The sequence below is a fragment of the Marasmitruncus massiliensis genome, from assembly GCF_900186535.1.
Lineage (GTDB): Bacteria > Bacillota > Clostridia > Oscillospirales > Ruminococcaceae > Anaerotruncus > Anaerotruncus massiliensis_A.
Window position 1 is genome coordinate 1548446 of the sequence record NZ_FYDE01000005.1, and the last position, 55863, is coordinate 1604308.

Consider the following 55863-nt stretch of genomic DNA (forward strand, 5'->3'; position numbering starts at 1 on the left):
GCCGGGATCGCGCAGAGCGCCAGCAAGTTCTCCAACGACCTGCGGTTGCTTGCGAACTTCAAGGAAATGGAAGAGCCGTTTGAAAAGCAGCAGATCGGTTCCTCGGCCATGCCGTATAAGCGCAACCCCATGCGGAGCGAGCGGATTACCGCGCTGTCCCGTTACGTCATGGTAAACTCCCTGAATCCGGAATTCACCGCGGCTACCCAGTGGTTTGAACGGACGCTGGATGACAGCGCGAATAAGCGTATTGCGGTTGCGGAGGCGTTCCTCGCCGCCGATGCCATCTTAAAGATCATGCTCAACGTCTGTGACGGCCTTGTGGTTTACCCGAAGATCATCCATCAGCGGGTGATGCGGGAGCTTCCGTTTATGGCGACGGAGGACATCATGATGCAGGCTGTCAAAAAGGGCGGTGACCGGCAGGAACTGCACGAACGCCTGCGCGTCCATTCGATTGCCGCCGCGAAGGTGGTTAAGGAGGAGGGCGGCGAAAATGACCTGATTTCCCGCATCTGCGCAGACCCCGCTTTCGGGTTGGAACGCGGCGAGATCGAAGCCATCCTGGACCCTGTCAGATTTACCGGGCGCAGCAGCCAGCAGGTGGATGAATTTATTCGCGATTTCGTGTCGCCGGTGCTGAACGCAAATCAGGAAATCCTTGGCGAACGGGCCCAGCTTTCCGTTTAAAAAGCCGTATCCGGTAAAAGCAGCCGGAGTCTTGTTCCAGTAAGAAATGGATTGACTTTTTGAGTTGATTCCAATATAATTGTAAAAGTGCCGCATTGGGAAAAACAGTGCGCTTTGGCATAAAGAGAACCATAGTCAACCGCAGGAAACGGTTCGGAAACCTGCGGTTGTTGGCTGTGTTGGCAGATATGGTTGCAAGGAGGACAAACAGATGAAAAAAGTTGGCAAGTCGATGTTTTTTGTCATTCTGGCATTAATCATCGCGCTGACAGCGCTGTCATTCTTCGGACTGTACGCGTCCTACGGAGATGTCACTACGACATACATCAAGGGCGCGGGGGACATCCGCTGGGGAATTGACATCCGGGGAGGCGTTGATGTAACGTTCAGCCCGCCGGAAGGATATGATGCCACCGATGACGAAATGGCCGCGGCTGAATCCATAATCAAGGTGAGGCTGGTTTCCCAGAACATCACGGATTCCGAAGTCTATACCGATTATAACAAGGACAGAATTATTGTCCGTTTCCCGTGGAAAGCGGAGGAAACGAATTTTAACCCTGAAAGCGCCGTGAAGGAGCTGGGCGAAACCGCTCTGCTTACGTTCCGTGAAAATCAGGACGGGCCTACCATTCTGGAAGGCAAACAGGTGGAGTCCGCGACCGCCGTCGTAAACGCTGAGAACGGCGAGTACGCGGTTTCCCTGAAGCTGACCAAGGACGGCGCCGAGGCTTTCTCGGAGGCGACCGGACGCCTGATCGGCCAGCAGATTTCCATCTGGATGGACGAGACAATGATTTCCGCTCCGACTGTTAATTCTCAAATTCCGAACGGCGAAGCGCAGATTACCGGAAGGTTTACCGCAGAAGAGGCGAAATCCCTTGCGGACAAGATTAACGGCGGCGCATTGCCGTTTAAGCTCCAGACAGAGAACTTCAGTTCCCTTTCTCCGACGCTTGGCATCGGTGCGCGCGACGCAATGGTGACGGCAGGAATGATCGCGTTTGTGCTGGTAGCCATTTTCATCATTGTTTTGTACAGAGTCCCCGGAATCGTTGCCTGTATCGCATTGCTTGGACAGATTGCGGGCTCGATTGCCTGTGTTTCCGGATTCTTCCCCAATATTCCTTCGTTTACGCTGACCCTGCCCGGTATCGCGGGTATTATCCTGTCCATCGGTATGGGTGTTGACGCGAACGTAATTACTTCCGAGCGTATCAAGGAAGAACTGCAGGTTGGCAAAACACTTGACGGAGCAATTGATTCCGGTTTCCACAGAACTTTTTCCGCAATCTTTGACGGTAATATCACCATGGTGCTTGTTGCGGCAGTTCTGATGGGCGCGTTCGGACCTCCGGGATCTGTGTTTGCAAGAATGTTCACAGCGATCTTCAGGTGGTTCGGGCCTTCTGCAACGGGCGCAATTTATTCCTTTGGCTTTACGCTGATTGTGGGCGTAATCTTCAACTTCCTGATGGGAGTTACGGCTTCCCGGCTGATGCTGAAATCAATCTCCAAATTTAAGCCGTTCAAGAAAGCGTGGCTGTACGGAGGTGCAAAAAATGATTAATATTGTAGGACGTAAAAAGATCTGGTTTGCTATCTCGTCTACAATTATCATCGTCACCCTGCTGGTTGCGCTGATTTTTGGAGTTGAACTGGATATCGAGTTTCGCGGCGGTTCTCTTGTGACCTATTCCTTTGACGGTGAAATTCAAAAAGCGGATTTCCAGTCTGTGATTGAAAACAACCTCGGACAAAGCATTTCCCTGCAGGAGCAGGAGGATGTGGTAACCGGCAAAGTCAACTATGTTGCTACGCTTTCTTCGAAAGAGGGAATTACACCCGAAAAGCAGGAGGAGATTACAACTGCTCTTCAGCAGAAATATGCGGATCAGAATGTGCAGGTAGTCTCCACGAGCAATGTCGACCCTGCAATCGGGCACGATTTCTTTGTAAAATGTGTGGTGGCAGTTGCTGCTGCGGCTCTGCTGATGATTATCTATATCGCGTTCCGTTTCCGTAAAATCGGCGGCTGGTCCGCGGGTGTGTTTGCGGTTTGCGCTCTGCTGCATGATGTGATGTTTGTATTTGCGGTATTTGTCTTTTTCCGAATCCCGATCAGTCAGAACTTTATTGCGGTAGCTCTGACAATCCTGGGTTATTCGATTAACGCGACGGTTGTCGTCTATGACCGTATCCGTGAAAACAAGCGTCTAATGGGGGCCAAAACTACTCTGAATGAGTTGGTGAATACTTCCATTAACCAATCACTTACCAGATCCATTAATACAACGGTTTCTACTGTGTTGGCACTTGCCGCAGTCTGCGCTGTTGCATTGCTGTCCCATGTAGAGTCCATCATTACTTTTGCGTTCCCAATGCTGGTCGGTATGATTGCAGGTGCGTATTCTTCCATCTGCATTGCGGGCCCGCTGTGGGTGACATGGCAGGATCATAAAGCAGCAAAAAAGGCCAAGTAAAGAAGAGATGCTAATTACTGAGCCGCCGGTAACACCGGCGGCTCAGTTTTAATCAAAAGGGTTCTCGTTGTTTTTTGGGAATCATAAATTATGATCAGTAATCAAAAGGAGTAGAGGCTATGCTGGCAGGGATTTCCACCGCTTGTTTTTATCCGGAACTGACAGAACGGGCGCTTGCCTGCATATCCGAGTTTGGCGCGCAGGCGGCGGAAATTTTTTTTAATGCGCCAAGCGAACTGGAAGACAGCTTTACAAGACAGCTGAAAGCGGTTGCCGACGGCAGCGGAACGCAGATTCTGTCTGTGCACCCGTTTACTTCCGGTCTTGAACCGCTTCTTTTTTTCACAGAGTACCGCCGAAGGACTCTGGACGGGCTGGAACTTTATAAGCGTTATTTTCATGCGGCAAATATGCTCGGCGCCAAAATTTTTGTATTGCATGGCGACCGTCGTGAAGCTACAAAGCCATACCGCCGTTATTTTGAGATGTTTGAGGAGCTGGCGGAGACGGGAAGATCGATGGGTATCACTGTGGCGCAGGAAAATGTCCCGAGGTGCGCCAGCTATTGCCCTGAGTTTTTTACCGCAATGGCAAACGCTCTTCCCGATGCGCGGTTTGTACTTGATACAAAGCAGTGTGTCCGCGCCGGCTATTCGGTTACGCAAATGCTGGATGCAATGGGGGACAGAATTGTTCATCTGCATATCAGTGATCATAATGAGAAGCATGATTGTCTGCCGGTCGGAAAGGGAATTCTGAACCTTGCAGAACTTATTGCAGGTCTGAAGAGGTATAGGTATGACGGCGGCCTTGTTTTGGAAGTCTATCGGGATAATTACGGAGCCTTCAGCGAACTCAAGGACAGTTATCGGTATCTTTTTGAAGCGGTCTACACGGCGGACGCATAGAATTTACCTTGTCATAAGGGAAAAATCATGTTATGATGAAACTCAAGAAAGACTACCGAGATTAAAGGGGAATCATAAATGAAATGCCCGTTTTGTGGTTATGTAGAAAGCAAAGTGATAGACTCCCGTCCGACCGACGAATCTGAACGCATACGCAGACGCCGCGAATGCCTGAAGTGTGAGCGGCGGTTTACGACCTATGAAATTATTGAAACCACGCCTCTTGTCGTAATCAAAAAGGATAAATCAAGGGAGGCGTTCGATTCCGGAAAACTGTTGCGGGGAATGGTACGTGCCTGCGAAAAACGGCCGGTGTCACTTGCCGTGCTGGAAGAAGCGGTTAACGATATCGAGATGAATCTGCAGAATTCACTCGATAAAGAGGTTCCGTCCTATAAAATCGGCGAACTGGCAATGGAAAAGCTGAGGACAATTGACGAGGTGGCTTACGTGCGGTTTGCTTCGGTTTACCGGCAGTTTAAGGATATTGATTCGTTTATGAAAGAGCTGCAGGCGCTTTTGGAGGCGCGCGGTTAGAAAATGTTTTTATATATCGGCATTTGCGATTCGCAGATATGACGGATCAGATGCTGCAGCCGGTCTATTTCCGCGCTTAGTTCGGAATAGTCCTGATAGCGTGCGAGCGCTTTCAGGCGGGCTACGATTCCTGTTGCTGTATCCAGTTCGTCGTGATGGATAAACTGCATCAACGTTTTTTCATTTTCTTCCCAATCTTTTTGAAAGTCACCGACCAGGTCAACGACCTGGTCGGTATTTTGTTGTTCAACAGCCGATGCAATTTGATTCAATGAGGCAGTCAGTTGGTCAGTCACTTTTGTGATTCGGAACAGGCCCCAAATGCAGGCGGTAATAATTGCAGTGCAGATGACGATAGAAAGAAAAAAACGTTTCATTTGCCGCCCTCCTTATTTTTTTGATTCTTTTTTTCCTTCGGGACAATTAAATAATCCGCGCTCCGGTTGCAGGTCATCAGAAAAATCTCCCTGAGCTGATAACCGTTCGCGGCGATTGTCTTGTCAAGCCATTCCCTTTTGAGATTGCAGAAGGACAACCCGCTTTCAATCACCACGCCGTCGCTGATAATTACCACCGGTATGTCATTGTCATTTGGTTTGCCCTGAAGCCCGATCATATCCGCTGTCACATTGCGCGCGTCAAATTTTTGATAGACCGACAGCTGCCCTGTGGTTTCCACAATAGCGAATGCAACCTCCCGAATATCAAAAATATTCTTGCCGCGCAGTTGCTCCATCATGTCGTCAATTGTAAAGCGCAGCTCATGCAGTTCATTCTGATCGATCACTCCGTCTCTGATGATAACACGCGGCGTGCCGGATATAATCCGGCGCGCCGCTTTGTATTTGAGCATAATTGCAGAAACAATTACATCGAAACAAACCAGCGACAGGATCGGGACAATACCGCCAAGCAGGGGCACATTCGTATCCTCAATAGACATGGTTGCTATATTGGAGACGAGTATCGTTACGACCAGTTCTGAAGGCTGGAGCTGCCCAAGCTGATGCTTTCCCATTAATCTTAAGCTGCCAATAATTAACGTATAAACGATTAAAACACGAATAAAAACGATGAGCATATTCGCGAAAACCTCCATTTCGAGCTTCCTTTATTTTAGCCGAAAGCGAAATGGATATTCCCGTCCGTTTTGTGTCAATACTAATCGTTAGGATTGCGGATTGCTGTTGGAACGCGGCCAAAAAAATAACGATACGCAGCCAAAAAGGTTGCGTATCGTTTCAATCAGAGGGAGGATTCAGAGAAATGATCCGGAAAGGTTTGTTTGCCTGAACGCATCGGTTCAACGTATTTGCTGTGCCGCGGGATTTATGATCCCAAAACGCCAAAACAAAGTCGGCATATTCTACGATTTGAGAATTGCGGATTAGTGGGGCAAGACGTCCGTTGACCTGATAGTCGGGATAAAAGATTTTGATGGGCAAACCTAACCGCTTAGCGGCTTCCTCTGCCATCGTGTCAATTCCGGCGGCGCCTCCGCTTACTAATTCGGAGGTTGCCGGAGGAAGATGGGAGATAATTTGTTCAACCGAATATCCGCTTGCCCGGCGTGAACCGACCACTGCAACTTTCAAACGCTTTGCCACCCTTATCAGGTTATTTTTTATAAAAATATGATAACACATTTAAAAAAAATATGCCATAGAAGGCAGTAAAAAAGTACAAGGTCAGATGCTGCGGGCATTTTCGCAGGCTAGTTTTCCATGGCGAAAATGCTTGCAGTTATTCCCCCCGATAATCGCTTTATGCAGTGGAACATTAAAAGCGTGAACTTCATTAAAAATTTTTGTATGTTTAGGGGGACTTATCCGATGAGAAAGCTATGCAGATATATTGTGGGGCCGATTTCCCTTGCAATTGCCGTTATTCAAGGCTTTGCACTTTATACACAGGCAGTTTTGCCAGATCATTATTATGTCGCGGCGGGAGAACTGCTGACGATACATTCTACGGTCCCGATCACACCGCATCCAAGCAATGACAGCCTGCCGCAGGAAGCTTATAATTCGCCCGGGAACAGCTATAACGTCAATCTAAAATTGCCCGGCGGAGTAAATGTCAAGCAGGTGCAGGTGCAGGTTGTTGACAGGGAGATGGTAATTCCCGGCGGCAATCCGTTTGGCATTAAAATGTTTACAGAGGGCGTCATTGTTGTTGGAATGAGCGATATCGCCTCCGGCGGAGTATCGCAAAATCCGGCCAAAGCGGCGGGCATAAAAGTCGGAGATATCATTACTTCCATAAATGGAAAAGCCATGAAGTCCAATGAAGATGTGGGAGAAGTCGTATCATCCTCCGGCGGCCGCGCTGTCAATGTGGAACTTGAACGTGCGGGCATGCAGATGACATGCGCGATTCAGCCTGTCAAAAGTGACGACGGCGTGTATCGTGCCGGCATTTGGGTGCGCGATTCCTCCGCGGGAATTGGCACCATGACTTATTATAACCCGACGACAAACGTATTTGCCGGACTTGGACACGCTATTTGTGACGTCGACACAGGGAATATTATGCCGCTTCATTCCGGAGAAATCGTAGATGTAAAAATTACAGGCGTAAATAAAGGAAAAAGCGGGGCGCCCGGTGAATTAAAAGGAAATTTTCTCGGCCACAAAACAGGAGATCTGCTGATCAATTCGCCGGTTGGCATTTTTGGAATTGGGACAACTCCGCCGCAGCATGCCGAACCGGTTCCGCTCGCACTCAGATATGAGGTTACAGAAGGCCCCGCCACGATCTGGTGTACACTTGATGACGGTGTTACAAGAAACTTTGCGATTCAAATCGAAAATGTCAGTATTGGGGATAAAAATCCGACTAAAAATATGGTGATTCATGTTGTCGATTCAGAACTTTTGGCAAAATGCGGGGGAATTGTTCAGGGTATGAGCGGCAGTCCGATTATTCAAAATGACAAACTAGTAGGTGCTGTAACCCACGTTTTCGTCAACGATCCAACTCGAGGCTATGGAATTTTTGTTGAAAATATGGATAAGATGTCAAAGAATATCGAAAGCTGACAGAAACTCAGTAGAAAATATCTCCAAAGTTAAGTTCAAAAGTTTTCATTATTATCAAAAAAAATTGGTAAAAACAGGTTGTATTTAATTTCAGCAAGTGATAATATAAAATACAGGGAAGCGACAATGGAGGAGAAAGAAGCATGAAAGACCATACAAAAGTGCTGATTGTGGAGGGACCGGGCGATTATTGTGGGAAATGTGCGTCACTGCTGAAAACCTATGGCTTTGAGACCGTTATTGCGCCAAGAGATGGTCTTGCTGTAACCCAGCTGATTGGAGAAACGCTTCCTCAGGTCGTCCTGATGGATGTTTTCATGCCAAGGCTGGATGCAATCGGGGTTATGAATTCAGTAGGGAACATGGGTCTTGCTGTAAAACCCTATTTTATGATTACCTCAACATTCAGTAACGCAATGTTGGAAAATGAACTGATGGCCGCGGGCGCCTGTTACTTTTTCTTAATGCCGTTTGATGTCGAAGTGATGGTAGAGCGTATTGTAAAAATGGCAGGCGCGAGCGGAATGAAGGGGGATGCTGCACGTGAACATATTGTTGGCAGCGAGCCGGATCTTGAATTGATGATTACAGAAATTATTCATCAAATTGGGGTGCCAGCGCACATCAAAGGCTACCATTATGTGCGGGAGTCTATTATGCTGGCAGTTCGGCAGCCGGAAATTATCAATTCTGTTACAAAGCAGCTTTATCCCACTGTTGCAAAAAGATTTGAGACTACTGCGTCTCGGGTAGAGCGTGCGATCCGGCATGCAATAGAAGTGGCATGGGATCGCGGTGATGTTGATACGCTGAACAGTTATTTTGGTTATACGATTCATAATGGGAGAGGCAAGCCTACAAACAGCGAATTTGTGGCAATGATTGCCGATAAATTACGTCTGCGTCTTAAAAATGCAAATTGATTACTGATATAAATTACAATTGGACATGAAACTTTACTCCTTTGCTTTTGCAGTTTTATAAAGCAAAGGAGTTTTTTTCATAAAAGTGCCGCCTAAGACCAAAAAAGTCATTAAGCGGCATCCGTTAGACATTATTGATTTTTGAGACTTCCATCAGCATCTGATTTCATCATTTTTTAACAGTGTCACACATTCTCAGATTTAAAGATACTGTGACCTGCATGATTTATTCTCCAACTTCGGGACATCTCCTTTCAATAGTGTCGATCTTATCATTTCCTTTGCCTGAAAAAATATGACTGTAAATTTATAGGATAATTATATAAAAATAGCCAAATAGCAGTTGTAAAATTCGGCATAATTCATGTTGCAATAAGTATACAAAAATGGTATATTATAAATTAAGGAAACAAGCTTCCTGGTTAATGAAACAGGTTTCTCCTGTTTTAATGAAAATGATAAAGGAAAGAAGGAACAGAAATGACAGAAGTTGCTTTTTATCGATGTGAGTTATGTAAGAACGTAGTTTTCAAGGTTCATAACGGAGGAGGAACGCTTTCCTGTTGCGGGCAGGAGATGACCAAGTTGAATGCAAATTCAACAGATGCCGCGCAGGAAAAACATGTGCCGGAAATCCTCCGGGAAGACGGCAAAATAAAAGTTGCTGTAGGGTCAACTTTACATCCGATGCTGCCCGAACACCATATTGAATGGATTGCGCTGGTTTCCGGTGACAAAGTGGAGTTTCGGTTCCTGAAACCGGGGATTGAACCGAAAGCGGAATTTGATGAGGTGGATTCCGGTACAGTTTACGAATACTGCAACCTCCACGGATTGTGGAAAGCAGATTTTTAAACAGGACGAAGGGAAGAAATCCTATGGGTTTCTTCCCTTTTTAAATAGAGTAAGAATGACATTGAATCATAGGCATAATCATGTTCCAAATGTAGAACACTTGAGGATGTAATCTGGAGGTGTTAACCGTGAAAAATGATAATCGAAAAGTTGCCTTGGTGGGAACCGGGTTTGTTGGTATGAGCTATGCGTATGCCATGCTGAATCAGAATGCCTGCGACGAACTCGTACTGATTGACATTGACCGGAAAAAAGCGGAGGGCGAGGCGATGGACCTCAACCATGGGCTTGCTTTTTCAGGTTCCCATATGAAAATTTATGCCGGCGCTTATGAGGACTGCAAAGACGCCGATATTGTGGCGATTTCGGCTGGTGTCTCCCAGAAGCCGGGGGAATCCCGGTTGGATTTGCTCCAACGCAACACAGAGGTCTTCCGGTCAATCATAGACCCGGTTGTATCTTCGGGATTCCAGGGGGTTTTTTTAATCGCAACCAACCCGGTGGATATTATGGCACATATTACCCAGAAGCTCTCCGGTTTTGACAGAAAACATGTAATTGGGACTGGTACCACTCTGGATACCGCACGCCTGCGGTATATGCTTGGAGAATATTTTCAGGTGGATCCGAGAAATGTGCACGCCTATGTAATGGGTGAGCATGGGGACAGCGAATTTGTGCCCTGGTCGCAGGCACTTATCGCGACAAAACCGGTTTTACAGATTTGCAGAGAAAATGGCGGGAATCAAAATTGTGAGGGCATGGAGCGGATCAGCAAGGATGTGAAAAATGCCGCGCAAAAAATCATTGAAGCGAAAAAGTCCACCTATTACGGCATCGGCATGGCAATGGTTCGCATTACGAAAGCAATCCTTGGGAATGAAAGCAGCGTTCTGACAGTTTCCGCAATGTTGGATGGAGAATACGGGCGTCATGATGTCTATGTGGGGGTTCCCTGCATTGTGAACCGCAACGGCATTGAACGGATTATTTCCCTCTCTCTGACGAAAGAGGAATCGGATCTGTTTAACCATTCGTGTGATCTGTTGCAGCAAACCTATCAGGGCATTCAGTTTGGCTAAACCTTTGCAAATAAAAATAAAGTGGCTGCCCGAGTTTTGCCGGACTCGGCGCAGCCATTTTTATCATAAAAATATGGAATTGTTTTCTGAATTCTATTGACAACAAAACAAAAGGTGCTATAATCTAAGTATACAAAAAAAGTATATTTTAATGACATAGATCAAGAAAGGATGCTGAAAAATGGCTGTTTATGATTTTAAAGTAAAAAATATCAAAGGGAAAGAAGAGGCTCTCTCTGATTACGCCGGGAAACTGCTTCTCATCGTCAACACTGCAAGCAAATGCGGCTTTACGCCGCAATATGACGGCCTGGAAAAGCTTTACCAGGAATATAAAGGCCGGGGGCTGGTAATCCTTGGGTTCCCCTCCAACCAGTTTCTTGCGCAGGACCCAGGCAGTAACGACGAAATCTCCTCCTTCTGCCGGCTGAATTACGGAGTAACCTTCCCGCTTTTCTCAAAAACGGATGTACGCGGTGAAACCGCCGATCCCTTATTTAAATTCCTTTCGGATGCCGCACCCTTCCAGGGCTTCGAACTGGACAAGGAGATGGGCAGGAAAATCCAAAGCGTCGTTAAGGAGCACTATCCTGAAAACCTGGAAGGCAACGGGATCAAGTGGAACTTTACAAAGTTCCTGGTGGGCCGTGACGGTGAGGTAAAGGCAAGATTTGAGCCGACCGTTACGCCGGAAGAGCTCAAACCGATCATTGAAGCTGCTCTTTAATCAATGCAGACAGGAAAGGCACCCACAAATATGCGGGTGCCTTTCCTGTTTTATATTTATTGGAATAACTTTATTACCGCATCGGCCACGGCATTCGCGTATTGCTGCATTGCGAAATCGCTGGCGATTTTCTCGTATTCCGAGGGGTTGCAGAGAAAACCGGATTCTACAAGAACAGACGGGCACGCGGTCATCATGGTAACGCGGTACCATGATTGTTCCGTGAAACGCAGCTTCCGGCCGGTAAGCTCGGAAAGCCCGGCGCCGATCTGGTCCGCGAAATCCTTCGACTGATCATTATAATAAAAGACCTCAATGCCGGCCGCGTTGTTGCCGTCGACGGTTTCGGACAGTGCGTTATGATGGCAGGAGATAAATACATCGGCATCCTGTGCCTGCGTCAGTTCCATGCGGTCGTTAAGCGTCATGGTTTCGTCTTCCTGCGTCAGGGTGACGGTGGCGCCAAGCGCCTCAAGACGGCTTTGCAGCGCGTAAGCGTTGGCAAGGTTGAGCGTTTTTTCCCACGGCCCTTCGTGGTATGGAATACCCGCCGCGCCGGGATCGCTTCCGCCATGCCCGGGGTCAATGACTACGGAAACATTGGACAGCGGCTTCGGGGAATCTGTCTGCAGCTTTGGCTTCTGGCGCAGATAAATCATCATGTCATTGCCCTGAAACTGTACATCCCAGCCGTTCAGTTCTGTGGTTTCCTTGAGGTGGAACGTCAGCGTGACATTGCCGGATTCCTCGTCAATAGAGCTCTCAATGGAATCACACAGCTGACTTTCCAGCCGCGCCGTATTCATGTTTTCGAAACCGGCGATGTGGTAAAGGGTAACCGTCAGCGTGTCGTCTGTCAGAGTGCCTGTAAATGCCGGACGCGACGTTCCCGACAGGACAAGGCGCTCGCCCTTTTCGGCCGCGCTCATAGACATGACGGATACGGTGTTTTCAGCCGTAACGACACCCTCGGAAAGTTCGACCGCGTTTTTCAGCACATATCCGCCGAAAGAAAGCCTATAGTAGCTGCCGACGTTCTCCAGAATATAGTCCGCACAGCCCTGCTTCAGGATGGTGGCGTACAGCCCGTCGTCCGCCGCATTCTGGTTCACCGGAACGACAAAGGTCTTCATTTTGGCGACCGGGACGGCCCCTTCGCCGGCCACATACACTTCACCCGACGACTGCTGGGAGTTGTTCATCCCCGCATAGTTCAGCTGATAGGTGACTGCGCCTACGTTTTTGACCTGTCCGGGGACCGCGACAGAGGAAAGGTCCAGACTTGCCTGATAGGTTGCGGGCAGCCCGTTCTGTGCCTGGGATACCTGTGTCAGCGCCTGCGTCATTCCCGCGACGGTAGCGGTCACTGTCCCGCCGGACGGTGCGGTGCAGGAAAGTTTCAGCGACTGCCCGTAGAGGACGGCTTCCGGGTTGGCAGGGTAGGCGGAGGACTTGACGATGGTGTTGATCGGGGTCGCACCGCCCGGCTGTTCCCGTATAATTGTGGCGGTGTTTGAAACACCGTCCTGTTCAAAGGTATAGGTGTTGGTGCCGTAGGAAACGCGGACCAAAACGCCCCAAAGACCGTTTTCCCCAGTTCTTTCGACCTCCGTACCGTTGTAATACAGGGGTTTATCTGGGTCGGACGTACCTGTAATAAAGTAAGTTTCCCACGAGGAATCAACCGTAAGAGCCTGTTCCGGGCGTGCAATGGAAAATGTCCGGCTGTAGCTTAGGTCGGGCACCGCGGATGAACGCACCTGCGCGAAGGTTGCGGCCAGGGAGTACGCGGCTGTACGCTCCGTTGTATCTAAGGAAGTATAGTGGCTGATAACCGCTCCGGAAGCGCCGGCCTCCCGCTCTAAATAGAGGCTGTCATCAATTTGATGGCTGAAGGCCTGGTCGTCATCCGCCGAATGTAACGAATAAAAGCGGATGGCGCGGGTATCCGACGACTGCGAAGCACACAGCTCTTTCCATGCACTCAGTTCCGAGAAAAAGGTGTCAGACCCCGCTTCGCCTGAGGATGCGGCGACAATAAAATCGACATCCCCTTTTCTGACCGGCAGTTCTGCGAGATTCTCCTTGGCAGACAGTATGGAACCGCTGTTAACCACGATGCCAAGCCGTTGGACATCCTTGTGCTGAATAGCGTCATGGGCGTGAGCGGCAACCTTTGCAACGGATTCGCTGTAGTGCTCTATCGTTTGGTAGGTGCTGTTGTCCACTTCGCTGAGCACCACACCGGCAATGTCATAATTGGAGGTCAGTTCATCGACGACCTTTCCGACCAGTTTCTGCACGCCGGGCTCTTCCGGATTTAAAAAACCGTCCGTGACCCATTCCGGGTTTTTTGCGGCGGGGCTTTTGTCGCTGAGCCCGCTTTCAGCAACCGAAAACGGGTCGATGACTGCGTAAACCTGAATTCCGTATTCTTTGGTGATATCGGTCAGGTAGTTCAGCGGATCAAAAAAGGTGAAAGCACCCTGACTTCCGGTCCAGTAAGCGCTGGATGGAAGGACGGATGAATGGTAAAACGCATCACATTCGGGGACCGCTTCAAAAAAGATGGCGTTATAGCCATATGTATGTGCAAACAGGGCCAGTTCGTCCAGTTCCTCTTTCAGCTCTTTTGCGGGCAGGTTCGGAGAACTGGGGAAATCAATATTGTTTTTTGTGCGCACGCTCAGCGCGCGCAATTCCTCCGCTGCCGCCGGGATCCCCTGCGGGTACGTCTTGATTTCGAGTTTCTCGGAAATTAGGCGGGACACCGCAAATGTGGTGGCGGCAGTTGCAATGATGACTGCAAGCGACAGCAGCAAAGTTTGCAGCGCCGCCAGCAAACTACGGTGCTTCATGGGGCGAACATTCCTTTTATTCATAATTCAAAATCCGACTTTTCATATTTTGGGAGTACATTCGGGCGTTTTGGAACCCTCTTCAGGGGGGCGTAACGATAGTGGCGGCAGGAATCGTAGGGGGAACAGACCCCTTTTTTTTCACACAGCACAGAACGGCCGTCACGTGTAAGGAATCCGAATTTACAGTAGGTGCAGGCCGGAGAAATTTCACTGGAAAACAATCTCTGCTTCATTCGTCTGGTGCCTCCTCAAAGTTTCGGTTTCCATTATACCCTATTTCACCATAGATTTCTATGGATAATAATAGACAAAGACAAAATCAGCGCGGGCGGTATTTTGGCTTTTTGGCATACTTGGCAGTCTTCGGAAGATTCAGCACAAGAATCGCGCACATACAGATAAGGCAAGCGGAACTGATCATCATATTGGGCGCCGCCTGCGGAACGGGCCGCCCGGCGAAAATCATGACCGCCAGTTCTTTTTCCGGCAGCAGGTTCCATCCGAACCAGGCGAGAAGCGCGGTCATCCCGCCGTGAATCAGCCGGGAAAGGCAGTAAGGCGTAAACCGGATCCCGCAGCCGCCCGGGAAACAGGACTGCACCTGAAAGGAGATGCTCAGGGAGGAAAAAGAAACCAGAAACGCGCAGAGCACAAATCCGGCTCTTGTATGAAGCGCGGCGGCGGCTTTGCAGCCGCTGGTGACCTCCATAAGGCCGGTAATCAGCGCGGAGAAGAACGGGCTGTCAAGCTGTGGGAACAGGTATCCAAGGGCCCCGCAGGCCGCGCTCACAAGGCCAAGCGCGTTCAGCAGCGCGGTCAAAGCGGAAAAAGCGGTGATGAATGCGCAGATGCCAAGCATGCCGGACGCGGCTCCCCGGACGGCTTCGACAAAGGCGGCGGAGGAGGACGGGGTCCCTTTGACCGGCGGGACAGGTTCCAGCCTGCGGCGGGATACAAATCCACAGATAATCAGCGCGGAAAGCAGCTGCGCGCCAAGCAGGATCAGTCCCGCGCTAAGGCTGCCGAGCATTGCGGCGCCCACCGCTGAAATTACAAAAGATGGTCCCGCGTTTACGCAGAAACACAGCGAATAAGAAGCGGTTTCGCTGTCAATTTGCCGGTGTTCCAGCATGGCCGCGAGCATTTTGGCCCCGACCGGGAACCCGCCCACAAAACTCATCAGCAGGACGGCGCCAAGCGCCTCGGGCAGCCCCAGCAGTTTCTTTGTCACAGAGGATACCGCATGGCTGAGCCGCTCGCCGGCGCTGGTCGAGGCAATCAGGCCGGCTAAAACCATAAAAGGGAACAGGGACGGAATGACTGTCCCCGCGCAGACCGACAGCCCGGTGCGGACGCCTTCGGCAACTTCCTGTGTCTTCCAGAGCAGTCCTGCGGCAGTGCATACCGCCAGCACAGCCGGAACAGTACCCGTCCTTTTCATGGCGCTTCCTCCGTTACATAAAATGGGGACGACTATAATACTTATGTAACTAGGTGCTGTAAAAATTCATAGGAATAGCGGAGGGGTTTCGATGCGTAAAAAGCGTAAGGTGCAGGAACGGAAAATATCGGTTCCCGGACTGATTGCACGGTCTTTGGAACTGCCGGTGGATGTGCTGGAAGGGCTTCCTGAAATCGAGCTTTTAGGGAATCAGGAAGCTGTGATTGAGCATTGCCAGAGCGTGCTCGAATATAACGACCAGGTCGTGCGGATCAGGGCCGGGAGGCTGACCCTGAAATTTACCGGACGGGGGCTTCGCCTGCGGACAATGACCGGTGACAGCATTGTTGTGGAAGGATTTTTCACATCAGTGGAATTTGCAGGGTAGGGGGAAACAACATGTTTATCGTCATCTTCCTTCGCTGGCTGCGCGGCTCGGTCAGGTTTCGCGCGGAGTTCGGCTCCGTGGAGAGGCTGATCAGCCTCTGCGCGAAAAATGGCGTCCCGCTTTGGAACTGCCGCAGGACCGACTATGTTTTTACCGGCTATACGACCGTATTCGGATATCACAGGATGCATCGGCTGGCCCGGAAAGCAGGCGTACGCACCCGCGTCACAGAGCGTCAGGGCGCACCGTTTTTAGTTCACCGATACCGTAAACGCGTGGGAATTTTGATCGGCGCATTACTGTGCGCCGCCTTTTTGATAATTATGCAGCAGTTTATCCTGGTAATCGAAGTGCAGGGATGCAAAAACCTGGAACCGCAGCAGATGGTTAACGCGCTGCAGGAACTTGGAGTGACACGGGGAACATGGAAGCGTTCGGTGAACCCTTTGGAGGTAAAACGTCAGCTGTTATTAATGGTAAAGGAGCTTTCCTGGGCAACCCTGAATCTTCACGGCAATACCGCAACTTTGATTGTGCGGGAACGCACAATGCCCCCGCCAAAGATTGATACCGGGGTTCCGGCCAATGTCGTGGCGTCGCGGGATGGACAGATCAAGCGCCTGGAAGTGCGCGACGGAATCGCGGTACGCCGCGAGGGCGATACGGTGCGCGCAGGGGAACTGATTGTCAGCGGGGTATTTGAGGACCGGTGGGGAAGCACCCATTTTGTGCGGGCAAACGCGCAGGCAATCGCGCACGCACCGGAGACGATCACCATTGAAATCCCTCTGGTACAGCAGTCCTGCTGTCTTACCGGAAAGGTGGTGAAACGCAGCTATCTGGAAGCGTTCGGTGTAAAGCTTCCGCTGTTCCTTTACAGCAAGCTGGAAGGAAATTATAAGCTGGAAAGCAGGACACAGGCCCCGGCGCTGTTTGGCTTTGAACTGCCGTTTGAAGTTACCAGCGAAAATTACATATTTTATGAGAAAGAAGAATATACGCTGCGCGAAGAATCCGCCCTGCAAATCGCAAAGCGAAAACTGGATGCCCAGGAACGGAAGAATCCGCATGAGAAAGTCCTCAGCAGGTCGGTAGACGCGGTTTGCGAAGACGGAAAACTGGTGTTAAAGGCAAATTATTTGATCGAAGAAGACATTGCGAAACAAGTGGAAATTCCCATAATTGACCGTGCCCGGGGCGAAGATTCCAAAGAAGAACGGGAAAGTGGGTACTAAACAGAATGCAACTATCAATATTTCACAAAATTGAGAAAAAAATATGTGAAAACTGTTGTGCTTTACAAAAAATGTGCTATACTAAACATATACAAAGAAAAAGGATTTTTTATAGTGTTTTCGCGGTTGCTGAATAGAGGGGGATATCGGAGCGGGACACTTATAAAAGGATGGATTTTTGCGAATGATTGAACAACTTGTCAATATTGACCGCATGGAACACGCACTTGCTTTGTTTGGCAGCTTTGATGAGAACGTCCGGCTGATTGAACAGCAATATAATGTGACAGTTACCTGCCGCGGTACGGAGATCAAGGTTTTTGGCGATGAAGAGGGCGTGTCTTTTGCAGTGAGGGCCATTACAGGGCTGCTTTCCCTGATCAACAAGGGGGAAGCGATCACCGACCAGAATGTCCGCTATGTCATGACAATGGTGGAGGAAGGCGCGGAGGACAAGGTTGCTTCGCTTTCTGACGACGTTATCTGTATCACTACCACCGGAAAGCCGGTGAAGGCGAAAACACTGGGACAGAAAAAATACATTCAGGCGATCCGCGACAGTACCATTTCGATCGGTGTCGGCCCCGCCGGAACGGGCAAAACCTATCTTGCGGTTGCAATGGCGGTGAGGGCGTTCCGGGCGCACGAGGTCAACCGGATCATCCTGACCCGCCCCGCTGTGGAGGCCGGCGAAAAGCTGGGTTTTTTACCGGGTGACCTTCAAAACAAGGTGGACCCTTATCTGCGCCCGCTTTACGACGCGCTGTTTGACATGCTGGGCAGTGAAAATTTTGCCAAATATGTTGAGCGCCAGAACATAGAAGTTGCCCCGCTCGCCTATATGAGAGGCAGGACGCTGGATGACAGTTTTATTATTTTAGACGAGGCGCAGAACACAACGCACGAACAGATGAAGATGTTTCTGACAAGGCTGGGATTTAATTCCAAAGCGATTATTACCGGCGATGTGACACAGATCGACCTGCCGGATCCCAAACGTTCCGGCCTGCTGGAAGCGGTAAAAGTGCTGAAAAACGTGGATGATATTTCGATCATCCATTTCACGGAAAAAGATGTGGTGCGGCACCGTTTGGTTCAGGAAATTATCAAAGCCTATGAGAAATATTACAATAATAGTCCCCGTAATTAATCAAAGTTTTGATTGAAAATAATAGGAGGCAATCATACAAATGGCAGAAAGTGTGAAAGTATTAATTTCAAACCGACAAAAGGAAGTCAAAATCCCCAGCGGGATCCGTCTGTTGATCAGGCGCTGCTGCCATGCTGTGCTGAATGCAGAAGACTTCAACGACAGCGCTGAGGTAAGCGTCAGCTTTGTAACCAACGAGCAGATACGGCAGCTGAACGCGGAGTTTCGCGGAAAAGACATGCCCACCGATGTGCTGTCGTTTCCGCTGGGAGAAAACGGCGTTTATGACCGCAATATGGAAACCGGCGCTCTGATGCTTGGAGACATTGTGATTTCTATTGAAAAGGCAGTGGAGCAGGCGAAAATTTACGGCCATACCCTGCAGCGGGAAATCGGCTTTTTGACCGTGCATTCGATGCTGCACCTGCTGGGCTATGACCATGAAGCGGGCGGAATTGAGCAGGTCCGTATGCGTGAAAAGGAAGAGAGTGTGCTGACCAGCCTGGGTCTTCGCCGGGACGCCAGTTATGTGTTGGATGTGGAATGAAAAAGAGACTGCGCAGCTTTGCTGACAGCTTTCGCTGGGCAGGGCAGGGAATTCTGCTTTGTATCCGCAACGAGCGGAATTTCAGAATACACCTGGTCATGGCGTTTTACGTAGTCGTACTGGCTGCGTTGCTGAAACTGGACGGGCTCCATTTTGCGGCGCTTTCCATTACGATCGGAAACGTTCTTGTCACGGAGTTGCTGAATACCGCTATTGAAGCGGTTGTTGATCTGGCTTCCCCACAAAAACATCCGCTTGCCAAAACAGCGAAAGATGTTGCGGCAGGCGCTGTTTTGATTTCCGCCATTGTCAGTGTGTCTGTGGGGATTTTTTTGCTGTGGCAGCCGGAAAAGCTGCTGGCACTTGCGGGCGGATTTCTGGCCTCTCCGTTTTTAATCATTCTGCTGGCAGTTTCCGCCGCGCTGTCACTTTGGTTTATATTCGGATTGGAAAAATAGAATGCATTTAAATTGTTCAAAATCATAAGGAGACCATATGAATTTAGAAAAACCCGATTATGGCACAAAGTCAGCATTTATCGCAATTGTGGGCCGTCCGAATGTGGGGAAATCCAGCCTGCTGAACGCGCTGCTGGGGGAAAAGATCGCAATTGTGTCCAATAAGCCCCAGACCACGAGGACCCGGATTACCGGTGTGCTGACCCGCGGCGAAACCCAGCTTGTATTTATTGACACGCCGGGCCTTCATAAACCGCGAACAAAACTGTCTGAGTATATGGTGAAGCAGGTGACCGACAGCGTCGCCGATGTGGACGCGGCGATTCTTGTCGTTGAGCCGGAGGGGGAAATCCGCAAAGCGGAGCAGGAATTGCTGGCGTCGTTTCGCGCGCAGGGGATTCCGGCAATTCTGGCGATCAATAAGATTGATACGCTTGACGCGAAGGAAAAGCTCATGGCACAGATCCTTTTGTATACGCAGGCGTTTGATTTTGACGCAGTTGTGCCCATTTCCGCGCTGAAAGGCGACGGCGTCCGCGACCTCCTCGAAGAACTCGAGAAATTTGCCGAACCGTCCCCGTTCTTTTTTGATGCCGATACGCTTACCGACCAGCCTGAACGCGTGATCGTTGCGGAAATCGTGCGTGAAAAACTGCTGCGCTCGCTTTATGATGAAATTCCTCATGGAACCGCGGTGGCCGTAGAACGGATGAAGGAGCGGGAAGGGCAGGATATTCTGGATATCGAAGTGCAGATTTACTGTGAACGCGAATCGCATAAAGGCATGATCATCGGCAAAGGCGGAGAAATGCTGAAAAAAATCGGCACACAGTCCCGTCAGGATATAGAGCGGTTTTTGAACTGCAAGGTGAACCTGCAATGCTGGGTCAAGGTGCGGGAAGACTGGCGCAACCGCGAAAATATTATCAAATCATTTGGCTATAATTAATTCTTGAGCACAAAAAACTCCTCCGGCATGATGATCATGCAGAGGAGTTTTTCAATGCAGTGCAAACACTTGTTAATATTTTTTTGATCCGATCCCGCAGCGAAGCACGTTTTCCTCTTCAACCTTTTCGCAATAAGCCGCAAACTGGTTTTTGCCATGGTTTTTAGCAAAATAAAGTGCAATATCCGCCTTGTCGAACAGTTCGGGATAGTTATCCGCATCTTTGGGATAAAACGCGACCCCGATGCTGCCGGTCATTTGATAGTTCACATTCGTCTGCGCAAATGCGTGGCGGAAAATTTCGGTGATGTTGCCCGCCTTTTTATAGACAGTGTTCTCATCTGAAATTTGTTCCAGAAATACGACGAATTCATCCCCGCCGATTCTCCCGATTACGTCGCTGCTTCTGAACAGGGATTTGACGGCATAAGCAATTTCTTTCAGCGCCGCATCCCCGTAAAGATGCCCTAACGTGTCGTTGACCCGTTTGAAATTATCGATATCAATGATAAACAGCGCGGCAGGCGCCTTTTTCTGTTCTATGTAAGCCCGGATGCGGCTTTCCGTAGCGCCCTTGTTATACAGTCCTGTCAGCGAATCTTTTTGGGCATATTCCTTGGCGGTCTGCAGAACCTGCCGCTGCGCGTCAATATCGGACAGGATGCCGACCGCCTTATAGGCTTTTCCGTCCTGGTCAAGGATAGCGGTAGCGGACACGGAGCACCACAGGAAACTGCCGTCCGCTTTTTTTACGCGAAACTCGCCTGTAGCAAACTTTTCCCCGTTTATCAGTTGACGGCCGATCTTTCGGAAAGACTCCAGATCGCCTTTGAAAATATTGTCGTGCTGCTCGATGCATTCCGGAAAGTTGGAGGTGCTGGGCTCGTACCCGAACTTTTTATAAAAATTTTTAGAGAAATAAGCGGTATTTTCGAGGATATTCCACTCAAAAACAGTGTCCTGCGTCTGATCGAGCACGATTTCATAGAGACGCTGGTTGACCATCATCTGTTCCTGCGTTTCTTTCATCGGCGTAATATCTGTGAAGGTACAGTAAAAGCTCTTTTCCCCCGTGGCGTCTTCAACCAGTTCCGTATTCAGCCATACCCACTTGATAGTCCCGTCTGCGCAGATTACCCGGTATTCATCCGCCAAAACGGAACCGAACGTCAAAAGGAACGAACGGTTCGCAGATATTTTTCTGTAATCGTCGGGATGGATGATCGAAATCGCCTGATCATGGTAAATTTCGGAGAACTCCTGCTTGGTGCAGCCTAAAAACCGGAAAAAACCTGTGTTTGCGAAGAGCACAGTCCAGCGGTCATCGTTTTTGCAGCGCAGCACCCCGCCGGGCAGCGTATCGTAAAGTGCCGACAGTGCTTTCCGCAGATTCTGCAGTTTCAGGCGGTTTCTGCGCTGCCACACCAGCAGGGTAACCATGATCAATATCAACACGCTGGGCACCACCATGATCAGATAAACGGATTTACGGAAAACAGAAATGGCATAGGCAATATCGTTTTCTGCAGCAGATTCCAGCTTCCACATAAAGAGAACCGTGGCGAAAGCCATAGCAGCCGGGATAGAGAGAGCCACTATGATAGTTTGAAAAAAAACTCTGTTTTTCTTTTTCATTCACGGCACACCCCGGGTTGTAAGATAAAATGACACTTCATTCAATATATCATAAAATGATGGCAAAAAATCGTCAAAAAAAGGGGAAAGATAGACTAAAATATGTTTGCGCCGTATCAACATTAAATTAATTTAAGCATAGCACGCTGAAGAATAAATGTACAGAATTTTTACGGAAGTTGTTTAAAAATTGTTTGAGTTGTAAATACTTGTTAGAACGGTTTTCCCAGAGCGCCGTATGAAAAAGCGCGTTGCTTGACGTGCTATTCAGAAAATGATACTATATCTTTTGATAAAACCTAGTTTTTGTAGTTTGTCAAGTCCTAAACTATTGGAAATTCTGAAAGACTTTCCCTGCTATAAATCACTGCCCGGCCGGAAACGATACTACTGAGAATGATGGAGGTGGTAATCGTGGAACCGAACGAAATCAGTGCATATAATGCGTTCCTTCAGACAGGGAAAGTTGAAGATTATCTCAAGTACATTCACACTATGCAGGCGGCAGCCCCCACTCAGGGAGCCGCTTTAACAGGAGAAAGCAGTGCATATCACGACGGACGCGATCGTGCTGCGGGAGCAATCGGTTGATGAGTTTGACAGCGTGCTCACCCTTTTGACGAGGGACTGCGGCATTATATCTGCCTACGCACGGGGAGCCAGAAAGCCGCGCGGAACGATGAGAGTTTCCGTGGAACTGCTGAGCTACTCGTGTTTTGTGCTGTTTTGCAATAAAGATAAATATACGGTGGACAAGGCCGATCTCAACCATGTATTTATGGGAGTGCGCGCGGACGTTGAAAGGCTGTCTCTGGCCGCTTATTTTTGCCAGCTCGCCGCAGAGCTGGCTCCGCGGGAGGAAGAGGCGCAGGATTATCTGCGGCTGCTGCTGAACAGCCTTTATCTTCTCGATCAGAACAAGCGCACCTGTACATTCATCAAACCTGTTTTTGAACTGCGGCTGATGGCGATGGCGGGCTATATGCCTGATCTTGTGGCCTGCGCGGGCTGCGGCTGCTATGAAGCCGGCCAGATGTTTTTTATGCCGCTTTCTTCCGGAATTCTCTGCGGCAGCTGTGCCGCAAACCTGCCGGATAACGAGCGGCGTATTCCGGTATCAATAGGAGTATTGGCCGCCATGCGGCATATCCTTTATGCGGAGCAGGAAAAACTGTTTCAGTTTTCGCTGCCGCAACCGGCTTTGGAGCGCCTTGGCGAAATTACGCAGCAGTATATTATGGTGCAGCTGGATAAGCGCTTTGATACGCTGGATTTCTATTTCAGCATCCGGAAGAGTTGAAAGCATCGGTTGACAGGACAAGGCGAAAAGATCGACGGAGGAACTATGGACAAACATTGTAAATCGATAGAACTTGATAAAATCCTTTATATGCTGGCGGGTTTCTGTTCCTGTGCGGACAGCCGCGCAATGGCGCTGGCGATTGAACCGGAACGCGATATCCGGGATGTCCGTGCCCTGATGCAGCGGACGGTGGACGCAAACACCCTGACCACACGCTACTCCACCCCGTCGGTCGGCGGCGTGGAGAACTGCTCTGCCGCGCTGAAACGGGCTGAAATCGGCGCGCGCCTGTCGCCGCGCGAATTGCTGGAGGTTGCGCGTGTTTTGCATGCGATTGACACCATTGAACGCTGGAGAAACCAGCTTGAGGGCGAACCCACCAGCCTGGAGTTCCTGCTGAATTCTGTAATTGCGCTGCCCACGCTTTACCGCAATATCTCTTCCGCAATTCTTTCGGAAGAGGAAATCGCGGATAACGCGAGTCCGGAGCTGGCCGAAATACGGCGCAAGATTCGGCAGGCCGGCTCAAAGGCGCGGGAAGTGCTGGACAAAATGGTTCGATCCGCAACTTACCAGAAGTATCTGCAGGAAAATATTATTACCCAGCGAGACGGGCGTTTTGTCGTGCCGGTTAAAATCGAATACCGCAATGAGATCAAGGGGCTGGTGCACGATACTTCCGCGTCTGGTTCCACCATTTTTGTGGAGCCGATTGCGGTGGTGGAAGCAAATAACGAAATCCGGATTCTGCAGGGGAAAGAGCAGACTGAAATTGACCGTATCCTGTATGAGTTGTCCGCACAAGTGGGCGGCTGCGCGGACAGTATCCGGGGAAGCTATGAAGCAATCGTGGAACTGGACCTGTACTTTGCCAAAAGCCGCATGGCGGATGCCATGCGCGCCACTGTTCCGGCCATTAATGCGGACGGGATTGTGAATTTAAAGAAAGCGCGCCACCCGCTGCTGGATAAAGAAAAAGCAGTGCCCATTGACCTGCGCCTCGGCAGTGAATTTGATACGCTTGTTGTTACCGGCCCCAATACCGGCGGTAAAACGGTGGCAATCAAAACGCTTGGCCTGTTGGTCATGATGGCGCAGTGCGGGCTGATGCTGCCGGTTGCAGACGGCAGCACGGTACCTGTTTATGAAAAAGTTCTGGTCGACATCGGGGATGAACAGAGCATTGAGCAGAGCCTGTCTACCTTTTCAGCGCATATGACCAATATTATCCGCATTTTGCAGGAGGCGAACGGCCGTTCGCTGGTTCTGCTGGATGAGCTTGGTGCCGGCACCGACCCTGTGGAGGGGGCGGCGCTTGCCGTCGCGATTATCGAGCGGCTTCGGGAACAGCGCGCAAAGGTAGTGGCTACCACACATTATGCGGAAATAAAAATGTATGCGCTTAATACACCGGGCGTCGAAAACGCCTGCTGCGAATTTGATGTGGCGACCCTGCGGCCGACCTACCGGCTGCTGATCGGCGTACCCGGCCGCTCCAATGCCTTTGCGATCAGTGAGCGTCTGGGGCTCCCGCATGATCTGATCGAACACGCCAAATCCCACGTATCCGGGGAAAATACGCGGTTTGAAGATGTCGTGTCCCAGTTGGAATCCACCCGCCAGGAACTGGAGCGGGAACGGGAGCTTGCGCAGACCAAGCGCGTGGAGGCGCAGCGTACCAGCAAGGAGGCCGACGAACTGCGCCGTACGATGGAAGCCGAGCGGGAACGGGAACTGGAGAGGGCGCGTGTGCAGGCGCGCGGCATCGTTGAACAGGTGAACGCGCAGGCGGAAAAACTGCTCAGTGAACTGGATGAACTGCGAAAAGAAAAGGAAAGCGCACAGTTTGCCGACAGGCTTTCCCAGACCAAGGTATCCTTTAAAGCGGATATGCGCAGGCTGCGTGATCTGGCTGATCCTGTTACCCGCAAGAACCCGGACAACTACCAGCCGGAGCGCCCGCTGAAACGCGGGGATACCGTCCGTCTGGTCTCCATGAACACCGAAGGGGTGCTGCTTTCGGCGCCGGACGGGCAGGGCTTCGTCAATGTCCAGGCGGGAATCATCAAGACAAAGATTCATCAGTCGGAAGTGCGGCTGGTTGACCGCAAAGAGAAACGCGTCACTTTGAGCAACTCGAGGATTTCCATGAAGGATGTGACGTCCCGCTCCAAGCGCGACGTGAAAACGGAGCTTGACCTGCGCGGGATGACCAGCGGCGAGGCAATCGTCGAGCTGGACCGCTATATTGACAGCAGCGTTCTTTCCGGAGTGGGCACGATCACGGTCATACACGGCAAGGGGACCGGCGCGCTCCGTGCCGCGATTCAGGAACACCTGAAATCGCACAGGAGTGTAAAAACCTTTCGCTTGGGCGTTTACGGCGAAGGGGAATCCGGTGTGACAGTGATTGAGTTAAAATAAACAAATTTACTCTACTTTACATGTTGAATACTTTATGTTATCATAAAAATAGTATAAAATAAAATTTCATATAGATTGTGAGCTGATATTGTGGAAACAAAAAAGAAACCAGGTTCCCTCACATTTAAGGGCAGACCGCTTATACGCAGCGGAAAAACAATTTACTACGGGGATATGGGCGACAAGTATGTTGCGATGCTTCAGATTTTAAATGAAGTTCCGTTTAAGGATACGATGGTTCCGAACCGTGTCGCGGTTCAGATCTGGTCAACCGATGATGAACTCCGGCCGCGCGACCGTGTTGTGAAAAAGACGGAAAAGACGACTTTGTATGATGCGCTGAGTATCGCTTCCATCTGGCTGGAAAGGCAGCTTTCGGAAAAATAAGCCTTACCGTTTCACTCATTCTATTCAGATGAAACCGCTATGCCGGCGAAACGCCGGTTTTGGCGGTTTTTTGTTTCTTGTAGCGGACGCATAAGTCACACATGCCGAATTTACAAACGGTTCATTGTGAAAATGGGCAAACTATGCTATACTCATATCCTGTTCGGATTTTAAATTATTTGGAGGATATCAATCTATGAAACGAACTGTTGCATTATTTATGGCGCTGCTGACCGCTGCGTCTCTTACCGCCTGCGGAGCTAAAGGAGATTCGGAGTCGTCTTCCGCAGACGCTTCGTCCCAGTCTTCCGCGCAGGATACGGCGCCTTCCGAAGCGGCTTCGTCTGAAGAAGCCTCGGAGCCGGTGGATGTCGAAGCGTTTAAAGCCGAAATGGAGGCGCTTTATGCCGGGACGGGAGATTATGCGGATCTTCCCGTGGCCGTTATGGAAACCAGCGAAGGGACGATCAAAATCCGTCTGTTCCCCGAACAGGCCCCAAAGGCTGTGGAAAATTTCATCGGGCTTGCGAAAAAAGGCTACTATGACGGCCTGACCTTCCACCGTGTCATCAGTGACTTCATGATTCAGGGCGGTGACCCGAAAGGTGACGGAACGGGCGGAGAGAGCTTCTGGAACAAGCCGTTCGAGGATGAGTTCTCGGATCTTCTGCATAATTTCAGGGGTTCCCTTTCTATGGCAAATGCCGGGGCTGATACAAACGGCAGCCAGTTTTTCATTGTTCAGAACAAAACGGCGTTTACGGATGATTCCGAACAGTCCCAGTACCTGCTGCAGATGTATATGAACAAGGAAGTGTACGAAGCCACGAAGCAGCTCGAGGAAGCCCAGAAGGCCGGAAAGTCCGAGGAAGACCTCAATAAAATGATCGATGAGCTGAATCAAGCCCTGAGCGCAAAACAGGCCGCGGGTGTTCCGCAGGATTATTCGGAAAAGATGGATCCGGTCATGGCCATGTATCAGCAGGAAGGCGGAACCCCCCATCTGGATAATAAGCATACGGTGTTCGGCTTTGTATTTGAAGGGATGGACGTGGTAGATAAAATTGCCGCTGTTGAAACCGATGAAAATGATAAACCGGTTCAGAGCGTTTTGATCAACAAAGTGGCCATTGAGGAAAAATAAGAGGACGGCGGGCTTTCAGGCCCGCCTGTTTTCTGCATTTGATTGACAATGAGGGAAAGACATGAAATTTATGATCAGTGAAAAAGGCTTTTATAAGATGCTGGCCGCGATTGCCCTGCCGATTGCGCTTCAGAATCTGATTACGGTCATGGTTTCAATGATGGACACGTTAATGATCGGCCAGCTTGGAGAAACACAGCTGTCCGCCACCTCGATCGCCAACCAGCTTTGGTTTATACTGATGATCATCTGCTTCGGCGTTTCGGGCGGAGCGAATGTGCTGATTGCGCAGTATTGGGGTAAAAAAGATGTCGAAGTAATCAGGCGGGTGGAAGCGATCACCTATAAGATCGGGTTTGCCGCATCCATCCTTTTTGGAAGCATTGCGCTGCTGGCGCCGGAGACCTTTATGGGGATTTTTACGACCGAATCCGCCGTAATCGAATATGGTTCGCAGTATCTGCGCATCATCGGCTGGTCGTATCCGCTTTACGCGGTCGCCAATATTTCGATCATGATGTTGCGCTCGGTCGGAACCGTTAATATTTCGGTGGTGGTCTACCTGACTTCCCTGATCGTCAACACTTCCCTCAACTATATGCTGATTTTCGGAAAGTTCGGAGCGCCCGCGCTGGGAATCCGGGGGGGAGCGCTTGCGACCGTCTGCGCCCGCTGCACAGAATTTGCAATTGCGGCATATTATGTTTTGTTCAGGGAAACAAAGATTCGTTTCCGGCTGAAAAACCTGCTGACCTGCAACCGGATGCTGTATAAGAAATACGGGGCCCTGTCTGCCCCGGTTGTTGGCAATGAGATCATGTGGGGCCTCGGAGCGTCGATGGCGGCGGTCGTTATCGGGCGGATGGGCACCAATTTTGTTGCCGCAAACAGCATTTATACAGTGCTCAACCAGCTGGTAACGGTCATCATTTTTGGCGTCGGCAATGCTGCGCTTACGATTGTCGGGAATACAATCGGCGCCGGAGATTACGAGCTTGCAAAGCGGAGATCGCTTAAGCTCTATGTGCTTTCCGTCCTGCTGGGCCTTGTTTCAGCGGGGATCACGCTGCTGGCAAGTCCGCTGATTGTATCGTTTTATCACTTCGCTCCTGACACCGTCCAAATTGCGCTTTCAATCAATCGTGTAGGCGCGCTGATCGTATTTTTCCAGTCTCTGGCCATTGTCGGTATGATCGGGATTCTGCGGGCGGGCGGAGACGCAAAATTTGTTTTGGTTTGCGAGGTCGCGTTCCTATGGGGAGTTGCGGTCCCACTTGGATTCTTTACAGGATTCGTTCTGCACTGGCCCACATGGGCGGTATTTCTTTGCCTGAAATGTGATGAGATTTTAAAAACCGCAATCTCTACGATCAGAATTCTGAAGTTTCAGTGGCTAAAAGATATCACGATCCGGGACTGAATATGGAAAAATTCACAAAAAAAACGGGAATCAACGCCTGATTTTTAAAAATATCTTGACAAAATCATGTTTAATCGCTATACTAACAGTTGTATCAGTTTAGTTAGTGGCGTTGGTCGCATAGGTCGGGAGAATTTTGATGAATGCATCCTCAAAATCCGAAATTTTTGAAGAAAAGTCCGATGAGATGCTTGCATTGCTTGCTAAAGAGGGAAGCGACGAGGCATTAACCAATCTGATTCAGCGATATGTTCCTCTGGTTTATCTAAGAGCGCGTGCCTATGCGAAATCAGGTCTTGATGAGGATGATCTGTTTCAGGAGGGGATGATTGCCCTGCTGAAAGCAGTCCGGAATTATCGCAGTGATCTGGAAGGCAGCTTCAAGACTTTTGTTGCTGTCTGCATTAATAATAAGCTAAACAGTGCAGTCGCAGCGCATATGAGGGACAAAAACGCCCCCATGCGCGGGTATCTTTCTTTGGACGATTCTGAAGTTTCGGAAGAGCAGTTGGCGGATTCTTCTGTCCGGAGCGACCCTGAGTTTCTGGTGATTCAAAGTGAGGAAGCAGATGCGCGAAACAGGCGCATAGAGAACCTTTTGTCTATCTTCGAGCGGCAGGTCTTAAAACTTTATCTCAGCTCCTATTCCTATGATGAAATGGCAACTAATCTCGGTTCATCCACGAAAGCTGTTGACAATGCCTTGCAGCGAGTTCGGCGAAAGCTGCGGACGGTGTTTACTTACGAGTAAACAAACCGCGTACCTATTTTGTGACAGTCCCGAGAGGGATTGCATATATACCCTTTGGCGCCTTTGGCAGAGCTTGTTTTCAATCTCGGTCCACTCAGTCCAGCGGGTAAATCAAAAATTAAGCGAGGTATATCAAAATGTACACAGACAAAACATTAACATGCAAAGAGTGCGGAGCCGAGTTTGTCTTCACCGCTGGTGAACAGGAGTTCTATGCGGAGAGAGGCTTCGTAAATGAGCCTCAGCGCTGCAAAGCCTGCCGTGATGCGCGCAAGAACAATGCCAGACCCCAGAGAGAAATGTATACCGCTATCTGCGCGAGCTGCGGCCGCGAAGCAAAGGTTCCTTTCCAGCCTCGCGAAGACCGTCCGGTCTATTGCTCTGAGTGCTTTGCAAAAATGAAGGAATCTCAGAACTAATTTTTTTTAACAAATCAGGCCGCCGTTTTATACGGCGGCTTTTTCATCAAGAAAAGGCTATACAGCTTTTTTTGCACGCGAGAAAAATTCATAATATGTTGATCATTTCAGCTGAGATTATGGTATAATAACCTTAAGGCGGTTATGATACCGAATGATAGCCAATTATTCTGCGCGTGCTTTGCACGTGTGGTATAATCAATAAAACAAAAATGTTTTATAAATTACAAAGTTTAAAACAGGGGATGAAGTTATGGTCTATACAAGAGATACGCTGATTGGAGAAGTTCTGGATTCCGATATGTCCTTAGCGGAATATTTTTTGGACATGGGGATGCATTGCCTGGGTTGTCCGGCTTCCCGCGGCGAAAGCATAGAAGAAGCATGTGAGGTCCATGGAGTCGATTGTGAGGAACTTCTGGAAAAACTCAACGCATACCAACAGAAAGAAGCCTGATGAAAACGCTTCCAAAACTGGATCAGCGCCTGGCCGCGATTGCGTCCCTGGTGCGTGATGGCGCCTGCTGCGCAGACATTGGAACCGATCATGGGTATTTGATCGCATGGCTTGCCGCAGCCGGCCGAATCCGGTTCGGCTATGCCTGCGATATTCATGAAAAGCCGCTGAAAAAGGCGGCTTTCACTTTGTCTGCCTGCGGTGTGGCGGACAAAGTGAAACTGCTGCGGTGCGACGGACTTTCCGGTTTGCGCCGGGGCGAAGTAGATGACATTGTTATTGCCGGCATGGGCGGGGAACTGATTTGGGACATCATTGATGCCGCCGAATGGACGCGCGATCAGAATCTGCATTTTTTGCTTCAGCCGATGACCAAACCGGAACGGCTAAGACAGAGCCTCTACCGGGGCGGGTTTCTGATCAGCAGGGAGCATGCTGTTATTTCGGGGGATTTTCCCTATACGGTGATAGAAGCCTGCTATACCGGCACTCCCCGCGAAATTGATACGCTGTTCGCTTATACAGGAGTGCTGCTTCATCAAAACAGCGAAGACGCAAAAGCGTACCTTGCCAAAACGGCCCGTTCCATCAGGGAAAAGGTGGATGGGCTTTCAAAAGCGGCAGGAAACAGCGAAGAACTGGTGCAATACCGTCTGCTGCTTGAACGATTGGAAGGAGAGTTGCACAATGACTGTGCAGGATGTATATGACCGAATCCACCGCGCGGCTGATTTTTCTCTTGCCATGGAGTTTGATAACCCGGGATTACTGGTTGGGGACCCGGCGGCGCAGGTTACGTTTGCGCTGGCGGCGCTTGATGTGACCGACGCGGTGATTGCGGAGGCCGCGGCGAGCGGCGCGAACCTGATTATTACCCACCATCCGGTTATTTTCCATCCGATGAAACGGGTGACAGCCGACTCGCTGGTCTGGAAGCTGATACGGGAAAATATCTCGGTGATCAGCGCCCATACCAACCTCGACCTTGCGAAAGGCGGTGTGAACGATATTCTGGCGCAGAAACTGGCGCTTGGGAATATTGAACTGCTGGAAAACGGTGAAGGGTTGGGCCGCGTGGGCACCCTCCCGCGCGGAATGACGCCGCCGGAATTTGCATATTATACCAAGCGGATGCTGGACGCGGACGCGGTGCGGTATTGCGACGGCGGACAGGCGATCGAGCGGGTCGCGGTCTGCGGGGGAAGCGGCGGCAGCCTTTTGGAGGCGGTTGCCGCCTCCGGCTGCCAGGCATTTGTTACCGGCGATGTAAAACACGATGTCATGCTGGATGCGGTGCACAGGGGAATCACACTGGTTGACGCGGGGCATTTCGGGACCGAAACGTTTGTGGTGGATTATCTTGCACAACTGGCCGCGGAAGTTTTGGGGAAAGAGGCGGTTGCCGTCGCCCAATCCAATATCCCTGTGGCGGTTACCATTTGACCGTCCGCATAAACGGAGGAAATCAGATATGAAAAAGTCAGTGGTCGCAGGCGCTCCCGGCAAAATCAATCTTTCCCTTGATATTACCGGCATCCTGCCGAATGGATATCATGAAATGGATACCGTTTTGCAGGCAATCGACTTGTGCGATACGATCACCGTTAAAAAACGGGCTCAGGACGGAATCCTGATCTTCTGTGACCGCCCGCGTGTCCCATGTGATGAAACGAATCATGCTTATATTGCGGCTCTGAAATTTTTTGATACCTTTGGGATTGACGACCGCGGGATTGAAATCGATATCTGTAAGAGGGTGCCTGTGCAGGCTGGTCTGGGCGGTGGCAGCGCCGATGCCGCGGGGGTATTGACGGCTTTGAACGTGCTTTATGAGGTCAATGCAGATTTGGAGACCCTCTGCCGGATTGGCGTAACGGTCGGCGCTGATGTACCGTTCTGCCTCGCGGGGGGAACCAGGAGGGCGCGGGGTATCGGGGAACAGTTTGAGCAGCTGCCCGATTTACCGGACTGCCTCCTGTTGATCGCACAGCCGGCATCCGGGATTTCAACGCCGGAGAGCTTTCGCCGCTATGACCGGCTGGTTGGTGTGCGGCATCCGGATGTAGAGAGCCTTGTCCGCGCCATCAAAGCGGGAAATGTCAAAGAGGCCGCGTCCCATTTGGGCAACGTGCTGGAGGATACGGCGGGGCTGCGGGAAATACCGGAGCTGAAAAGCATGATGCTGAGCGCGGGAGCGCTGGGTTCTTTGATGAGCGGCAGCGGGTCGGCGGTATTTGGAATCTTTGAAAGCCGGTGGCTGGCAAAACGTTGTATGCGAAAGCTTTATAATAAAGCAAATTGTGTGCTGCTTGCACATCCGGTTCCTCATGGGGCCGAAGTGATACAGGTAGTTGAATAAATACATAAAAAGAGAGCCGGGTCTGCAGCCGCAGACCCGGCTCTCTTCAGATACAGGCAGAAATTTCGGAATATTGATGTGTGGAATTTTTCACAGAATATTCAGCTGTTTATCACATAGCCCGCAAACGGATATCACATCCAATGAATATACTGTTTACGTTGACAGGAGTTGTCCGTATGGAGAACGGATATACTCCCGAACAAAACTGATCAAACCAGATTTTAAGGAGGCAAACACCCATGAAAAAAATTCTGTCAACGGCTCTTGCAAGCGCGCTTGTATTGAGCACAGCGTCCCTGCCCGCATTTGCGGCGGCAAGCAGCAGTGGTGTTGTAAACATGGCAGGCGTTGGAAACGTTTACGACGAGGACGGCGACGATATTTCCTGGTCGGTAAGCGGCGGTTCTCCTTCCATCAGCGACGGCTCCATCACACTGGACGGTGTAAACCCCAACCAGACCATCTATATTCCGTTGGGTGCGGATACGAATCTTGACGATGTCACCACATTGAGCGATGGCGGTACGGCGGCAGCGATCGACCTCGGCGACGACGACCTGTTTAAGATTACCACAGATAAAGACGGCACAGGAAAATCACTCATTAAAAGTGTTATGCAGGTTTCCAACAAAAAACTCGGAGATCTTGACCGTGGGAGTTATTTAAAGATCGAACTGGGGGACACCACCACCACGTCCGAATTGAAAGCAACAGCCGATGTCACATTTAAGGCCAAGAAAGATATGGACAGTTCCACTTCTTCCTTGACCCCCAATAGCGGAAGCGCATTTGACTGGACTTCCGGAGAAACCGCGGACCTGAGCATTACCTTCTGGATCAATAATACAAAAATCACAGGTTCTGACGGCGACGCCGACACCGGCGACAGCGTCTACTTCTCTCCGGAGGATAATGAGAACAACACCCTGATTTGGGGCGATGACCGCGCCGCAATCTATTTTTCAAGCGATGACGACGCTTCCGATTTCTATGCGAAGCTGTCCACCAAGTCTGACTCCGACATTTATGCCGAATACGGCGATCCTGTCAATGCCGACCTCTGGTTCTTTGATTTTGTCGGCAACCCGACCGTTCCCTCCACTTCCCGCGCGACTCTGACACTGGGCATTCCGTGGGATGAGGATGAGGATTATGCTCCCAATCCGGGGGACTGCTATATTTACGAAGTGGATTCTGACGGCTATCTGACAGATGTGACCGCTCAGTTCACTTATGACGAAGACAATGACAGCACCACCGGCATCGCGGGCTGGACCATTAAGACCCGTACTCTGGGCACTTACGTGATTTCCGATACCGAGTTGGATGTCACTTCTTATGACGATGTGGACGAAGAAACTTCCGATGTTCCGGAAGAATCCGAAGATGCTGCTGTGGATACCGGCAAGGATATCCCGAACACCGGTTCCTCCGACATGGTCGGTGTGGCAGTCGTGGCGGCGGTTGTTTCCCTTGCCGCGGCCGGTGCAGTTGCTCTCAAAAAAGCATCCAGATAATGCAAATCCTCTTTTTCCACTTTGAAGGCCGCCGGATGAATCCGGCGGCCTTTCCTATCTGCTTACTGCCCATATAGAATCAAAAAAGCCCGCAGCGGCGGGCTCTTTTCAGTTGGGGCTGCAAAGTTTGATCAGTTTTTCAGGCTCTGGAGCGGGGCGGGAATATGTCCGCCGCGGTTGATGAATTTGGCCGGGGACACCTTGCTGACCGGCATGACCGGCGCTGTGCCGAACAAGCCCCCAAATTCAAGCTCCTCGCCGTCTTTCACCCCGATCGCCGGGATAATGCGGACGGCGGTCGTTTTGTAATTCACCATACCGATTGCCGCTTCATCGGCAATGATTCCGGCAATCACTTCGGCGGGCGTATCTCCCGGAACGGCGATCATATCGAGGCCGACTGAGCAGACAGCGGTCATTGCCTCCAGTTTTTCGATGTGCAGCGCGCCGCAGCGTGCCGCGGCGATCATGCCCGCATCCTCGGAAACCGGGATAAACGCGCCGGAAAGGCCGCCGACAGACGAGGATGCCATGACGCCGCCTTTTTTCACAGCATCGTTGAGCATGGCGAGCGCGGCGGTTGTCCCGCAGCCTCCGCAGATGTCAATGCCGATCTCTTCGATGATATGGGCGACGGAATCCCCTACGGCGGGGGTGGGGGCCAGCGACAGATCCACAATGCCGAACGGAATTCCCAACCGGCGGCTCGCCTCGGTGCCGATCAGCTGGCCGACGCGGGTAATTTTGAAAGCGGTTTTTTTAATGATTTCAGCAATCGCGGTAATATCCGTATCCTCCGGCGCGGCGGCCAGAGCGGCGCGGACAACGCCGGGGCCGGAAACGCCCACGTTGATGACGCAGTCAGGCTCCCCGGCGCCATGGAAGGCGCCCGCCATAAAGGGGTTGTCTTCCGGCGCGTTGCAGAACACTACCAGTTTGGAAGCCGCGACACACTGGCGGTCGGCGGTGATTTCAGCACAGCGGCGGATGATGTTTCCCATCATTTTTACGGCGTCGAGGTTGATACCGGCCTTTGTGGTGCCGATATTGACGGAGGAGCAGACATGGGAGGTCTGGGACAGCGCCTCCGGAATCGCGTTGATCAGTGCCTCATCCCCTGCGGCAAACCCTTTGTGCACAAGGGCGGAGAACCCTCCGATAAAGTTCACGCCGACTTCAATCGCGGCTTTTTCCAGCGTCAGCGCGTACTGAACCGGGTCGCCTCCCGAAGCGGCAATCAGCATCGCGATTGGGGTAACGGCAATCCGCTTGTTGATAATCGGGATTCCGTATTCTGTTTCCAGCGCTTCGCCGGTTTTGACAAGGTCTTTTGCGCACCGGGTGATCTTTTGATAAATTTTTTCACAGGACCGGTTGATATCGCCGTCCGCACAGCCCAGCAGGGAAATCCCCATGGTAATGGTGCGGATATCGAGGTTCTGATCCTGTATCATTCTGATTGTTTCCAGAATGTCACTGGTATTCAGCATATAGATTAGGCTCCTTTATGTAGAGTAAAGGTCAGATGCGGTGCATGGAATTAAAGATATCCTCATGCATCACATGAATAGACAGGCCGGATTCCTTGCCCAGTTCGTCCATTTTGGAAACCAGTTCGGACAGTTCACAGTTTACATTGGATATATCGATCATCATGATCATGCAGAACAGCTCCTGCAGGACGGTCTGCGTAACTTCAATAATGTTGGCGTTGCAGTCCGCGCATTGATTGGAAACCTTTGCCATAATACCCACCCGATCTTTGCCTATGACAGTTAAAACAGCACGCATATTGTGTTACCTCCCAAAAAATTGCACCCCGTTTCGGGTGAATTGACAAAACAACAGAATTAGTATAACACGATATTTACAAAAATACTATACTATTTCAAGTAGTTTGTGCTATACTAAAATAACATTTCATACCTTTTCTGGAGGAAGCAGGATTTCTCCTTATGGCGGTGCGAGAACAGGTCTTCATGACAGAAGTGAGGGGATAACGTTGTTTATTAATCTTTTCGACAGCCATACACATTCCGAAAACTCCTTTGATGCCAGCCATTCGGTTACCTTTATGTGTGAAAAGGCGATCGAAGCCGGGGTTTCCGGGATTTGCGTTACAGACCACTGTGAATTGAAAGACTACGAAAAAGACAGGTATGAGATGAGGATCACACAATCCGTCTTTGATGTCAATAAAGCGAAACGCATTTTTAACGGGCGCCTGGCGGTTATGGCGGGTGTCGAGCTGTCTGATGTGCTGTACGACCGGCAGTTTACAGAGCGCGTGCTCAGCCGGTTCCCGTTTGATATGGTTATGGTTTCCCAGCATAATTCTGCCCAGGGGGAAGATATTTATTTCAGCAACTTTTCCGAATGGACAGCCGGGGAGATCGACGAATACCTTTCCTGGTATTTTTCCTATCTGCTGCAGGTTGCCGAATGGGGAAATTTCGATACGGTCGGCCATTTGACCTATCCGCTGCGGTATATTACGGGCACACATAAAATTCAGGTTGGCCTTGGCCGGTACGAGGACCAGATTGATCAAATCCTGCGTACAGTTGCACAGACAGGGCGTGCAATTGAAATCAATACTTCCGGGCTTTCCCAGCCCCTTGGAGATACCATGCCGGGAATCCGGTACGTCAAACGATACCGGGAACTTGGCGGCGAATATATTACGCTCGGCTCCGACGCACATTCCGCGGATGCGGTCGGACGGGGGATCGACGCCGCAATGCAGATGCTTCTGGACGCCGGGTTTTCTTATTTTACATTTTATAAACAGCGCCAGCCGCTCCAGATGAAAATCATCTGAGACAGCGGCTGCGTAAAAACATAAAGGAGTTGTGCTTTGTGAAAGAACAGGATATTGAAAAAATGCTCAGGCTGCTCGCGGATAATGCGAAGCTTTCGAACGCACAGATAGCAACCATGATCGGGGCTTCCGAGCAGGAAGTGGCGGATGCCATCGCGGATTGTGAAAAGAAGGGAATCATTAAAGGATATAGGGCGCTGATTGACTGGGATAAAACCGGACGGGATCTGGTCGGTGCCAGGATTGAACTCAAAGTCATCCCCAACGGCGTGATGGGATTTGAAGAGATTGCCTATACTATTTCGCAGTTCCGCGAGGTGGAAACCTGTTACCTGATGAGCGGCGGATATGATATCGCGCTGACCATCAGCGGGAAAACGTTTAAAGAGATCGCGCTGTTTGTCGCGCACCGGCTGGCTCCGCTGGAACCGGTCCAGTCCACATCCACCCATTTTATTCTGCGCAAATATAAAGAGCGCGGGATTATGATGGTGGAGGACAATGAGGACGAGAGGGAGGTCACCTCCCTGTGATGGATTATTCAAAAGTGCTCAGCCAGCGTGCGGTGCAGCTGAAACCTTCCGGCATCCGCCGCTTTTTTGATATTGCGTCGGAAATGAAGGATGTCATTTCGCTGGGGGTCGGCGAGCCGGATTTTAAAACGCCGTGGAGCATCCGCCGCGCGGGCATTGAAAGCCTTGAAAAAGGACATACCTGGTATACCGCGAACGCCGGCCTGATTGCGCTGCGGACGGAGATCTCGAATTATCTGAGCCGCCGCTTTTCTCTGGATTACGACCCGAAGCAGGAGGTGTTCATCACAGTCGGCGGCAGTGAGGCGATCGACCTTTGTATCCGGGCAATTGTGGAACCCGGCGACGAAGTGCTGGTGGTGGAACCGTCCTTTGTCTGTTACGACCCGATTACCCGGCTGACCGGCGGCATACCCGTGCCGATTGCCACAAAGGCGGAGGATTCCTTCCGGCTGACCGCGCAGCAGCTTCAGGCGGCCATTACGCCGAAAACAAAACTCCTGATCCTGCCGTTCCCCAACAATCCTACCGGCGGTATCATGCGCCGCAGGCATCTGGAAGAGATTGCAGAGGTCCTGCGCGGCACTGATATTATGGTGCTCTCCGACGAAATTTACGCGGAACTTACTTACGGCGATGAAAGGCATGTGTCTTTCGCGTCGATTGAAGGTATGAAGGAGCGGACCATCGTGGTCAACGGCTTTTCCAAAGCTTATGCGATGACAGGCTGGCGTCTTGGCTATGCCGCGGGGCCGGAACCGGTGATTAAGCAGATGGTGAAACTGCACCAGTTTGCCATCATGTGCGCGCCGACTACCAGCCAGTATGCCGCAATTGAAGCTCTGCGCCACTGCGATCCTGATATTGAGCGGATGCGGGATGAATATGACATGCGCCGCCGCCTTGTGGTGGAAGGCTTCAACCGCATCGGGATGACCTGTTTTGAGCCTGAAGGCGCATTTTATGTATTTCCGAGCATTCGGAAAACCGGTATGACCAGCAACGAATTCTGCATGAAGCTGCTGGAAGCGGAGCATGTCGCGGTTGTTCCGGGAGACGCTTTCGGACAAAGCGGCGAAGGGTTTGTCCGTGTGTCCTACTCCTACTCGGTCAACCATCTGGTGGAGGCTCTGAAACGGATTGAGCGCTTTATTCATACCCTTGAAAACAACTGATTGATGAAAAGCAGATGAAACTGCTTTAGCATGAACTGAACACAGGAGAACACTATGCCTTTAGACGGACTCTTTCTGAACCGACTGAAAAACGAACTGACCGGTCTTATCCTGAACGGGCGGGTGGATAAAATCCATCAGCCCGCAAAGGAAACGATTGTGATTGCGATGCGGGCGCAGGGCGGAAACCACAAACTGCTGATCTCCGCGTCGGCATCCAACCCGCGGCTGCATTTTACTGCCCAGCCGCAGGACAACCCCAAATCGCCGCCGATGTTCTGCATGCTGATGCGCAAGCATCTTACCGGCGCAAAGCTTGTGGATATCCGGCAGGTCGGACTGGACAGAATTCTGCAGTTCGATTTTGAAACGGTGAACGAAATGGGCGACCGGATTGTCATGACGCTTGCCGTCGAAATTATGGGGCGGCACAGCAATATTATCCTGATCGGCTCTGACCGTCGGATTGTGGATTCTGTAAAGCGTATCAACGACGAGATGTCCCGGGTCCGTCCGATTTTGCCCGGGATGACGTATACGCTTGTGCCCGCTCAGGACCGGCTGAGCCTCTTTGAGGCGACACCCGCGCAGATGATTGAGCGGGTACAGGCGGGCCCCGATGTGGAACTGTCAAAAGCGCTCCTGCAGGCGCTTGAAGGCGTGTCGCCCCTTGTCTGCCGGGAAATTGCGCATCATGCGGCGCGGGGAGCGGAAGTGATCGTTTCAAAATTGACTGATGAACACTTCATGCGGCTGAAGTTCTATCTGTCGCAGTTGATTGACCAGCTTTCGGCAAACGAAACGCATCCGACGATGCTGGTTGACGCCGCGGGAAAGCCGAAAGATTTTACGTTTCTTGATATCAACCAGTACGGCCATGCGCTGGTTTGCCGTTCTTACGACACCTACAGTGACTTGCTGGATCATTTTTACAATGAGCGCGACCGCATCGACAGGATGCACCAGCGCAGTGCGGACCTCCTCAAACTGCTGGTGAATCTGGCCGACCGGACATCGAGAAAACTTGCCGCCCAGCGGGAGGAGTTAAAAACTTCTACCGAGCGGGAACAGCTTAAAATTTACGGAGATTTGATAAATTCCAATTTGTATCGTCTGGAAAAAGGCCAGAAAATCGCATCGCTCGAGAATTTCTATCAGGAGGGAAGCCCTGCTGTTGAAATAGAACTGGACCCAAGGCTGACTCCCTCACAGAACGCGCAGCGGTATTATGCACAGTACCGGAAAGCCGATACTGCGGAAAAAAAACTACGCGCCCTAATTGAACAGGGCGAAGCGGAGCAGCAATATTTTGAAAGCGTTTTTGACGAACTTTCGCGCGCCTCGCTGGAGAGCGAGCTGACTGCAATCCGTACAGAGCTTGCGGCCGGCGGATACCTGAAAAGAACGGCGAAACGCGGGATGAAAGAGGAAAAACTTCCTCCGCTTCGCTTTTTGTCGGACGACGGGTTTACCATTTTGTGCGGCAGAAACAATACCCAGAATGATTCTTTAACATTGAAGGAAAGCCGCAACAGCGATCTTTGGTTCCATACGCAAAAAATTCCGGGTTCGCATGTTATCGTGATAACAGAGGGGCGGAAAGTCCCCGATCGGACATTGGAACAGGCCTGCGCAATTGCGGCATACCATTCCAAGGCGCGGGAGTCCGGAAAGGTGCTTGTTGACTATACGGAAGTGCGAAATGTATGGAAACATCCTTCCGGAAAACCCGGTCTGGTGCTCTATGAGCCTTATCAGACCGCAGTGGTGCTCCCTGATGGGGAACTGGTCCAACGTCTGGCGCAAAACAGATAAACATGGAAAGACGGACAGGCGATTGCCTGTCCGTCTTTGTTTTTTCCATTTAATTATTTAATGGAGTTTTCGTAAGCTTCGATCATTCTCTTGACCATCTGGCCACCGATAGAACCAGCCTGTCTGGAAGTAAGGTCGCCGTTGTAACCCTGCTTCAGGTTAACGCCCACTTCACTGGCAGCTTCCATTTTGAACTTATTGAGCGCTTCACGCGCTTCAGGAACAACGTTTCTGCTAGAGTTAGCCATAAATTTAATTCGCTCCTTCGTTTTTCATTTCAAGTAAATTGTTTTGCGTTTGCAGTAATAGTATGGGCACGCTATATTTGATTATCACTGCCAAATACTACACGAAAAACCAGTATTCGCCGTATGGCTACTCGTAAAAAATGTTCATGCCAGAAAAGGGGATTATTTATAAAAATTTGCATTATTTTTTGTTTAGGGCTATACTGTATGAAACACATAAATGGAATCAGTTGAGGATAAGCCCTTAAGCGAGGTGATATTTTGAAAAGGAGTTTTATCAGAAAAACAATTGCGCTCCTTTTTATTTTTGTGATTTTAGCGGGCTGCGACAGAACATTTTCCCGCCCCGAACCCGAATCGGAGCCGGTCAGCCCGGCGGTTTCTTCAGACGGCATTCAATCTGAAGACGAGCCGCCAAGCGGCGCACTTTCGTCAGCGTCTTCAGTTTCAGAGACAAAAGACGAAGCTGTTGCCGTAAGCACAATGGAAAACAGCTCTGCAAGTTCGCAGGCTCAACAGGATGCCGGCGGTTCTGAACCGCAGGATCAGCCTGCATCAGCCGCTGCCTCGTCGGATTCCGCTGAAAACCAAACTCCGCTGACACAGACCATTACCATTCCGGAAGGATACACGCTGGCACGAATTGGCCTGCTGTTGGAGCAAAAGGGGATCTGTACGGCAGATGAATTTATCGCGGCAAGCCAAAATGGAGATTTCAGCGAATTCCCGCTTGTGGCGCAGCAACGCTCCAATTCAGGACGCTGCTTCGAGTTGGAGGGATATTTGTTTCCGGATACCTATGAAATTTATTCCAGTGATCCGCCCGATGCGATTATTCGCAAAATATTGACCCATACAGAACAGAAAATGAGTGCCGGCCTGCGTACAAAAATACAGGAAAGCGGCTATTCTGTCGATGAAATTATAACGCTTGCTTCCATCATTGAAAAGGAGGCGTTTGGACATGACCAGATGCCTTATATCTCATCGGTTCTGCATAACCGGCTGGATGAGGGTATGAAATTACAGTGTGATGTTACCATCAATTACGTGGAAGGTGCAATCAAGCCGTTTATTTCGGGGGATAAAAACCGCTATAACAACACATATAATACGTATAAATGCGACGGCCTTCCCGCCGGCGCAATCTGCAATCCCGGGCTCGATGCAATCAAGGCGGCATTGAATCCTGCGGATACCGATTACTTTTATTTTATAACCGATGCGAATCAGAACTATTATTATGCAGAGACGTGGGAAGAACACCTTGAAAATCTTGAAAAAGCAGGAATAAAGAGTGAATCCAAATAGTCTATCCCTGCAGTTCCCATAATTTACAGTTTATCAGGGGGTTTTTCTTCCCCAGAAAGCAGAATACGGCGGCGCAGGAGAGCAGTGAAAAAGGTTCCACATGGGTGGAAAAGGATACGGGAAGCTCAAATGGTTCCAGCACAGTACCGTCAAAAGCCTCGATCTGCCGCTGAAGGGAAATGACCGCGCTGTCCGTGGTAAAAGAGGATAAAGTGAGCGTGTCTACACTGGCGAGCCCGCAGGTCAGCGCTTTGATATGGTGTTGCGCCACTTGTTCCAGAAGGCTTTGGTCGCTGCTGTCAACAACGGCAACGGCTTGTTCGCAGCAAAATTTTTCGGGCATGCTGCTGTGTCCGCGTACCAAAAAGACCGCGTTGCGGCAGCTGATTTGTTCAATTTTTTGCCCGGTTACCAAAACCAGATCGGGCTCGTCTCCTAAAAATGCCGCATTCTGTGTCTGTACTTCTAAAATAGAAAGGGTACCGTTTCCGCCTTTTTTCATGATGGCGTTAAACTTTTTGTCGGCAAGGCCTGCTGTGACTACGATCATACTCATCCCCCGCGTTTCATTTGATTCAAGTAACACGCTGAAAAGCTGCCATGGGGTTATGCTATCCTGTGACGTCTTATCTATTGTTACCGTATGGAAATGGATAATCCTTATAAAAACACAGACGCCGAATTTTCATTCGACGCCTGTGCTTTTCTATTAAACGTTCTCGATCATCTGTGCAATTTTCTGCTTGGGCAGGAATCCGACCAAACGGTTAACCTCCTGGCCGTCTTTAAACAGTACCAGGGTAGGAATGGACATAATCCCATATTTTGACGCCAGCCCCTGCTGTTCGTCAATATCTACCTTGCCAACGACCGCCTTGCCATCGTAATCACTTGCAAGTTCTTCAATAATGGGGGCCAGCATTTTGCAGGGGCCGCACCATTGTGCCCAAAAATCTACTAAAACCAGTCCTTTGGATTTTTCAACGCCGGATTCAAATGTATCCGCATCAAAATGTTGCAACGCCATTTTTATTCCTCCTGCATATTTTTGGATTTATAATACTATTATACACAAAAAGAGTATATAATCAAGAGATTTACAAAATATCTTCGATTATTGTTTCTCCGGCTTCCGAAAAAATACGAAAATGCAGATATCCTATATTAATTAATCGGATTACAAAAACGGCTTGACAAGTCATTTTTTGCGGTTATAATGCAGGAAAGAAAAGGTGCGTTTACAGCATAGAATGGAAAGGAATCATTTCAGTTTTCAAGAATACAGAGATAGAAAACCGGTTAGGAGGAGGGCACAGAATGAAGAGCATGAAAACCTGTATCAAAATTTCTGTGATCGTTACTTTTATGGCAATGGTACTTGTCAGTGTGCTTGCGGAAACGCTTCCGGTTAACGGTATGACAACCGGGCAGGTATCGAACCTTTATCCAAACCTGTTTGTTCCGGCCGATTATACTTTTTCCATATGGCCGGTCATTTATCTTTTGCTTGCGGGATACGCCCTATATCAGTTCGGTTTTTTCAGGAAAAAAAGCGAAAACCCGCATGCAATGCTGCGGCATGAGGTAGGCGTCTACTTTTGCGTTTCATCTTTGGTAAACATTTGCTGGGTACTTGTCTGGCATTATCAGATGATTGCCCTGTCGCTGATTCTGATTGTAATCTTGCTGGCTTGCCTAGCCGAAATCGTGCAGGCGATCAGCAAAGAAAACTTGACCCCTAAAGAAACGATGTTTTTAAAACTTCCGTTTGATATCTATACCGGCTGGATTTCCATTGCGGCTATCGCAAATATAACGGTGTATCTTGTCAGCCTGGAATGGGATCATTTTCGTACCATAGAATCCGCATGGACAATCATTGTACTGTTAACCGGACTTGTAGCGGGTTTGCGGGCGATTCTGAAGTATGATCATATTGCTTTCGGGATGATAGTTATCTGGGCATACCTGGGGATTCTGGTAAAGCATTTATCAAAAGATGGCTTTTCCGGAAGCTATCCAAGAATCATCGGGGTGGTTGCAGTTTCTCTCATTCTGCTTTTTGCCGCGGCCGTCCGGGCCTTGATGGACAAAAGAAAAAAGCGCTGTAAAACTTGAAAATACCCTTGCCGGCGGGCAATATTCGCCGGCAAGGGCATTTTTTATACGATTCCCGCGGACTTCAGCCTTTTGCGCAGAGGAAACGCGCTCAGCAGCGCCAGCGCTATTTTGACGGCATCTCCCGGCAGGTAAGGAATGACACCCATGAATAATGCCTTGCCGAAACTGACTTTCATCAGAACCGCAAGCCAAACGGTGCCAAACAGGTAGCAAATCAAAGTGCCCATAATCATACCAAACAGGCAGATCGGTATTTTATCCTCGAACCGGTCTGCAAAATATCCTGTGATTGCAGCGAGAAACAGGTAGCCGATCAGGTATCCGCCCGTAGGGCCGGCAAGTTTTTGAAATCCGGCTGTCCATCCCGCGAACACCGGCACCCCGATGCCCCCAAGCAAAATGTAAACCACCACGCTGATAGTGCCGCGTTTCATCCCTCCGACAATCGCGCAGAAATAGACGGCGAGAAACGCCATGGAAATAGGAACCGGGGAAATTGGAATGGGGAAAGAAATTGGCGCCAATACACAAATCAGCGCGGCAAGCAAACCGATAAAGGTCAAATTGTGGATCTTCGTGCTCTGAGCAGAATTCATTTTGTCATCCATCCGTTTCTGTAAATTTCTTCTTGCATTATAAGCAATTACGGATGAATTGTCAACCTATATCATAAATTGGTTTACAATTGTGACGGTAAATTCAGGAATCTCATTGCAATGAGAAATCACAAAGCCGCTGTGCAGTTTCGTGAGAATTTCGGGATGCCCTATGGTTTCCAACTCTTTCAGAGGGCAGGGCATACCGCCGCTCCGTTTTATAAGCGCCTCTTTGCGTGTCCACACCTCTAAAAACCGCAGAGCATCATTTCCTGTATCAATCATTTCCCGTGGGGTAAAAAAACGCCTGGCTGCCGCGAGATTCACCTTGCGGTTTTCCAATTCGATATCCAGCCCGCAGGGGCGGTCGGAAACTGCGCAGGCCACCGCACCTTTTGTATGGGAAAGGCTGAACTGCAGATCGGGATGATCGGGGAAGAAGGGCTTTCTGTGCGGTCCTCTTTCGACAGCGGGAAGATGCCCCAGAATTTGCTCCAGCAGCCCCCACGTGGCGGCGGATAAATCTTGTCTGTCTGTGCGCATCAGGTAAACGCGGCTCATCTGCCATTCCTCCTGCGGTAGGTGACAATCCAAAAATCCGCTTCAATGGAAAGCCGTTCACATTCTGCCAGACGGCGTGAGCCATCGACAGGCGTTTTATAATAATAGGGCGTCATCATGAACAGGCTTTCAATCAGCTCATTGGAGTTCAGCGTAAAAGAATAGGAAAGCCGTTCCCGGTTCTCAATTTCCAGTTCCTCCAGCTCGAACGATTTCTCCTCATTTTCATAGGGCTTTTCGTAAAGGATTTCTTTCAGCGCAAAAAGATGGCGCGCCGCGGGGTAAACGGCAATGAAATGCCCTCCGGGGGCCAGTACCCTCGCGAATTCACCGGCGCAGACAGGGGAAAAAATATTGTAGCAGATGTCAACCGACCCTTCGGCGACGGGAAGTTCAAACAGGCTGGCCACTGCAAAACCACCTTCCGGAAGCCTGCCTGCCGCATGGCGTACCGCCCGCTTGGAAATATCAATGCCCGAGAAATCGGGGGCATTTCCGGCAGCCTTTAGCGCATCATAAAGTCTGGCGGCATAATAGCCCTCCCCGCAGCCCGCGTCCAGAATTCGGGGGGAATCCGCGGCCAGGGCTATGACAGTGCGGTTGAGCGCATCGGAAAGAGGCTGGTAGCTGCCGCTGTCGAGAAAGCGCGTGCGCCCGTTTACCATTTCGGCGTTGTCTCCGGGAGCCTTGCTGCTCATTTTGTTGGCGGGCAGCAGGTTGACATACCCCTGCGCGGCAAGATCGAAGGAATGGCCGTTATGACACCGCAGAGTCCTGCCGGATTGCACAAGATCAGTTCGGCAGATTGGACAGAGAAACATAGAATTGCCTCCGGTTTTGAAAATTCCAGATTACATAAACCTTATTGTACCAGAAACAGACAGAAAGCGCAATTTTGGGGTTCCTATCTGCGCCAAATCAGTGTATAATATTTTTGGCCGGGCGGGATTTCTGTCCGGCATGTAACCTGTAGAAATTGGAGAGACTGCATGAATATCAAACTGCTTGCGCTGGATATGGACGGAACCGTCCTTTGTGATGACCATGCCACAATCATTCCCGAAAACCGCGCCGCGATTGAAGCTGCAATTGCCGGGGGAATCACAGTGGTGACCGCTACCGGACGTGTAAGGGGGCGCATTCCGGATCAGATGGCGGCGATTCCCGGACAGCGGTTTCTGATTACATCAAACGGCGCCGTTCTTACCGACTTATCGGACGGCAAGGTCTTGTACGCGAATCCACTTTCGCGGGAAACGGCCCTGTCGATTTTAGCGGCGCTGGATGGGTTGGATCTTTATATGGAGGCCTACTGCAACGGTCTGCCTTATGTAGAGACAGGCAGGGCGCATCTGCTGAAACAGTTTCCGGTATCACCGGGCCGTCGCGCCATGATGTCGCGCGGCGTTCAATTGATAGAAAGTCTGCATGATCACATCAGCCAGGATCAGGTGATGCTTGAGAAGATAAACCTGCCATACCTGCCGGACAGCATGCAGAAGGAAATTCTGACCCGTCTGAACAGGGTACACGGAATTTCACTGACCTCCTCCATTGAAAAAAACATAGAAATCAACAGTACGTCCGCGAACAAAGGCGCGGCTTTAGCTCATCTTTGCGAATATCTCGGCATTTTACCCGAGGAAACAATGGCAATGGGCGACGGGGGAAATGATGTGGAGATGCTCCGGTTTGCAGGTGTTTCCGCAGCGCCCGCAAATGCGGGCAACGCCGCGAAACAGGCTGCCAGGTTCGTAACCTGTGCAACGAATAATGAAGGGGCCGTGGCAGAAGCGATCAGAAAGTTTATTCTGTAACGGGCAAAACAAATATGAAACAAAAACTTTATCGGTTTTTTCTGTTAACAGTGAGCACGCTTGTCATGGCGGTTGGCATCTATTTTTTTAAGTTTCCCAATCATTTTTCGTTTGGCGGAGTGACCGGACTTGCTGTTGTTGTTGCGAAGGTTGTGCCCTACACAGCTTCCACCATCAGCTTTGCAATGAACATGATTCTTTTGATTGTCGGATTTGCGTTCCTGGGGCGGAGCTTCGGTATCATGACGGCCTATTCCAGCCTGCTGCTGTCGGTGGGGCTCACTGTGTTGGAACGGATTTGCCCGATGCCCGTCCCTCTGACCGACCAGCCGATGCTGGAGCTGTGCTACGCGATAGCGCTCCCCGCGATGGCGTCGGCTGTACTTTTTCATATAGGTGCGTCCAGCGGCGGCACCGATATTCTGGCCATGATTTTCAAAAAATACTCGGGCGGCGACATTGGAGTAGGCCTGTTCATCAGCGACCTGATTGTGGTTTTGCTGTCGTTTTTTGTTTTTGATATTCGGACGGGCCTGTTTTCCTTTGTAGGTCTGATGGTGAAGTCGCTGGTGATCGACAACGTCATTGAAAGCATCAACCTCTGTAAATATTTCAATATCATCTGCGATGACCCGGAACCGATCTGCAGATTCATTGTTCACCGGTTAGGCCGCAGCGCTACCGTCTGTACGGCGCAGGGGGCGTTTACACATGGCAAAAAGTACATTGTTTTTACCGCGCTGAAACGCCCTCAGGCTGTTGCACTTCGCAAATATGTAAGAACCGTGGAACCGACCGCCTTTATCCTCGTTACCAATACCAGCGAGATTATCGGCAAAGGGTTTCAGTCGTATGATCTCTGACCCGGTTGATCAGAAAATAAGATTACTGAAAAGGCATAATTTCAAGCGTGTGTCTATAGGGGCATAAACCGAGCCGTGGATTTCTGTGAAGGCAGACAGCAGATAATGCTATCTGCCTTTGCTCGTTAAACGGCTATTTTTTTAGTTTCTTCCAAGAATGCTTTCAGTACGCCGATGTCACGGCAGCGGATTGCGATTTCTTGTTCTGCGGTTCTGGAGTAGCGTTCCCCGCGTTCTCCGGCCTCAATGCGCTCAATGAAGAGGCGGAGCAGTTCGCTGGTCAGCTCCGGTATCTAGAGCTATGTAAAGTTCTTCCAATTCCAACTGTGATTTAATTAGCACATTCTCCGAGTTGGCTGCCATTTCCTTGGCTCTTCGCACCATCTCTACAGCATCCGCAAGTTTCGCACTGATGCCAACAACCGATTGCTCTATCCGTTTGTCATGTAAATCGATAATCTCTGGTTCCACAAGCGTCCCTCCCATATGAATCACGATATATCTCATTACATTTTAAGGGAATATACCTTAAAAGTCAATAAGGGATTATCCCTTAAGGCATAATGAGATTGAGGTGATCGCCATGTATGAAAGAATTCGTAATATGCGGGAAGATAAAGATATAACACAAGCGCAAATGGCTGAATATTTAAGAATTCATCAAACAACTTATTCCGATTATGAACTTGGGAATCTTAATATCCCTATACCAATATTGGATAAGCTCGCAGATTTGTTTGAGACCAGTATTGATTATCTTGTAAATCGTACGGATGAGAGGAAACCTTATCCTTGTAAGAAATAGACAGGCAACTGATTAAGAGAGGCTAAACCATTTATGGCTTAGCCTCTCTTAACTCTTTTCCGTATCGGTTTGGAGTATGGCTCAATACGCTGCCCAATTGAACCGCGCCTTCCAGCATTCCTTTTTTGTATTCATTCCACTGCGGAATGATAAATCGAGAGAATCTCCGCTTTTTGTTGCTCATCCATCTGGTTCAGATAGGAAACAAGCGCGGCCTGCCACTCGAGGTCTGTCTGGATTGTGAGTGTTTGGCCTGTAAGCGTAACGGGGGATACGGACAGCAGCATTGCAAGGGTAACGGGATCGAACAAGGCGTACAGCTGTTCGAATTCGTCCTCGAAAATGGAGCCGGATGCCAGTAAGTCGGTCAGGTCTTCCAGACTGCGCAGTTCGCTTTGCAGAATTTGCACTTTTTCTTTTGCCGTTTCGGCCAGCATAACCTCTTCGGCAACCAAAGCAAACGCGTCGTCCTCCAAACGCTCACCATCGGTATGGACAAGGCTGCGCGCAGCCGGGGTTATAACGGAAAGTTCCACGAGAGTTCCGCCTGCCGAATTGAGCAGATTTGCGAAATCAAGCGCTGCCCGCCGGATATAATCTTCCAGTTTCGGATACTCCAAAGCACTTTCTTTTAAAAACAACTCCGCTGTGTACCTGATGAGCTCCGCCCGCTGGCAGGGACTGAGCGGACGCAGCTTTTGTTCCAGCCGGGTGCGTTCGTCTTCGGTAAGCAGCAGGCCGTCCCGCCCCAGCAGCTTATTTAGAAGAAGGTTCTGCAGGCATAGTGTGAATAAATTGATATAGGCGTCTGCGGCGGTGACGCGATGAGCGTCGGCATATCCTCCCAGTAAAGATTCAACGGTTTCCTGAGGATAACGGGCGCAAAAACGGTTCTCAAGCGCAAGGGCGGACAGGCGCTTGTGCACCCCGGCAATCCCGCTTTCAGCCGGTTCGACTGCCAGCGGATATTCTGTGATCACTTCGAAATCATGAGGAAAAGGATTTGTTTTCCAGCTGCGAATAAAATCAGGAAATGTGACATCCAGAACCAGCTGATAGCCCTGATTCGCTGTTTTCAGGCGGGTTGCGCGGGCACGGGACAACAGGGCGACACAGGCTTTTCCATGCTTGTCCAGCTGCTCCGTGCCCAACTCATACAGCGACTGAACGGACTGGCTGTGCAGCGTCGCAGCGCTTTCTTCCAGCGTCGGGAGAGATTTAAGCGCGGTGTCTATGCAATAAGCGATTCCGTCCATTAAATCATCTGCCAGTTCGACAGGAACGGAACTGCTTTTGTTATTTGTTATTTTTTTCAGCTGACTGTTCAGCAGTTCTAAAAGCTGATTCTGGAAAAAATCAGCAAATGTTTGATCGGCCAATCCTGTGCGTACCATTTCCTGCAGCAGGGAAGCGGTAAACTGTTTATCCTCAATTGCCTCCGGATCAATTGCAGAGTGCTTTAAAATCTCACTGTTCGCCAATTTCCGTCCTCCTCACCCTCACCAAACGAAAACTCGGATTCCTCATCGCTTTCATCCGGGCCATGATCATGGCCACAATCATGCGTATGCTCTGTTTCTTCCGCTTCCGGCGCGGTTTCGGTGCCATATACCCGGATATTATAGGCAATTGTGTCCATTACAATTGCAAGACTTTTCAGAGAGCCTTCACAGGCCCCGTTAAACGCCTCTTTCATCCGGTCGATGACCAGATCGTCCGGCATCCGCTCGAGAGATTCACTTTTCGTCTGATAAAACAGCTCCGTCAATTCAGCAAGGATATCCGCGTAAGTGTCTGAACTGACATACGGGGAATCACAAAATGCGAGGGCAAGACGGTTCAGCACTCCCGCGCCGAATTCTAATCGCCCATAACCGCGCAGTGCTTCGTTCCGTATCTGAACCAGTTTCACGACATCCTGCTGTGTCAGAGTGAGCCCGTATTGGCTGGATATTTCGTTGGTTTGAAGAAGGCTGTCCATGCTTCGCCTGGAAGGAAGATTATTTTCGCCGCGGAGCAGAGAAGTAAGGTTGCTCATCCAAGATTCTCCTTCATAAAGAGTTTGCCGGTCTGAATTTTGCATGGAAAGGCTTTGTAAAATGCAGAAAGCCGGCGATAACAGGGGGTTGACAAAACAGAAAAAATGTGCTATGATAGTTTTAGATATTTATAATTTATAAAATACATCTTAACTGCGTAAATTGAAGTATAACACAAACCGGGTGGATTGTCAATGATCCACCCGGTTTTTAGCTGCTTGTTATCGAATGCTTTTTATGCTTATTCCAGATTCAATTTTTTCTGCAGAATATAACTGGTTACCAGGAAAAAAACAGCGCATAAAAGGATATTTATGACATTGCTGATTTGGAAAAGGCCCTGAAGCAGGTTCATTATTTCAACAAATGCGCCGTCAAACTCATCCAGTTTTTCAATCGTGGATGGCATAATAAATGCCATGAATAGCGAGGACGCGCTTTGGATGGCAAAATTGATTCCCAGAAAGGCGCCGAACGACGCAAGAACACGATGCTTACCAAACAAGTGCCCGATTGCAATGGAAGTATAGATCATCAGGATGGTGGCAACGCTGCTGATCAAAGCTGTCACGCTCAGTTGCAGGAACAGAGAAACTATTGCAGCATGATTCAGCGGAGCAAATTCCTGCTGAACCTCTGCCACCAGTTCCTGAATATGAGGAATCATTTCGCTGTTGAACACCATCAGAAAGATGGTAAACAGGGTAACCAGAAGGCTGAGAATCGTCCACATCACCGCGACCACAAGCTTGCTGGCGATATGCTGCCAGGATTTCACCGGCAGGGTAAACATCAGGTACCCCTCGTCGGAAAGCAGGTTTTTATAAAATCGCTGGATCATGACAAGATAGGTCAGCACGACGATCGCAACAATGATGATGATATAGGTTGCCATCGTTACGTTGGCAATGAAATCCGGCACCGGCGTATCAAACGAAAAAAATAACTTATTGATCAGCGCGAAAACGATCAACGCGCCGTAAAAAGGCAGAAACAGGCGGCCTGTGGCGCTGATCTCGTAACGAATCAGTTTCCCTAGCATTTGAATTCCTCCCTGAATAAGGCGTCAACCGACATGCCTTTCTGTTCGCGGATTTCGTCCACAGAAGCAGTCAGAACAATATGCCCCTGATTGACAAATATGACATCATCCAGAATCTGCTCAATGTCTGCAATCAGATGGGTAGAGATGATGATCGTGGCGTTTTCGTTGTAATTGCTCAAAATCGTGTTGAGGATATAATCACGCGTTGCCGGGTCCACACCGCCGATCGGTTCATCCAGCAGATAGAGCTGTGAGTCCCGGCTCATGACCAAAATCAGCTGAACCTTTTCCTTTGTCCCTTTTGACATGGTTTTCAGGCGGTCTTTTGGGTTGATGCTCAGACGGGACAGCATGTCATATGCCCTTGATTCGTTAAAATCCGCGTAAAAATCCTTAAAGAATGCGATGAGCTCATGTACCCGCATCCAGCTGTTCAGATAGGTGCGTTCCGGCAGATAGGAAACAATTTTTTTGGTTTCCAGCCCAACCGCTTTCCCGCCTATCAGGAGCTCACCGCCCGTAGGGGTCAGCAGCCCGTTGCAAAGCTTGATCAGGGTGCTTTTGCCGCTCCCGTTCGGCCCCAGCAGGCGAATGATCCTCCCGCGCGGAATCGTTAAATCCAAACGGTCCAGCGCGAGCTTCGCGCCATACCATTTGCTGATTGCGCGGCATTCCAAAATCGGTTCCATTACTTTTCCCCCCTTGCTGCGTTTTCCAGCATTCGAATCGTTTGAGAACGGTCAAAGCCCAGTTTAGACATTTTTTCAAAAAACTCCCGAATTTCAACCATTGCCAGGCTGTCTTTTAACTTTTGTATCATATTGCCGTCCTCCGTTATAAAACGTCCGCTGGTTCTGACGGTATACAGCAGACCGTCACGCTCCAGTTCCGACAAGGCGCGCTGCATGGTATTCGGATTCACAGCGGCCTGCGCGGCCAGATCTCTGACAGACGGGAGACGTTCACCGGGCCCCCACAGGCCGGAGATAATATTCAGCTCTATCTGCTCAATCAATTGCGCATAAATTGGACGGTCTTTTTTGAATTCCCAGGTCAAGCAGGCCTCCTCCTTTGTTATTGTATTAGTGATTTGATACAATAATACAACGCACCTGAATCGTTGTCAAGAAAAAGTTTCGAAGCATAAAAAGAGATACCGGAACAGGCTTGCCTGTTCCGGTATCTCTTTTCTATACAATTCAGCGCCATCTGAACAGATAAGAAATCCCCTTGATTGCCTCCATAATCACAAGCGGTAGCAAAGAAAGCCCGATTACCATAATCCACTCGGATGCGTTCATCGGAATGACTTCAAAAATCAGCTGCATGAACGGAACACACAGCACGAACAGCATCAGCAGAATGGCGGCGATAAAGGCGCCCACCATGTATTTGTTGGAAAAGATACCGATTTTAAAAAGGGAATGGCGGGACCGGATGTTGAATGCGTGTACCAGCTGGGAGATCGACAGGACTGCCAAGGCCATGGTCTCACCCAGCGGGAGGCCGGCGTTGGCAAGCGCCGTGCGCGTACCGATATAATAAGCAAACAAGGTGAGGGCTCCAATCATAATCCCCTGCAAAACAGCCATTACCCCGACGCCGTGCGCAAAAATGCTCTCATTCTTTGCACGCGGCCGCCGTTTCATGACGTCAAATTCCACAGGCTCCATGCCCAAGGCCAAAGCAGGCAGGCTGTCCGTCACCAGGTTTACCCAGAGAAGCTGGATCGGGAGCAGAGGCGATTCTCTCCACAGAAGCATGGCAATAAATACGGTGACAATTTCTCCGAAGTTGCAGGAAAGCAAAAAGTGTACCGCTTTGCGGATATTGTCATAGATGCCGCGCCCTTCCCGCACGGCGGTGACAATGGTGGAAAAATTATCGTCCGTCAGGGTCATATCCGCGGCGCCCTTTGCCACGTCGGTGCCTGTGATACCCATCGCGCAGCCAATATCGGCCGCTTTCAGCGCGGGGGCGTCATTTACGCCGTCGCCGGTCATGGCAACCACTTCGCCGGCGTCCTGCCATGCTCTGACGATCCGGATCTTATCCGATGGGGTGACGCGCGCGTATACACGGAAATGGCGGATATTCGCCGCCAGCTGTTCATCGCTCATCGCCGCCAGTTGTGTTCCGGTCACCGCTTCGCTTTCCTCCTGTAAAATTCCGAGTTCCTTTGCAATCGCCGAAGCGGTGACGACATGGTCGCCGGTAATCATCACAGTCCGGATACCCGCATCGTCGCATTCCCGGATAGACGCAACCACTTCCGGCCTCGGCGGGTCGATCATACCCACCAGCCCCGCAAAGGTCAGCCCGCTTTCCAGCTCCTGGGGGAGAAACAGAACCGGAACCTGTTCCAGGAGTTTGAACCCGACCGCGAGCACCCGCAGCGCATCGCGCCCCATTGCTTCATTGGCCTGTAACGCGGCGGGGATATCTCCGACCGTGCACCGCTCCATCAAAATATCAGGAGCACCTTTTACGATTGCGTACAGCTGCCCGTCGATCCGGTTTACCGTCGTCATCAGCTTTCGGTCGGAATCAAACGGGATTTCACCGACCCGCGGGAATTCATTGAAGAGTTCGGCTTTCGCCAGCCCGTTTTTCAGGGCGCAGGCGACGATCGCGGTCTCCGTCGGATCGCCGATATGCTTTTCTTTTCCGTCTATCAGTTCAACACTGCCGTCGGTGCAAAGCGTTACGAGCTTGATCAGGTCATAAATTTTGCCTGAAAGTCCGCCGTCGAGGGACTCGATCTCGCCGCCTGCGTACGCTTTCACCAGCGTCATACGGTTTTGTGTAAGCGTTCCGGTTTTATCGGAGCAGATCACTGACGCGCTTCCCAAGGTTTCTACAGCGGGGAGACGCCGGATGATTGCATTTTTTGCAACCATCCGCTGCACGCCGATGGCCAGTACGATCGTCACAATTGCGGGCAGCCCTTCCGGGATAGCGGCTACCGCGAGGGAAACCGCGGTCATGAACATCTCAAGCAGCGGCAGCCGTTCAAGCAGCCCGACCGCAAAAATGACTGCGCAGATGCCCAACGCCAAAAAGCCGAGGTATTTTCCGAGCTGGGCCAGCTTGCGCTGGAGAGGGGTATTCTCTGTTCCCGCGTTCTCCAGCATGGCCGCAATCCTGCCCATCTCCGTGTGCATGCCGGTTTCCACCACGACGGCGGTACCCCGCCCGTAGGAGATGGCACAGCCCGAATAGACCATATTGACACGGTCGCCCAAGGGCGCGTCCTCTTTGACTGCGGTGCCCGCGTTTTTTTCAGCAGGCACCGATTCGCCGGTCAGCGCGGATTCGTCACTTTTCAGGCTGGCGGACTCTGTCAGCCGGCAGTCGGCGGGAACGAAATCGCCTGCTTCCAGCGAGATGAGATCGCCGGGAACCAGTTGTGAGGAGGGGACAGAGGTAACCGTACCGGAACGGATCACGCGGGCCATCGGCGCCGACATTTGTTTGAGCGCCTCCAGTGCGGCTTCCGCCTTGCTTTCCTGCAAAACGCCCAGAATCGCGTTGATCAGGATAATCAGTACAATGACAATTGGTTCGATCCAGTCTGCTTCCTGCCCGTTGACGGCATGATAGATACTGAGGCCTAACGAAACCGCCGCCGCAGCCAGAAGGATACCGATCATCACGTCCTTCATCTGGGCAATCAGGCGCTGAAAAAAGGTAAGGGGCGGTTTTTCATTCAGCCTGTTCGGGCCGAATCTTCCCAGACGTTCTCCCGCCACTTCCGGCGAGAGGCCGCGTACAGCGTCTGTACCCAGTTCTGAGATGACGTTTTTCTGCTTCTCACTGTACCAATTCAATGTAAAGCCCTCCTAACAGCTCCTGTGACGATTCGCTTGACTGTATTCAGTTTTGACTCCAAGACAGGAGCGTATGCAAATTTCCTCTGGACTCCACCCGCGCATATCAAATTTCGTCCGAATGATAGGACTATTTTACAGAAAAAATTTCCGTACTTCAAGATACCTTCAGAAAATTTACCAGCGCCG

62 protein-coding genes (2 of these 62 only partly in view) are annotated in these 55863 nt (G+C 50.3%); 38 read left to right on the plus strand and 24 right to left on the minus strand.

The window, feature by feature from the left end; genetic code table 11:
* From purB to nrdR, 5 genes are all read left to right on the plus strand, one after another.
* Positions 1-690: the end of an adenylosuccinate lyase gene (gene purB / locus C1A10_RS15510; protein ID WP_101911114.1), read on the plus strand. It extends 750 nt beyond the left edge of the window; only the last 690 of its 1440 coding nucleotides appear in the window; its start codon lies beyond the left edge, outside the window; it ends in the stop codon at positions 688-690.
* 211 nt (positions 691-901) lie between these two features.
* Complete coding sequence (locus tag C1A10_RS15515; RefSeq protein ID WP_101911115.1) at positions 902-2260, plus strand: preprotein translocase subunit SecD; 1359 nt, start codon at positions 902-904, stop codon at positions 2258-2260.
* Complete coding sequence (gene secF, locus C1A10_RS15520; protein WP_101911116.1) at positions 2253-3173, plus strand: protein translocase subunit SecF; 921 nt, start codon at positions 2253-2255, stop codon at positions 3171-3173. Before C1A10_RS15515 ends, secF begins: the two co-directional genes overlap by 8 nt.
* A gap of 119 nt (positions 3174-3292) precedes the next feature.
* Positions 3293-4081 carry a sugar phosphate isomerase/epimerase family protein gene (locus tag C1A10_RS15525; protein ID WP_101911117.1) on the plus strand — a complete coding sequence of 263 codons (789 nt, stop codon included), beginning with the start codon at positions 3293-3295 and terminating at the stop codon, positions 4079-4081.
* Between the two features lie 78 nt (positions 4082-4159).
* Entirely contained in the window at positions 4160-4618 is a 459-nt protein-coding gene (gene nrdR, locus C1A10_RS15530) for a transcriptional regulator NrdR (RefSeq protein WP_101911118.1), read from the plus strand.
* On the opposite strand, the gene C1A10_RS15535 is transcribed toward nrdR, so the two are convergent.
* The 3 genes from C1A10_RS15535 to C1A10_RS15545 all read right to left on the minus strand — a co-directional run bounded on the left by C1A10_RS15535 (position 4615) and on the right by C1A10_RS15545 (position 6264).
* Complete coding sequence (locus C1A10_RS15535; RefSeq protein ID WP_101911119.1) at positions 4615-4995, minus strand: DUF4363 family protein; 381 nt, start codon at positions 4993-4995, stop codon at positions 4615-4617. The genes nrdR and C1A10_RS15535 overlap by 4 nt on opposite strands.
* A complete protein-coding gene (locus C1A10_RS15540; protein WP_242968952.1) occupies positions 4992-5717 on the minus strand; it encodes a DUF421 domain-containing protein in 726 nt (241 codons plus the stop codon). Before C1A10_RS15540 ends, C1A10_RS15535 begins: the two co-directional genes overlap by 4 nt.
* 142 nt (positions 5718-5859) lie before the next feature.
* The gene (locus C1A10_RS15545; RefSeq protein ID WP_101911120.1) at positions 5860-6264 is read right to left on the minus strand and encodes a DNA-processing protein DprA; all 405 of its coding nucleotides are present in this window, start codon (positions 6262-6264) and stop codon (positions 5860-5862) included.
* 186 nt (positions 6265-6450) lie between these two features.
* Here C1A10_RS15545 and spoIVB point away from each other — a divergent pair, with 186 nt between their 5' ends.
* The 5 genes from spoIVB (at position 6451) to C1A10_RS15570 (ending at position 11246) form a co-directional block, all read left to right on the plus strand.
* Positions 6451-7659, plus strand: coding sequence for a SpoIVB peptidase (gene spoIVB / locus C1A10_RS15550; RefSeq protein WP_180951174.1), 1209 nt, complete (start codon positions 6451-6453; stop codon positions 7657-7659).
* Between the two features lie 143 nt (positions 7660-7802).
* Entirely contained in the window at positions 7803-8582 is a 780-nt protein-coding gene (gene spo0A, locus C1A10_RS15555; protein ID WP_101911122.1) for a sporulation transcription factor Spo0A, read from the plus strand.
* Positions 8583-9062: 480 nt separating this feature from the next.
* On the plus strand, positions 9063-9437 hold the full coding sequence (locus tag C1A10_RS15560; protein WP_101911123.1) for a desulfoferrodoxin family protein: 375 nt from the start codon (positions 9063-9065) through the stop codon (positions 9435-9437).
* Positions 9438-9565: 128 nt separating this feature from the next.
* Positions 9566-10519, plus strand: coding sequence for an L-lactate dehydrogenase (locus C1A10_RS15565; RefSeq protein ID WP_101911124.1), 954 nt, complete (start codon positions 9566-9568; stop codon positions 10517-10519).
* A gap of 181 nt (positions 10520-10700) precedes the next feature.
* Positions 10701-11246 (plus strand): glutathione peroxidase, encoded by a 546-nt coding sequence (locus tag C1A10_RS15570; RefSeq protein ID WP_101911125.1) that lies wholly within the window; start codon positions 10701-10703, stop codon positions 11244-11246.
* Positions 11247-11302: 56 nt separating this feature from the next.
* On the opposite strand, the gene C1A10_RS15575 is transcribed toward C1A10_RS15570, so the two are convergent.
* The 3 genes from C1A10_RS15575 to C1A10_RS15585 all read right to left on the minus strand — a co-directional run bounded on the left by C1A10_RS15575 (position 11303) and on the right by C1A10_RS15585 (position 15548).
* Entirely contained in the window at positions 11303-14128 is a 2826-nt protein-coding gene (locus tag C1A10_RS15575; RefSeq protein ID WP_101911126.1) for an N-acetylmuramoyl-L-alanine amidase, read from the minus strand.
* The gene (locus C1A10_RS15580) at positions 14125-14340 is read right to left on the minus strand and encodes a hypothetical protein (protein WP_101911127.1); all 216 of its coding nucleotides are present in this window, start codon (positions 14338-14340) and stop codon (positions 14125-14127) included. The genes C1A10_RS15575 and C1A10_RS15580 overlap by 4 nt, the downstream gene beginning before the upstream one ends.
* Positions 14341-14426: 86 nt before the next feature.
* Positions 14427-15548, minus strand: coding sequence for a hypothetical protein (locus C1A10_RS15585; RefSeq protein ID WP_101911128.1), 1122 nt, complete (start codon positions 15546-15548; stop codon positions 14427-14429).
* Positions 15549-15639: 91 nt separating this feature from the next.
* On the opposite strand from C1A10_RS15585, the gene C1A10_RS15590 reads away from it, so the two are divergent.
* From C1A10_RS15590 to era, 6 genes are all read left to right on the plus strand, one after another.
* Entirely contained in the window at positions 15640-15936 is a 297-nt protein-coding gene (locus C1A10_RS15590; protein WP_101911129.1) for a YabP/YqfC family sporulation protein, read from the plus strand.
* Positions 15937-15947: 11 nt separating this feature from the next.
* Positions 15948-17171: a sporulation protein YqfD gene (locus C1A10_RS15595; protein ID WP_101911130.1), complete on the plus strand. Its 1224-nt coding sequence runs from the start codon at positions 15948-15950 to the stop codon at positions 17169-17171.
* Positions 17172-17355: 184 nt separating this feature from the next.
* On the plus strand, positions 17356-18321 hold the full coding sequence (locus tag C1A10_RS15600) for a PhoH family protein (RefSeq protein ID WP_101911131.1): 966 nt from the start codon (positions 17356-17358) through the stop codon (positions 18319-18321).
* A 40-nt stretch (positions 18322-18361) separates the two neighbouring features.
* Positions 18362-18868 carry an rRNA maturation RNase YbeY gene (ybeY, locus tag C1A10_RS15605; protein ID WP_101911132.1) on the plus strand — a complete coding sequence of 169 codons (507 nt, stop codon included), beginning with the start codon at positions 18362-18364 and terminating at the stop codon, positions 18866-18868.
* Positions 18865-19326: a diacylglycerol kinase family protein gene (locus C1A10_RS15610; protein WP_101911133.1), complete on the plus strand. Its 462-nt coding sequence runs from the start codon at positions 18865-18867 to the stop codon at positions 19324-19326. Before ybeY ends, C1A10_RS15610 begins: the two co-directional genes overlap by 4 nt.
* Before the next feature lie 37 nt (positions 19327-19363).
* The gene (gene era, locus C1A10_RS15615) at positions 19364-20275 is read left to right on the plus strand and encodes a GTPase Era (RefSeq protein ID WP_101911134.1); all 912 of its coding nucleotides are present in this window, start codon (positions 19364-19366) and stop codon (positions 20273-20275) included.
* Between the two features lie 72 nt (positions 20276-20347).
* Here era and C1A10_RS15620 read toward each other — a convergent pair whose 3' ends face one another.
* Complete coding sequence (locus tag C1A10_RS15620) at positions 20348-21910, minus strand: GGDEF domain-containing protein (RefSeq protein WP_101911135.1); 1563 nt, start codon at positions 21908-21910, stop codon at positions 20348-20350.
* A 414-nt stretch (positions 21911-22324) separates the two neighbouring features.
* On the opposite strand from C1A10_RS15620, the gene C1A10_RS18595 reads away from it, so the two are divergent.
* From C1A10_RS18595 to C1A10_RS15680, 13 genes are all read left to right on the plus strand, one after another.
* The gene (locus C1A10_RS18595; RefSeq protein WP_180951175.1) at positions 22325-22501 is read left to right on the plus strand and encodes a hypothetical protein; all 177 of its coding nucleotides are present in this window, start codon (positions 22325-22327) and stop codon (positions 22499-22501) included.
* Positions 22455-23210, plus strand: coding sequence for a DNA repair protein RecO (gene recO, locus C1A10_RS15625; protein WP_101911136.1), 756 nt, complete (start codon positions 22455-22457; stop codon positions 23208-23210). The genes C1A10_RS18595 and recO overlap by 47 nt, the downstream gene beginning before the upstream one ends.
* A gap of 45 nt (positions 23211-23255) precedes the next feature.
* A complete protein-coding gene (locus tag C1A10_RS15630; protein WP_101911137.1) occupies positions 23256-25637 on the plus strand; it encodes an endonuclease MutS2 in 2382 nt (793 codons plus the stop codon).
* Between the two features lie 90 nt (positions 25638-25727).
* Positions 25728-26024 (plus strand): hypothetical protein, encoded by a 297-nt coding sequence (locus C1A10_RS15635; RefSeq protein WP_101911138.1) that lies wholly within the window; start codon positions 25728-25730, stop codon positions 26022-26024.
* Positions 26025-26220: 196 nt separating this feature from the next.
* Entirely contained in the window at positions 26221-27168 is a 948-nt protein-coding gene (locus C1A10_RS15640) for a peptidylprolyl isomerase (protein WP_242968953.1), read from the plus strand.
* Between the two features lie 61 nt (positions 27169-27229).
* Positions 27230-28588, plus strand: coding sequence for an MATE family efflux transporter (locus C1A10_RS15645; RefSeq protein WP_242968954.1), 1359 nt, complete (start codon positions 27230-27232; stop codon positions 28586-28588).
* Positions 28589-28727: 139 nt separating this feature from the next.
* Positions 28728-29339, plus strand: coding sequence for a sigma-70 family RNA polymerase sigma factor (locus C1A10_RS15650; protein ID WP_101911139.1), 612 nt, complete (start codon positions 28728-28730; stop codon positions 29337-29339).
* 137 nt (positions 29340-29476) lie between these two features.
* Positions 29477-29758, plus strand: a complete 282-nt coding sequence (locus tag C1A10_RS15655) for a zinc-ribbon domain containing protein (RefSeq protein WP_101911140.1) — start codon at positions 29477-29479, stop codon at positions 29756-29758.
* 253 nt (positions 29759-30011) lie between these two features.
* Positions 30012-30215: a DUF1858 domain-containing protein gene (locus tag C1A10_RS15660; RefSeq protein WP_101911141.1), complete on the plus strand. Its 204-nt coding sequence runs from the start codon at positions 30012-30014 to the stop codon at positions 30213-30215.
* The gene (locus C1A10_RS15665) at positions 30215-30925 is read left to right on the plus strand and encodes a class I SAM-dependent methyltransferase (RefSeq protein WP_101911142.1); all 711 of its coding nucleotides are present in this window, start codon (positions 30215-30217) and stop codon (positions 30923-30925) included. Before C1A10_RS15660 ends, C1A10_RS15665 begins: the two co-directional genes overlap by 1 nt.
* Complete coding sequence (locus tag C1A10_RS15670) at positions 30903-31658, plus strand: Nif3-like dinuclear metal center hexameric protein (protein WP_180951176.1); 756 nt, start codon at positions 30903-30905, stop codon at positions 31656-31658. The genes C1A10_RS15665 and C1A10_RS15670 overlap by 23 nt, the downstream gene beginning before the upstream one ends.
* Before the next feature lie 28 nt (positions 31659-31686).
* Entirely contained in the window at positions 31687-32574 is an 888-nt protein-coding gene (gene ispE / locus C1A10_RS15675; protein ID WP_180951177.1) for a 4-(cytidine 5'-diphospho)-2-C-methyl-D-erythritol kinase, read from the plus strand.
* A 242-nt stretch (positions 32575-32816) separates the two neighbouring features.
* On the plus strand, positions 32817-34094 hold the full coding sequence (locus tag C1A10_RS15680; protein ID WP_101911144.1) for a hypothetical protein: 1278 nt from the start codon (positions 32817-32819) through the stop codon (positions 34092-34094).
* Between the two features lie 131 nt (positions 34095-34225).
* On the opposite strand, the gene C1A10_RS15685 is transcribed toward C1A10_RS15680, so the two are convergent.
* Entirely contained in the window at positions 34226-35584 is a 1359-nt protein-coding gene (locus tag C1A10_RS15685; protein WP_101911145.1) for a PFL family protein, read from the minus strand.
* Between the two features lie 31 nt (positions 35585-35615).
* Entirely contained in the window at positions 35616-35885 is a 270-nt protein-coding gene (locus C1A10_RS15690; RefSeq protein ID WP_101911146.1) for an ACT domain-containing protein, read from the minus strand.
* 211 nt (positions 35886-36096) lie between these two features.
* On the opposite strand from C1A10_RS15690, the gene C1A10_RS15695 reads away from it, so the two are divergent.
* From C1A10_RS15695 to C1A10_RS15710, 4 genes are read left to right on the plus strand one after another with little or no spacing between them, the layout of a single operon-like run.
* On the plus strand, positions 36097-36915 hold the full coding sequence (locus tag C1A10_RS15695) for a histidinol-phosphatase HisJ family protein (RefSeq protein WP_180951178.1): 819 nt from the start codon (positions 36097-36099) through the stop codon (positions 36913-36915).
* A 38-nt stretch (positions 36916-36953) separates the two neighbouring features.
* Entirely contained in the window at positions 36954-37448 is a 495-nt protein-coding gene (locus C1A10_RS15700) for an Lrp/AsnC family transcriptional regulator (protein WP_341456930.1), read from the plus strand.
* Positions 37448-38623 carry an aminotransferase class I/II-fold pyridoxal phosphate-dependent enzyme gene (locus tag C1A10_RS15705; RefSeq protein ID WP_101911148.1) on the plus strand — a complete coding sequence of 392 codons (1176 nt, stop codon included), beginning with the start codon at positions 37448-37450 and terminating at the stop codon, positions 38621-38623. Before C1A10_RS15700 ends, C1A10_RS15705 begins: the two co-directional genes overlap by 1 nt.
* A 54-nt stretch (positions 38624-38677) precedes the next feature.
* On the plus strand, positions 38678-40438 hold the full coding sequence (locus C1A10_RS15710; protein WP_101911149.1) for an Rqc2 family fibronectin-binding protein: 1761 nt from the start codon (positions 38678-38680) through the stop codon (positions 40436-40438).
* A gap of 53 nt (positions 40439-40491) precedes the next feature.
* Here C1A10_RS15710 and C1A10_RS15715 read toward each other — a convergent pair whose 3' ends face one another.
* Positions 40492-40686 carry an alpha/beta-type small acid-soluble spore protein gene (locus tag C1A10_RS15715; RefSeq protein ID WP_101911150.1) on the minus strand — a complete coding sequence of 65 codons (195 nt, stop codon included), beginning with the start codon at positions 40684-40686 and terminating at the stop codon, positions 40492-40494.
* Between the two features lie 261 nt (positions 40687-40947).
* Between C1A10_RS15715 and mltG the strand changes: the two genes are divergently transcribed.
* Positions 40948-41997, plus strand: a complete 1050-nt coding sequence (gene mltG / locus C1A10_RS15720; RefSeq protein WP_101911151.1) for an endolytic transglycosylase MltG — start codon at positions 40948-40950, stop codon at positions 41995-41997.
* A gap of 1 nt (position 41998) precedes the next feature.
* Here the strand turns inward: mltG and C1A10_RS15725 are convergent, their stop codons facing one another.
* Both C1A10_RS15725 and trxA read right to left on the minus strand, forming a co-directional pair.
* Positions 41999-42547 carry a hypothetical protein gene (locus C1A10_RS15725; protein ID WP_101911152.1) on the minus strand — a complete coding sequence of 183 codons (549 nt, stop codon included), beginning with the start codon at positions 42545-42547 and terminating at the stop codon, positions 41999-42001.
* Positions 42548-42706: 159 nt separating this feature from the next.
* Positions 42707-43024 carry a thioredoxin gene (trxA, locus tag C1A10_RS15730; protein WP_101911153.1) on the minus strand — a complete coding sequence of 106 codons (318 nt, stop codon included), beginning with the start codon at positions 43022-43024 and terminating at the stop codon, positions 42707-42709.
* A gap of 290 nt (positions 43025-43314) precedes the next feature.
* Here trxA and C1A10_RS15735 point away from each other — a divergent pair, with 290 nt between their 5' ends.
* Positions 43315-44115, plus strand: coding sequence for a tryptophan-rich sensory protein (locus tag C1A10_RS15735; protein WP_101911154.1), 801 nt, complete (start codon positions 43315-43317; stop codon positions 44113-44115).
* Between the two features lie 44 nt (positions 44116-44159).
* Here the strand turns inward: C1A10_RS15735 and C1A10_RS15740 are convergent, their stop codons facing one another.
* The 3 genes from C1A10_RS15740 to C1A10_RS15750 form a co-directional block, all read right to left on the minus strand.
* The gene (locus C1A10_RS15740; RefSeq protein ID WP_242968955.1) at positions 44160-44714 is read right to left on the minus strand and encodes a biotin transporter BioY; all 555 of its coding nucleotides are present in this window, start codon (positions 44712-44714) and stop codon (positions 44160-44162) included.
* A gap of 66 nt (positions 44715-44780) precedes the next feature.
* Positions 44781-45275 (minus strand): 4'-phosphopantetheinyl transferase family protein, encoded by a 495-nt coding sequence (locus tag C1A10_RS15745; protein ID WP_101911156.1) that lies wholly within the window; start codon positions 45273-45275, stop codon positions 44781-44783.
* The gene (locus tag C1A10_RS15750) at positions 45272-46096 is read right to left on the minus strand and encodes a putative RNA methyltransferase (RefSeq protein WP_101911157.1); all 825 of its coding nucleotides are present in this window, start codon (positions 46094-46096) and stop codon (positions 45272-45274) included. Before C1A10_RS15750 ends, C1A10_RS15745 begins: the two co-directional genes overlap by 4 nt.
* A gap of 168 nt (positions 46097-46264) precedes the next feature.
* On the opposite strand from C1A10_RS15750, the gene C1A10_RS15755 reads away from it, so the two are divergent.
* Positions 46265-47092 (plus strand): Cof-type HAD-IIB family hydrolase, encoded by an 828-nt coding sequence (locus C1A10_RS15755; RefSeq protein WP_101911158.1) that lies wholly within the window; start codon positions 46265-46267, stop codon positions 47090-47092.
* A 14-nt stretch (positions 47093-47106) separates the two neighbouring features.
* Positions 47107-47955: a YitT family protein gene (locus C1A10_RS15760; protein WP_101911159.1), complete on the plus strand. Its 849-nt coding sequence runs from the start codon at positions 47107-47109 to the stop codon at positions 47953-47955.
* Between the two features lie 125 nt (positions 47956-48080).
* On the opposite strand, the gene C1A10_RS15765 is transcribed toward C1A10_RS15760, so the two are convergent.
* Both C1A10_RS15765 and C1A10_RS15770 read right to left on the minus strand, forming a co-directional pair.
* On the minus strand, positions 48081-48248 hold the full coding sequence (locus C1A10_RS15765; RefSeq protein WP_101911706.1) for a DUF4368 domain-containing protein: 168 nt from the start codon (positions 48246-48248) through the stop codon (positions 48081-48083).
* Complete coding sequence (locus C1A10_RS15770; protein ID WP_101911160.1) at positions 48208-48426, minus strand: hypothetical protein; 219 nt, start codon at positions 48424-48426, stop codon at positions 48208-48210. The genes C1A10_RS15765 and C1A10_RS15770 overlap by 41 nt, the downstream gene beginning before the upstream one ends.
* A gap of 112 nt (positions 48427-48538) precedes the next feature.
* Between C1A10_RS15770 and C1A10_RS15775 the strand changes: the two genes are divergently transcribed.
* Positions 48539-48760 carry a helix-turn-helix domain-containing protein gene (locus tag C1A10_RS15775; RefSeq protein ID WP_101911161.1) on the plus strand — a complete coding sequence of 74 codons (222 nt, stop codon included), beginning with the start codon at positions 48539-48541 and terminating at the stop codon, positions 48758-48760.
* Between the two features lie 131 nt (positions 48761-48891).
* On the opposite strand, the gene C1A10_RS15780 is transcribed toward C1A10_RS15775, so the two are convergent.
* The 7 genes from C1A10_RS15780 to C1A10_RS15810 form a co-directional block, all read right to left on the minus strand.
* Positions 48892-50241, minus strand: a complete 1350-nt coding sequence (locus C1A10_RS15780) for a DUF6179 domain-containing protein (RefSeq protein WP_101911162.1) — start codon at positions 50239-50241, stop codon at positions 48892-48894.
* Positions 50220-50798 (minus strand): DUF6323 family protein, encoded by a 579-nt coding sequence (locus C1A10_RS15785; protein WP_101911163.1) that lies wholly within the window; start codon positions 50796-50798, stop codon positions 50220-50222. The genes C1A10_RS15780 and C1A10_RS15785 overlap by 22 nt, the downstream gene beginning before the upstream one ends.
* 242 nt (positions 50799-51040) lie before the next feature.
* Positions 51041-51841 carry a hypothetical protein gene (locus tag C1A10_RS15790; RefSeq protein WP_101911164.1) on the minus strand — a complete coding sequence of 267 codons (801 nt, stop codon included), beginning with the start codon at positions 51839-51841 and terminating at the stop codon, positions 51041-51043.
* On the minus strand, positions 51835-52533 hold the full coding sequence (locus C1A10_RS15795; RefSeq protein ID WP_101911165.1) for an ABC transporter ATP-binding protein: 699 nt from the start codon (positions 52531-52533) through the stop codon (positions 51835-51837). Before C1A10_RS15795 ends, C1A10_RS15790 begins: the two co-directional genes overlap by 7 nt.
* Positions 52533-52901 carry a GntR family transcriptional regulator gene (locus tag C1A10_RS15800; RefSeq protein WP_101911166.1) on the minus strand — a complete coding sequence of 123 codons (369 nt, stop codon included), beginning with the start codon at positions 52899-52901 and terminating at the stop codon, positions 52533-52535. Before C1A10_RS15800 ends, C1A10_RS15795 begins: the two co-directional genes overlap by 1 nt.
* A 142-nt stretch (positions 52902-53043) precedes the next feature.
* Positions 53044-55674, minus strand: a complete 2631-nt coding sequence (locus C1A10_RS15805; RefSeq protein ID WP_101911167.1) for a calcium-translocating P-type ATPase, PMCA-type — start codon at positions 55672-55674, stop codon at positions 53044-53046.
* A 177-nt stretch (positions 55675-55851) separates the two neighbouring features.
* A protein-coding gene (locus C1A10_RS15810; RefSeq protein ID WP_101911168.1) for an amidase domain-containing protein crosses the window boundary here: on the minus strand, positions 55852-55863 show its 3' portion. 468 nt of this gene lie beyond the right edge of the window; only the last 12 of its 480 coding nucleotides appear in the window; the start codon falls outside the window, past its right edge — the gene reads right to left on this strand; it ends in the stop codon at positions 55852-55854.

What these genes read in the sequence shown, in the direction of transcription:
- C1A10_RS15515 (WP_101911115.1), top strand. Translation starts at nt 902, where the DNA reads ATGAAAAAAGTTGGCAAGTCGATGTTTTTTGTCATTCTGGCATTAATC.
- secF (WP_101911116.1), top strand. Translation starts at nt 2,253, where the DNA reads ATGATTAATATTGTAGGACGTAAAAAGATCTGGTTTGCTATCTCGTCT.
- C1A10_RS15525 (WP_101911117.1), top strand. Translation starts at nt 3,293, where the DNA reads ATGCTGGCAGGGATTTCCACCGCTTGTTTTTATCCGGAACTGACAGAA.
- nrdR (WP_101911118.1), top strand. Translation starts at nt 4,160, where the DNA reads ATGAAATGCCCGTTTTGTGGTTATGTAGAAAGCAAAGTGATAGACTCC.
- C1A10_RS15535 (WP_101911119.1), bottom strand. Translation starts at nt 4,995, where the DNA reads ATGAAACGTTTTTTTCTTTCTATCGTCATCTGCACTGCAATTATTACC.
- C1A10_RS15540 (WP_242968952.1), bottom strand. Translation starts at nt 5,717, where the DNA reads ATGGAGGTTTTCGCGAATATGCTCATCGTTTTTATTCGTGTTTTAATC.
- C1A10_RS15545 (WP_101911120.1), bottom strand. Translation starts at nt 6,264, where the DNA reads ATGTGTTATCATATTTTTATAAAAAATAACCTGATAAGGGTGGCAAAG.
- spoIVB (WP_180951174.1), top strand. Translation starts at nt 6,451, where the DNA reads ATGAGAAAGCTATGCAGATATATTGTGGGGCCGATTTCCCTTGCAATT.
- spo0A (WP_101911122.1), top strand. Translation starts at nt 7,803, where the DNA reads ATGAAAGACCATACAAAAGTGCTGATTGTGGAGGGACCGGGCGATTAT.
- C1A10_RS15560 (WP_101911123.1), top strand. Translation starts at nt 9,063, where the DNA reads ATGACAGAAGTTGCTTTTTATCGATGTGAGTTATGTAAGAACGTAGTT.
- C1A10_RS15570 (WP_101911125.1), top strand. Translation starts at nt 10,701, where the DNA reads ATGGCTGTTTATGATTTTAAAGTAAAAAATATCAAAGGGAAAGAAGAG.
- C1A10_RS15575 (WP_101911126.1), bottom strand. Translation starts at nt 14,128, where the DNA reads ATGAATAAAAGGAATGTTCGCCCCATGAAGCACCGTAGTTTGCTGGCG.
- C1A10_RS15580 (WP_101911127.1), bottom strand. Translation starts at nt 14,340, where the DNA reads ATGAAGCAGAGATTGTTTTCCAGTGAAATTTCTCCGGCCTGCACCTAC.
- C1A10_RS15585 (WP_101911128.1), bottom strand. Translation starts at nt 15,548, where the DNA reads ATGAAAAGGACGGGTACTGTTCCGGCTGTGCTGGCGGTATGCACTGCC.
- C1A10_RS15590 (WP_101911129.1), top strand. Translation starts at nt 15,640, where the DNA reads ATGCGTAAAAAGCGTAAGGTGCAGGAACGGAAAATATCGGTTCCCGGA.
- C1A10_RS15595 (WP_101911130.1), top strand. Translation starts at nt 15,948, where the DNA reads ATGTTTATCGTCATCTTCCTTCGCTGGCTGCGCGGCTCGGTCAGGTTT.
- C1A10_RS15600 (WP_101911131.1), top strand. Translation starts at nt 17,356, where the DNA reads ATGATTGAACAACTTGTCAATATTGACCGCATGGAACACGCACTTGCT.
- ybeY (WP_101911132.1), top strand. Translation starts at nt 18,362, where the DNA reads ATGGCAGAAAGTGTGAAAGTATTAATTTCAAACCGACAAAAGGAAGTC.
- C1A10_RS15610 (WP_101911133.1), top strand. Translation starts at nt 18,865, where the DNA reads ATGAAAAAGAGACTGCGCAGCTTTGCTGACAGCTTTCGCTGGGCAGGG.
- era (WP_101911134.1), top strand. Translation starts at nt 19,364, where the DNA reads ATGAATTTAGAAAAACCCGATTATGGCACAAAGTCAGCATTTATCGCA.
- C1A10_RS15620 (WP_101911135.1), bottom strand. Translation starts at nt 21,910, where the DNA reads ATGAAAAAGAAAAACAGAGTTTTTTTTCAAACTATCATAGTGGCTCTC.
- C1A10_RS15630 (WP_101911137.1), top strand. Translation starts at nt 23,256, where the DNA reads ATGGACAAACATTGTAAATCGATAGAACTTGATAAAATCCTTTATATG.
- C1A10_RS15640 (WP_242968953.1), top strand. Translation starts at nt 26,221, where the DNA reads ATGAAACGAACTGTTGCATTATTTATGGCGCTGCTGACCGCTGCGTCT.
- C1A10_RS15645 (WP_242968954.1), top strand. Translation starts at nt 27,230, where the DNA reads ATGAAATTTATGATCAGTGAAAAAGGCTTTTATAAGATGCTGGCCGCG.
- C1A10_RS15650 (WP_101911139.1), top strand. Translation starts at nt 28,728, where the DNA reads ATGAATGCATCCTCAAAATCCGAAATTTTTGAAGAAAAGTCCGATGAG.
- C1A10_RS15655 (WP_101911140.1), top strand. Translation starts at nt 29,477, where the DNA reads ATGTACACAGACAAAACATTAACATGCAAAGAGTGCGGAGCCGAGTTT.
- C1A10_RS15660 (WP_101911141.1), top strand. Translation starts at nt 30,012, where the DNA reads ATGGTCTATACAAGAGATACGCTGATTGGAGAAGTTCTGGATTCCGAT.
- C1A10_RS15665 (WP_101911142.1), top strand. Translation starts at nt 30,215, where the DNA reads ATGAAAACGCTTCCAAAACTGGATCAGCGCCTGGCCGCGATTGCGTCC.
- C1A10_RS15670 (WP_180951176.1), top strand. Translation starts at nt 30,903, where the DNA reads ATGACTGTGCAGGATGTATATGACCGAATCCACCGCGCGGCTGATTTT.
- ispE (WP_180951177.1), top strand. Translation starts at nt 31,687, where the DNA reads ATGAAAAAGTCAGTGGTCGCAGGCGCTCCCGGCAAAATCAATCTTTCC.
- C1A10_RS15680 (WP_101911144.1), top strand. Translation starts at nt 32,817, where the DNA reads ATGAAAAAAATTCTGTCAACGGCTCTTGCAAGCGCGCTTGTATTGAGC.
- C1A10_RS15685 (WP_101911145.1), bottom strand. Translation starts at nt 35,584, where the DNA reads ATGCTGAATACCAGTGACATTCTGGAAACAATCAGAATGATACAGGAT.
- C1A10_RS15690 (WP_101911146.1), bottom strand. Translation starts at nt 35,885, where the DNA reads ATGCGTGCTGTTTTAACTGTCATAGGCAAAGATCGGGTGGGTATTATG.
- C1A10_RS15705 (WP_101911148.1), top strand. Translation starts at nt 37,448, where the DNA reads ATGGATTATTCAAAAGTGCTCAGCCAGCGTGCGGTGCAGCTGAAACCT.
- C1A10_RS15710 (WP_101911149.1), top strand. Translation starts at nt 38,678, where the DNA reads ATGCCTTTAGACGGACTCTTTCTGAACCGACTGAAAAACGAACTGACC.
- C1A10_RS15715 (WP_101911150.1), bottom strand. Translation starts at nt 40,686, where the DNA reads ATGGCTAACTCTAGCAGAAACGTTGTTCCTGAAGCGCGTGAAGCGCTC.
- C1A10_RS15725 (WP_101911152.1), bottom strand. Translation starts at nt 42,547, where the DNA reads ATGATCGTAGTCACAGCAGGCCTTGCCGACAAAAAGTTTAACGCCATC.
- trxA (WP_101911153.1), bottom strand. Translation starts at nt 43,024, where the DNA reads ATGGCGTTGCAACATTTTGATGCGGATACATTTGAATCCGGCGTTGAA.
- C1A10_RS15735 (WP_101911154.1), top strand. Translation starts at nt 43,315, where the DNA reads ATGAAGAGCATGAAAACCTGTATCAAAATTTCTGTGATCGTTACTTTT.
- C1A10_RS15740 (WP_242968955.1), bottom strand. Translation starts at nt 44,714, where the DNA reads ATGAATTCTGCTCAGAGCACGAAGATCCACAATTTGACCTTTATCGGT.
- C1A10_RS15745 (WP_101911156.1), bottom strand. Translation starts at nt 45,275, where the DNA reads ATGAGCCGCGTTTACCTGATGCGCACAGACAGACAAGATTTATCCGCC.
- C1A10_RS15750 (WP_101911157.1), bottom strand. Translation starts at nt 46,096, where the DNA reads ATGTTTCTCTGTCCAATCTGCCGAACTGATCTTGTGCAATCCGGCAGG.
- C1A10_RS15755 (WP_101911158.1), top strand. Translation starts at nt 46,265, where the DNA reads ATGAATATCAAACTGCTTGCGCTGGATATGGACGGAACCGTCCTTTGT.
- C1A10_RS15760 (WP_101911159.1), top strand. Translation starts at nt 47,107, where the DNA reads ATGAAACAAAAACTTTATCGGTTTTTTCTGTTAACAGTGAGCACGCTT.
- C1A10_RS15775 (WP_101911161.1), top strand. Translation starts at nt 48,539, where the DNA reads ATGTATGAAAGAATTCGTAATATGCGGGAAGATAAAGATATAACACAA.
- C1A10_RS15785 (WP_101911163.1), bottom strand. Translation starts at nt 50,798, where the DNA reads ATGAGCAACCTTACTTCTCTGCTCCGCGGCGAAAATAATCTTCCTTCC.
- C1A10_RS15790 (WP_101911164.1), bottom strand. Translation starts at nt 51,841, where the DNA reads ATGCTAGGGAAACTGATTCGTTACGAGATCAGCGCCACAGGCCGCCTG.
- C1A10_RS15795 (WP_101911165.1), bottom strand. Translation starts at nt 52,533, where the DNA reads ATGGAACCGATTTTGGAATGCCGCGCAATCAGCAAATGGTATGGCGCG.